Raw genomic sequence first — 57,671 nt, 5'->3', positions numbered from 1 at the left:
CCGGAAACGGTGGTCATCATGCCCAGACGCGGATCTTTAATTTCGCGTTGCAGGATGATTGCGATCTCTTTTTGCATCTCCTGCGCCACGCGCTGCGGGCGACCAAATTCTTTCGCCATAATAAATTCTCCAGACAAAAAAGGGGCAATCAGCCCCTTTTGAAAATTATTGCCGGGTGGCGCTTTGAAGCCTGATGACGCTACGCTTATCAGGCCTACAACCCGGACGTAGGCCCGGTAAACACAGTGCCACCGGGCATAACGAAGATTAAGCGATGGTACGTTGGATCTCGATGATCTCGAACACTTCGATCATATCGCCAACGCGAACGTCGTTGTAGTTCTTCACGCCGATACCACATTCCATGCCGTTACGAACTTCGTTAACGTCATCTTTGAAGCGGCGCAGGGATTCCAGCTCGCCTTCATAGATAACCACGTTGTCACGCAGGACGCGGATTGGGTTGTGACGTTTAATCGTCCCTTCGGTAACCATACAGCCCGCGATGGCACCAAACTTCGGTGATTTAAACACATCACGCACTTCAGCCAGACCGATGATCTGCTGTTTCAGTTCCGGAGACAGCATACCGCTCATTGCCGCTTTCACTTCGTCGATCAGGTTATAGATGACGGAGTAGTAGCGCAGATCCAGGCTTTCAGATTCAATCACTTTACGCGCAGAGGCATCTGCACGAACGTTGAAGCCGACCAGAATCGCGTTGGATGCAGCCGCCAGGGTCGCGTCGGTTTCGGTGATACCACCAACACCAGAACCGATAATCTTCACTTTCACTTCGTCAGTAGACAGTTTCAGCAAGGAGTCGGAGATCGCTTCCACAGAACCCTGAACGTCGGCCTTCAGGACGATGTTCACTTCGTGAACTTCGCCTTCGTTCATGTTGGCAAACATGTTTTCCAGTTTCGATTTCTGCTGACGAGCCAGTTTCACTTCACGGAATTTACCCTGACGGTACAGCGCAACTTCACGTGCTTTCTTCTCGTCACGAACAACGGTCACTTCATCACCGGCAGCCGGAACACCGGACAGACCCAGGATTTCCACTGGAATAGACGGACCTGCTTCCAGCACTTCCTGACCCAGTTCGTTACGCATCGCACGAACGCGGCCATATTCGAAGCCACACAGCACGATATCGCCTTTATGCAGCGTACCTTCACGAACCAGAACAGTCGCAACCGGACCACGACCTTTATCCAGGAAGGATTCGATGACCGCGCCGCTCGCCATACCTTTACGGACAGCTTTCAGTTCCAGGACTTCGGCCTGCAGCAGGATGGCATCCAGCAGTTCGTCGATACCCGTACCCGCTTTCGCAGAAACGTGTACGAACTGGCTCTCGCCGCCCCACTCTTCCGGCAGAATGCCGTACTGGGACAGTTCGTTTTTAACGCGATCCGGATCCGCTTCTGGTTTATCAATTTTGTTCACTGCCACCACAACCGGCACACCTGCCGCTTTCGCGTGCTGGATAGCTTCGATAGTCTGCGGCATGACGCCGTCGTCGGCTGCAACGACCAGAACAACGATATCCGTTGCCTGAGCACCACGAGCACGCATGGAGGTAAATGCGGCGTGACCCGGGGTATCCAGGAAGGTGATCATACCGTTGTCAGTTTCAACGTGGTAAGCACCGATGTGCTGAGTAATGCCGCCCGCTTCGCCAGAGGCCACTTTCGTTGAACGAATGTAGTCAAGCAGAGAGGTTTTACCGTGGTCAACGTGACCCATGATGGTCACCACTGGCGCACGCGGTTCAGCCGCAGCACCGGTATCACGGTCGCTCATTACCGCTTCTTCCAGCTCGTTCTCACGACGCAGGATAACTTTGTGGCCCATCTCTTCGGCAACCAGCTGTGCGGTTTCCTGGTCGATGACCTGGTTGATGGTAGCCATTGCGCCCAGTTTCATCATCGCTTTGATGACCTGAGAACCTTTCACTGCCATCTTGTTCGCCAGATCGCCCACGGTGATGGTTTCGCCAATCACAACGTCACGGTTAACCGCCTGCGCTGGCTTCTGGAAGCCCTGTTGCAGTGCGGAACCTTTACGCTGCTTACCGCCTTTACCACCGCGAACCGCAGCGCGTGCTTCTTCACGATCGGCTTTGGATTCAGCGTGTTTGTTACCTTTTTTCGCCGGACGTGCGGCTTTTGTGTTGCGACCACGGCCACGACCGCCTTCAACTTCACGATCGTTTTCGTCTTCAGCCTGGCGAGCATGCTGAGAAGTGGTGACGTGATAATCGCTGGTGTCTTCAGTCGGCTCCGCGTTTTCCGCCCACTTGTTCTCTTCCGCCATGCGGCGAGCTTCTTCCGCCACGCGACGCGCTTCTTCTTCAAGCTTGCGACGGGCTTCTTCTTCCGCTTTACGCTTCAGCTCGGCAGCTTCATTTTCACGGCGGGCTTTTTCGGCCTGGGCGGTTTTGGTCATATCGTCAGTCTGTTGATTGCTCACTTTGTCTTTTTCCGCAGCTTCGCGTTTCGCTTTTTCAGCGGCGTCACGCTTAGCTTGTTCTGCGGCCTCACGGTCAGCTTTTTGTTGCGCCTCGCGTTTGGCCATTTCTTCTGCCTCACGACGGGCTTGCTCTTCCGCTTCACGCTGCGCTTGCTCTTCCGCGGCAAGGCGTTCAGCCTCTTGCGGATCGCGTTTCACAAAGGTGCGCTTCTTGCGGACTTCGATTTGTACCGATTTACTTTTTCCACCGGTACCAGGAATATTCAGGGTGCTGCGTGTTTTACGCTGCAGCGTCAACTTGTCCGGGCCAGAACCATTCTCACGGTTCAGGTGCGCCAGTAAAGTCTGTTTTTCTTGTGCGGACACAGAGTCATCAGCAGACTTCGGGATACCGGCATCAGCGAATTGCTGTACCAGGCGATCCACGGAGGTCTGTATCTCTGCGGCCAGCGCTTTTACGGTTACATCTGTCATGCTGTTCCTTCCTGCTACAGTTTATTACGCTTCGTCGCCGAACCAGCAAATATTACGGGCAGCCATAATCAGCTCACCGGCTTTTTCGTCGGTCAACCCTTCGATATCAGCCAGATCATCAATGCCCTGCTCGGCGAGATCTTCCAGCGTACAAACACCACGGGCAGCCAGTTTGAAAGCCATATCACGATCTAATCCTTCCAGATTCAGCAGATCGTCAGCCGGCTTGTTATCACCGAGGCTTTCTTCCTGGGCCAGTGCCAGAGTGGTCAGTGCGTTTTTAGCACGCTCACGCAGTGCTTCAACGGTCGGCTCATCAAGGCCGTCAATTTCCAGCAGTTCTTTCATTGGCACGTAAGCCAGCTCTTCCAGGGTAGCAAACCCTTCTTCAACCAGAACTGTGGCGAACTCTTCATCAATGTCGAGATACTTGGTGAAGGTATCGATGGCGGCATGAGCTTCAGCCTGATGTTTAGCCTGGAGGTCATCAACGGTCATTACGTTGAGTTCCCAGCCGCTTAACTGCGAAGCCAGGCGGACGTTCTGACCATTACGTCCAATTGCTTGCGCCAGGTTGCCCGCTTCAACAGCGATATCCATGGTGTGTTTATCTTCATCCACCACGATAGACGCAACGTCAGCTGGCGCCATCGCGTTAATCACGAACTGCGCCGGGTTATCATCCCACAGGACGATATCAATGCGCTCGCCGCCCAGCTCGGTCGAAACTGCCTGAACGCGCGCACCACGCATACCCACACACGCACCGACCGGGTCGATACGCTTGTCGTTGGTTTTCACCGCGATTTTCGCACGTGAGCCCGGATCGCGAGCCGCGGCTTTAATTTCAATCACTTCTTCGCCAATTTCTGGCACTTCGATGCGGAACAGTTCGATCAGCATTTCCGGTTTGGAACGGGTCACGAACAATTGCGCGCCGCGCGCTTCAGGGCGAACAGAGTAAAGAACGCCACGAATACGGTCGCCAGGACGGAAGTTTTCACGCGGCAGCATATCTTCACGCAGGATCACGGCTTCAGCATTGTTGCCCAGATCCAGAGAGATGTTGTCGCGGTTCACTTTCTTCACCACGCCAGTGATGATTTCACCTTCGTGTTCACGGAACTGATCGACAACCATCGCGCGTTCAGCTTCACGAACTTTCTGTACGATAACCTGTTTTGCGGTCTGGGTCGTGATACGGTCAAAGGTCACAGATTCGATCTGATCTTCAACGTAATCGCCCAGGTTCAGGCTTTCGTCTTCAAAACGCGCGGCTTCCAGCGTGATTTCTTTCGTCGGCTGGGTCACTTCTTCAACAATCAGCCAACGGCGGAAGGTATCAAAATCACCGCTCTTACGATCGATTTCTACGCGAACGTCAATCTCTTGTTCATATTTTTTCTTTGTCGCTGTCGCCAGCGCGCTTTCCAGCGCTTCAAAAATTTTCTCGCGTGGCAGCGCCTTTTCATTGGATACGGCTTCAACAACAGCCAAAATTTCTTTGTTCATCGCGGGCTTTTCACCTCATCCAGACTGTTAAAAGTGGGGAACCAGGTTCGCCTTCTGGATATTACTCAGCGCGAACACTTCATCTTTTCCTTCGACTGTGACAGTGATCATTTCACCATCCACCGCTTTTATAACGCCCTGCCATTTACGGCGGTTCTGTACCGCCATGCGGAGTACCAGCGAAACTTCTTCACCCAGGAAACGCGCATAGTGTTCAGCAGTGAACATAGGGCGATCGAGACCCGGTGAGGAGACTTCCAGGTTGTAAGCCACAGTAATGGGATCTTCAACGTCCAGTACCGCGCTCACCTGGTGGCTCACATCAGCACAATCATCAACATTGATGCCATCTTCACTATCAATATAGATGCGCAGTGTGGATGTGCGACCGCGAATAAATTCGATGCCGACCAGCTCGTAACCTAAGGCTTCAACTGGCGCTGTAATCATCTCTGTTAATTTTTGCTCTAATGTGGACAAGCCCACCCCCAAGACATAAAAAAAGGGCTTAAAGCCCAGTTATTCTGCAGTCAGATAACAAAAAACCCCGATAAATCGGGGCTTTAGATAACTGAACCCTATAACCGCAACTGCGGTCTGGAGAACCTTCCGAAAGAATTTTTTCAAATCCAGCTACGAAGTCCATATAGTCTTCACAGTATATTTGAAAAAAAACTCTAAGGGAAAGTGGTTGCGGGGGCCGGATTTGAACCGACGACCTTCGGGTTATGAGCCCGACGAGCTACCAGGCTGCTCCACCCCGCGCCTGAAACGTGGCAAATTTTACTCGTTTTGGGTAAAAGATGCAAATACTGCTGGGATTTGGTACCGAGGACGGGACGTAAAATCTGCGCCCATTATAATGATTAGCCTCTCATTGTGTCAACCTTGTTAACAACCTCATATGCACACCGTTATCAGCCTTATTTACGGAAAAAACCACTAAACTCTTCCTGTCTACTTAAAAAGATGATTAAATGAAAACTCATTTATTTTGCATAAACATGCACTGAGAGTAGAAAGCTGTTCTCACCATCAGTCTATCAAGCAGGGTTCTATTTTATGACGACGATTCTCAAGCATCTCCCAATAGGTCAACGTATTGGTATCGCTTTTTCCGGCGGTCTGGACACCAGCGCGGCACTGCTGTGGATGCGACAAAAAGGCGCTGTCCCTTATGCATATACGGCGAATCTGGGTCAGCCAGACGAGGAGGATTATGATGCAATTCCTCGTCGTGCAATGGAATACGGTGCCGAGAACGCTCGTCTGATTGACTGCCGTAAGCAACTGGTTGCAGAAGGTATCGCAGCGATTCAGTGTGGCGCATTCCATAACACCACTGGCGGGCTGACCTATTTCAATACCACGCCGTTGGGTCGTGCGGTGACCGGTACCATGCTGGTGGCAGCGATGAAAGAAGACGGCGTTAACATCTGGGGCGACGGCAGCACCTATAAAGGAAACGATATCGAACGTTTCTACCGTTATGGTCTGCTGACCAACGCTGAACTGCAGATTTACAAACCGTGGCTGGATACGGATTTTATCGATGAACTGGGCGGACGCCATGAAATGTCCGAGTTCATGATTGCCTGCGGTTTCGACTATAAGATGTCCGTCGAAAAAGCCTACTCCACGGACTCCAACATGCTCGGCGCAACGCATGAAGCCAAAGATCTCGAATTTCTGAATTCCAGCGTCAAGATCGTCAATCCAATCATGGGCGTCAAGTTCTGGGATGAGAGCGTCAAGATCCCGGCGGAAGAGGTCACTGTGCGTTTTGAGCAAGGTCATCCGGTGGCATTAAACGGAAAAACCTTCAGCAACGATGTGGAGATGATGCTGGAAGCCAACCGCATCGGCGGTCGTCACGGTCTGGGCATGAGCGACCAGATTGAAAACCGTATCATCGAAGCGAAAAGCCGTGGTATCTATGAAGCCCCGGGGATGGCGCTGTTGCACATCGCCTATGAGCGTCTGCTGACCGGCATTCATAACGAAGATACCATCGAGCAATATCATGCACACGGCCGCCAGTTGGGTCGTCTGCTGTATCAGGGACGCTGGTTTGACTCGCAGGCGCTGATGTTGCGTGATGGGCTGCAACGTTGGGTTGCCAGCCAGATAACCGGCGAAGTCACGCTGGAGCTGCGTCGCGGTAACGACTATTCCATCCTGAATACCGTGTCAGATAACCTGACCTACAAGCCAGAACGTCTGACTATGGAAAAAGGGGACTCCGTGTTCTCACCGGACGATCGCATTGGGCAATTAACCATGCGTAACCTGGATATCACCGACACCCGCGAGAAGCTGTTCGGCTATGCGCAATCGGGTCTTCTGACCGCCTCGTCAGCGACCGGCTTACCGCAGGTTGAAAACCTGGAAAGCAAAGCGAAGTAAGCTAACGGTGTTCCGGGGGCTATAAATCCCCCCTTATAAATGAAAAAGGCGCTATGCAGGTAGCGTCTTTTTTATGGGACCTTTTTGTCAAAAGTAAAACAGCGTTGCCACAACCTCTTGTACCGACTCTTACTGGAGGAAACACATTAAAATACGTTGGTTAAATTTTGTCACTCTGACAGCCCGAAAGGGCCTTATATAATTTTAAATGTCAGATAACCAGTCCTTGAGACAAGTCGTCAACATCTAAAAATCAATTATTAACCATTACAAACGCACCACCCATCAAAAAAATTCAGCACAAAAACCTGCCTATTCCTTATATATAGAAATATAATTCCAAAAAAATCATTTAAGAGAGTTTTCGTTCCCTTTTTTTCTCTTCACAATTATTGTTTGGATGTCATGTTGTTATGACAATCTTCGATAAACATTAACGATTAAGATTTAATTTCATTACGAAATTACTCTCCCTTAATTATGGTTTTCGAATAAGAGTCATCATAGTGACGGGAAATACTTAATTAGTTTTTTCTATGCACCACATATTCCATGTCATATGGATATGACCTGTGCCATTTTTCTTAATATGAAGAATGGCTGTTTTTTAAATATAGAAATTAGGAATACTATGAAAAAATTAGCGCTAATTTTATCTCTGGCAACCGGTTGTGGTTTAGCCGCACAGGCTCAGGCTGCAGCAACCGGCACCGTCACTTTTAACGGTTTACTGACAGCAAATACCTGCGACGTAACGGTTGACGGTCAGGCTGCCGATGCGACCATCACCCTACCAACCGTTGGCATTGCCCAACTGAGCGCCCCAACGAATACCGCTGGCGAAACCGGTTTTGTCATGGCGCTGGAAAACTGCACTGGCGGTACGCTGACAACCGCCTCAGCGTTCTTCGAAGCCGGTCCATCGGTTGATCTGACAACAGGCCGTCTGAAAAATACCTCTTCAGGTGGTGCAACCAATGTCAGTCTGCAGCTTCTGGATGGTTCCAGCGCCTCTCGTTCTGTCATCAACGTGGGTAATACCGATCAGACCACTGACACGGCCTATGTCAGCATCAGTAGCGGTAGCGCAGTCCTGCCCTACTCCGTTCGTTACTACGCGGAAGGTACCACAACGCCAGGCGTTGTCACCAGTAACGTTGTCTACTCCATTAAGTACCAGTAATTCAGTTGCTTGTAAGAAGGGGGGAGCGGGAAAGTCTCCCCCTTATTGTTCTGCATAAGGAGATCCTGTGGTGTTTTCATTATTCTCATCCATCCGTTGCTGTGTGTTTGCCGCACTAACCTTCTTCAGTATCAACGCCATGTCGAGTGTGGTGATTAGTGGTACGCGCGTAATCTATCCCTCTGACAATAATGAAGTTAGCGTCAAAATTACCAATAGCGGTTCTGCGCCAGTTTTACTGCAAAGCTGGATTGATAATGGTGATCCAAACGCCCGTCCCTCAACAATTAAGGTGCCTTTCGTCCTGACCCCTCCTGTTAATCGGGTGGACGCAGGTAAAGGGCAAACGCTGCGGATCACCTATACAGGTAACAGCCTTCCGCTGGACAAAGAAACCGTTTTTTGGCTCAACGTACTGGAAGTGCCGGCTAAAAATAAAGCGAAGGCCAATGAAAATACGCTACAGGTTGCCTTTCGCAGCCGGATAAAACTTTTTTTTCGCCCGGCTGGTTTGCAGGGCAATGCTAACGATGCGGTGAAAGCAGTTACCTGGCGAACCACGGGAAATACCATAGAAGCATCGAACCCCACGCCCTACTACGTTAATTTCGTGAATTTATCAGTTAATAACAAGAAAGTTGATGCAAGCATGGTACCGCCACACAGCTCTTTAAACATCAATCTACCGGCATCAAGCGGAAATGTAATTAACGGGGCTTTTGTTAATGACTACGGTGCAGTCGTTAATTTTTCAGCGAGCATAAAATAGCTTCGCCCCCGGATACCTGAAAGCTTATTTGCATTTATCAATACCAGGATCAGTAGCTGAGGGCTTCCTATGTCTCAATCAAAAAAAACAATTAATCGATATAAATATTCACCTCTGTCGATGGCAATTATCTCAGCTTTCTTTATCAGCAACGCAAATGCTGAAAAAGCGAATGCAGCAACCGAAAACATGGAATTTGATGCCTCTTTCCTGAATGTTGATAACGTAAGTAAATTAGATCTGAGTCGTTTTGCCTACGGCTCATCAGGTACACCCGGCATTTATAAAACAGCCATCTACGTCAACAACCAGCATGTCAGTAATAACGATATTGAATTTCGTGCGCGCGATAACAAATCGGTCTTTCCCTGTCTACCACCAGAATTGATTAAAAGCATTCCCTTTGATTACGACAAGCTTCCCGCGGACTTCCTGTCAGGAAGCAGTGAGAGAACCTGTTTTGATCTGGAGAAAAAACTGCCTGAGACGAAGGTTAATTACGACAGTAATGAACAGCGTCTGGATATCACCATCCCGCAAATTTACATGCAGAATACGGCACGAGGTACGGTGAGTCCGGAACTATGGGACAGCGGTATACCCGCGATGATGCTGGGCTATAACGTTAACGGCTATTCCAGCGAAGCAAACGGACGGACCTTCAATTCCTTGTACGCCGGGTTAAACGCCGGACTGAACATCGGAGCCTGGTATCTGCGCCATAGCGGAGCGTACAATAAAACAGGAAGCGATCCGGCCGACTATTCCAGCATCAATACCTATCTCCAGCGTGATATCCCGGCGCTGAAATCCAGGGCCTTGGTTGGACAGTCGAACACCAATGGCGAGCTGTTTGACACGGTGCCTTTTACTGGCGTGCAACTCGCAACCGATGAACGCATGCTGCCTGAATCTCTTCGCGGTTATGCCCCGGAAATCCGAGGTATTGCCCGGACTAATGCCCGCGTCACTGTCCGCCAGGGCGATCAGATTTTGTACGAAACCTCTGTGCCACCCGGCGCTTTTTTAATTAACGATTTATACCCAACCGGCTACGGCGGCGATCTCGTGGTGACCGTACGTGAAGCTGATGGTTCGGAACAGTACTTCCGCGTGCCCTATGCTGCGATGGCCCAGCTTCTGCGCCCGGGCTCATCCCGCTACGCGCTCACTGTAGGGAAATTACGTAGCAATAACCTTCGCGACGAACCAATGCTCTACCAGGCAACCTGGCTGCATGGCATCACCAACAACCTGACCGGCTATGCCGGGATGCAGTTCAGTCCGAACTATTATGCTGTTCAGGTAGGGACAGCAGTGGGTCTCTCGATTGGCGCGTTTTCGTTTGATGTGACTCACGCACGCACGCGCCTCGAGACAGGACGGCGCTCTGCATATTTGTCAAAAGCAGAAAGAAGCAGTCGCGGGCAAAGTTATCAGATTAGCTACAGCAAGCTTATCCGGGAGACTAACAGTAATATTTCACTGGCAGCCTATCGCTTCTCGACCGATGGCTATATGGATTTTTTAACCGCTATGCAGACGCGTGATGCGGTGAAAAGTGGCTTACCCACGAGCAGTGTCTGGCGCGCCAGAAACAGGATGACGCTGACGTTCGGCCAGGGGTTACCGGAAAACTGGGGTCAACTGTACCTCAGCGGCTCGTTGCAGAACTACTGGAATAAAAAGGGAACAGATAAACAGTATCAGTTTGGCTATAACAATCAGTATAGTCGGCTCTCCTGGGGGATCAGCGTGGCGAGAACATTCTCCAGTCAGGGACGCCAGCAGACCAACTATTTGCTGAGTTTCAGTCTGCCTCTGGGACGTCCTGACTCCAGCAGCGCGCCACAACTAAGAACCGATCTGACACATGATACCAGTGGCAGAACAGGTGAACAGCTCTCGCTTTCCGGTTCGGCTGGAGAAGAGAATCAGTACACCTACGGTGTTACCGCAATGCATCTTAATCAGGGCGTCGGCACCACCGGTTCACTAAACGGCAGCTACCGCAGCGGGATGACGATGCTTAATGCTTCGCTGAGCGCCGGTAAGGATTATCACAGCGTTGCTGGTGGTATGAGCGGGACTGTCGTTGCACACTCCAGAGGCATCACTTTCACGCCTTACACCTCTGATACCTTTGCGCTGATCGAAGCCAAAGGCGCGGAGGGGGCAAAAGTCTCAACCTATCCGGGAATTCGGATTGACTCACGAGGCTATGCCGTAGTGCCGTATCTGAATCCTTATCAGATGAATGATGTCAGCATCGATCCGAAAGGCATCTCCACCCAAACCGAGCTGACAAACACCAGCCAGAAAACCGCCCCCTATCTGGGGGCGGTGGTAAAAATGAAATATGAGACACGCCAGGGTACAGCCGTACTGATTAATGCCACGTGGCAAGACGAGCCCGTGCCATTTGGTGCAGAAGTTCTCGACAGCCAGGGAAAAATGGTGGGAAGCGCCGGGCAAGGTGGACAAATTTACGCTCGCGTAAGTAAAGACAAAGATCGACTGCTGGTGAAATGGGGTGAAGGCCGCACTTCGCAGTGTCACGTAGGTTACCAGTTGATGCCGGTACAAAAAGATCGTCTCACAGCCCATATTCAGCAATACAACAGCGTATGCCAGTAACCTGTCGAAGCGGCAGGTTGATTGCCAGACTTGACCTCTGGCTGCAATCACTATCTCAGAGCACTAATATAATGAATATTAACGCCATTTCACATCACATCATCGCACTCGCGCAGGTGTCAAAGCGGAAAAACTTACGGCCCCTCGCGGGCGCAACCTGTTTACTCTTCAGCCCGGTGACCTGGGCGACAGTCAACTGTGTGCCCGGCTCTGCCAATCCTCCCATTATTGATACGATCCGGCTGGCGCCGATGAATATCTCCGCGGGCCAGGATATACCCGTAGGAACCGTGATTTATCGCGGTTCCTGGAGCAGTAAGGCGCCGAGCGGAGAACATATGGTGTGTTACGGGTCATCAAGAAATCAGGAAGCGTTTAGTTTTGCGATGAACTCGATTGTCGAAAACGTTTCCCGGCCATTAGTTAACACCAGCACGATGTATGGCAACAGCGTATATGATTCCGGTATCCCTGGGATCGGCGTTGTATTTACCGATGGTGTCAGTCCAATCACCCATATCGCCAGGACCGAGGAGCGTCGGTTGCTCAATATGACGGCTTCAAATAATGTGCCGCTGGGAGTGCAAAGGACGAGTGGAGCGACACGATTCATTGAGCTTATCAAAACAGGACCTATATCACCGGGAAGCTACACCCTGAGTGCGAGCACACTACCAAAAATCAGACTGACCTATGACAATATCAGCGGTTATACGGGGGCGACCGGACTGCCGATTTCGTCGAACATTTTGCAGTTTGATGCCAGCATTACGGTGAACACACAAAGCTGTATCACACCGGATGTGAATGTTAACCTGGGTACTCATGACATCAGCCAGGCGTTCAGCGGCGTCGGCTCGAAAACCGGCTGGGTGCGCGCAGGGCTGGAATTAAAAAACTGTCCGACGTTTTATGGGTTTTATAACCAAAGCAATACGGCTCAAATTTTCATCGGTAACGCAGGTGGCACGGGTTCAATACCGGCATCGACGGCGAATGCTATCAGCGCGCAGTTTACCCCAAATACCTCTGTTGTAGACGGCCCGAATGGTGTAATGGGACTGGATTCGACGGCGACGCCAGCAGCCTCAGGAGTGGGTATTCAGCTGGGTTGGGGGGAAGGTAACCCTGTACCTTTCAATCTGAGCCAGGCGCAAGTGATGGTTTTACCAAAGGATGGTCGCAGCACGATAGCCGTACCTCTGTATGCCCGTTACATCCAGACAAACACGACGATTACCCCAGGGAAGGCAAACGGCAAAGTGACATTTTTGATTAACTATAACTGAACGGTTTACCTCCATTTCCTGTCAGCGACATTATTAAAAAGGAGCCGTTTTAGCGGCTCCTCAGGTTGTAGCCCCCTGCGAAGGTCTTGCCGGATGGCGGCTGACGCCTTATCCGGCCCAGGCAAGACTACAATATCAATTCGTTATACCATCTTTCCAGGCCCGATAAGCTTGCGCCGTGCAGCAGCAAAGTGAGTAAAAGAGTGGCAAAAGCAAAAGATCATCCAAACGACAGACGAAAAAAAAGACGCTTTTCAGCGTCTCTTTTCTGGAATTTGGTACTGAGGATGGGACTCGAACCCACAAGCCCGTTAGGGCACTACCACCTCAAGGTAGCGTGTCTACCAATTCCACCACCTCAGCACAGATACTACTATTAATGTGGGATATCGCTGGTCGGCTTAGCCGGAGCAGTTGGCTGAGTTTGCTCGGTTTTCGCCGGCGCATTCAGATTTTCCCACTCACTTCCTTTATTGGTTTTATTGCTATTGATATTGCCCAGCACCAGACTGATGATAAAGAACAGCGTCGCCAGTACAGCCGTCATACGGGTCATGAAGTTACCAGAACCACTTGAACCAAACAGCGTAGCGGAAGCGCCTGCTCCGAAGGAGGCTCCCATATCAGCGCCTTTACCTTGTTGCAGCATGATCAAGCCTACAAGGCCAATTGCCACAATAAGGAAAACTACCAAAAGAGCTTCGTACATAATCAACCTGTTCCTTGCGGAGTTGCCGCATACCAATGCTTCTGACCAATAAAGCGGGAATTTTTACTGTTTCCCACTGAAGCGGGTGTGAATACTAACCAAAGCGAATGACCTTCGCAAGGGCAATTTCAGTGCATTGTATCAACTGCGGAAAAAAACAGCAAAAGCCTCGTTTCCCGGCAATAAAAAGGCAGCTAATGCCGCCTTTTTATGCAGTTCAGTTTGCGCTTACACCGCTTTAACGGCATCGGCAATGCGATGGGCAAACTCTGTCACCTGCGCTTCATCTTCACCTTCCACCATCACACGGATAAGGGGCTCAGTTCCAGACTTACGCAGCAGCACGCGGCCACGACTTCCAAGCGCGGATTCCACATCTGCTGTGACCGCTTTCACTGTGTCATTTTCCAGCGGGTCGCCGCTGCCTGCGGTGTAGCGCACATTCACCAGAATCTGCGGGAACATCTTCATACCGCTGCACAGATCATGAAGGCTCATATGGTTACGCACCATTGCCGCCAGTACCTGTAAGCCCGCTACAATGCCGTCACCGGTGGTGGTTTTATCGAGCAGAATGACGTGACCGGAGTTTTCTGCACCAATACGCCAGCCTTTTTCCTGCATCTGTTCCAGCACGTAGCGGTCGCCCACTTTCGCACGGGTAAACGGAATGCCCAGTTGCTTCAGCGCCACTTCCAGCCCCATATTGCTCATCAACGTACCGACTGCACCACCACGAAGTTGCCCCTGACGCAGCGCTTCACGGGCAATGATATACATGATCTGATCGCCATCGACTTTATTGCCTTCATGATCGACCATAATCACGCGATCGCCGTCACCATCCAGCGCAATACCTAAATCGGCTTTCTCCGCAACAACACGCGCCTGCAGAGCCCGCACATCCGTGGCACCCACTTCTTCATTGATGTTGACACCATTTGGCTCACAGCCAATAGCAATCACCTTCGCACCCAGCTCACGCAGTACGTTGGGAGCAATGTGATAAGTCGCGCCGTTGGCGCAATCCACCACAATTTTCAGTTCGTTCAGGCTCAGTTCATTCGGGAATGTACCTTTGCAGAATTCGATGTAACGCCCGGCCGCGTCCACAATACGGCTGGCTTTACCCAGCTCGGCTGAATCCACGCAGGTGATCTCTTTTTCCATCTCCGCTTCAATCGCCTCTTCTACGGCATCCGGCAGTTTGGTACCGTCGATAGAGAAGAACTTAATACCGTTATCATAGAACGGGTTATGCGATGCGGAGATAACGATACCCGCTTCCGCACGGAAAGTACGCGTCAGGTATGCCACCGCCGGAGTCGGCATGGGGCCGGTGAATGAGGCGGACAACCCCGCAGCAGCCAGACCGGCCTCCAGAGCTGACTCCAGCATATAACCGGAAATACGAGTGTCTTTGCCGATGATGATTTTGCGCGAGCCATGACGCGCCAGAACCTTACCTGCAGCCCAGCCCAGTTTGAGCACAAAATCAGGGGTAATGGGCGCATCACCCACACGACCGCGAATCCCATCGGTACCAAAATATTTGCGGTTACTCATAGCGTTTGTTTTCCTTTGCGGACAATGTGGCTTCCACCACACGCATCGCTTCTACGGTTTCTTTGACGTCATGGACACGAATGATCTGCGCCCCTTGCATGGCGGCAATCACCGCACAAGCGAGGCTACCACTCAGGCGCTCTGAAGGCCCCACGTTGAGCAGTTGGCCCACCATCGATTTACGTGACATGCCCACCAGCAGCGGCAGGTTGAAATGATGGAACTCAGCCAGTCGCGCCAGTAATGTATAATTGTGAGAGAGATTTTTACCGAAACCGAACCCCGGGTCGAGCAACAATTTCTCTTTTGCGATGCCAGCCCTTTCACAACGTGCTATTTGCTCAATAAAGTAGCGATTAACCTCTGCAAACACGTCCTCATATTTGGGCGCTTCCTGCATGGTCTTCGGCTGGCCCTGCATATGCATCAGGCAAACCGGCAAACCGGTTTCTGCCGCCGCCTCCAGCGCGCCAGGCTCAGAGAGCGAGCGAATATCGTTAATGATGTGAGCGCCCACTCTTGCTGATTCCCGAATGACCTCAGGTTTTGAGGTATCCACAGAAATCCAGACTTCAAAACGTTGCGCGATTGCCTCAACCACGGGAATAACTCGCGACAACTCCTCTTCCACACTCACATCCACCGCGCCAGGGCGCGTAGACTCGCCGCCGACATCAATGATAGTTGCCCCCGCGTTAATCATCAGATTGGCGTGTTTCACCGCGTCAATCAGCGTGTTATGCGTTCCACCATCAGAAAATGAATCTGGTGTAACGTTAAGGATCCCCATTACATGCGGATGGCTGAGATCCAGTGAAGTGCCCTGGGCATAGAGTTTCATGGTGTTATCCCTGGTCGAAATTGATAAGAAAAAACCCCGGAGCAAGCCCCAGGGTTTTCAATAAAACGCAGTCATCAACAACGGTGACTTATTTGTCGCCTAACTGCTCTGACATGGTATTACCTGGGTTCGGCGTGCGCGGTTCATCAACCGGGCGCGGCGCACGAGGTGTGCCATTGTTGTCAGAATTGTTAGAACCGGGCTCTTCCCAACCGGCTGGCGGGCGAACGTCACGGCGAGCCATCAGGTCATCAATCTGCGGCGCATCGATGGTCTCATATTTCATGAGCGCATCTTTCATGGCATGCAGGATGTCCATGTTGTCATTCAGGAGCTGACGCGCACGATTGTAGTTACGCTCAATCAGGGCTTTCACTTCCTGGTCGATGATACGCGCAGTCTCATCAGACATATGCTTCGCTTTCGCAACGCTACGGCCCAGGAACACTTCACCCTCTTCTTCCGCATACAGCAGCGGACCAAGTTTGTCGGAGAAGCCCCATTGGGTCACCATGTTACGCGCCAGGTTGGTCGCAACCTTAATGTCGTTCGACGCGCCGGTAGAAACATGTTCTACGCCGTAGATGATCTCTTCTGCCAGACGACCGCCATACAGCGTGGAGATCTGGCTTTCCAGCTTCTGACGGCTGGCGCTGATCGCATCGCCTTCAGGCAGGAAGAAAGTCACACCCAGCGCGCGTCCACGCGGGATAATGGTCACTTTATGCACCGGATCGTGTTCCGGCACCAGACGACCGATAATCGCGTGGCCCGCTTCATGGTAAGCCGTCGATTCTTTTTGCGCTTCCGTCATCACCATGGAGCGGCGTTCCGCACCCATCATGATTTTGTCTTTCGCTTTCTCGAACTCAACCATTGAAACGACGCGTTTGTTACCACGTGCGGCAAACAGCGCCGCTTCGTTCACGAGGTTAGCCAGGTCCGCACCGGAGAAACCGGGGGTACCACGGGCAATAATTGCCGCATCGATATCCGGTGCCAGCGGTACACGACGCATATGCACTTTCAGGATCTGTTCACGACCGCGAACATCCGGCAGACCGACCACAACCTGACGGTCGAAACGACCTGGACGCAGCAGCGCAGGATCAAGTACGTCTGGACGGTTAGTTGCCGCGATAACGATGATACCTTCATTACCTTCGAAACCATCCATCTCAACCAGCATCTGGTTCAGCGTCTGTTCGCGTTCATCGTGACCACCGCCCAGACCAGCGCCACGCTGGCGGCCTACGGCATCGATTTCATCGATGAAGATAATGCACGGTGCCGCTTTCTTGGCCTGTTCGAACATGTCACGCACACGAGAAGCACCGACACCCACGAACATTTCCACGAAGTCAGAACCCGAAATGGTAAAGAAGGGGACCTTCGCTTCCCCTGCAATGGCTTTCGCCAGCAAGGTTTTACCAGTACCCGGAGGACCGACCATCAGGACGCCTTTCGGGATTTTACCACCCAGTTTCTGGAAGCGGCTCGGCTCGCGCAGGTATTCAACCAGTTCGCCCACTTCTTCTTTCGCTTCGTCACAGCCTGCGACGTCAGCAAATGTGGTTTTGATTTGATCTTCCGTCAGCATGCGCGCTTTGCTCTTACCGAACGACATGGCGCCTTTGCCACCGCCGCCCTGCATCTGACGCATAAAGAAGATCCAGACACCGATCAGCAACAGCATCGGGAACCAGGAAATGAAGATAGAAGCCAGCAGGCTCGGTTCTTCTGGTGGTTCACCAACAACCTTGACATTCTTAGTCAGCAGGTTATCAAGCAGCTTCGGATCGTTTACCGGAATGTAGGTCGTGTAACGGTTACTATCTTTCTTGGTAACGTTGATCTCACGTCCGTTGATACGTGCTTCACGAACCTGGTCGTTGTTGACCTCTTGCAGGAAGGTAGAGTAATCCACCTTACGGCCATTAGACTCGCTGGGCCCAAAGCTCTGGAATACTGACATCAGCACAACGGCAATGACCAGCCAGAGTATTAGGTTTTTCGCCATGTCACTCAAGGGATTAACCTCTTATTACAACTGTGTTAAAAACAGCGTCAGGATACTCTATATCCAGCGTCTTTCAAACTTCCGTCTGAAATCGACCAGTTATGGTTTACGCCCGGTCGCTACAATATACACTTCACGCGAACGTGCGCGAGAAGAGTCCGGCTTACGAACTTTCACCTTCGTAAACAGGGAGCGAATTTCCCTAAGATACTCATCGAAACCTTCGCCCTGGAACACCTTCACAACAAAACTGCCACCCGGCGCTAGCACATCACGACACATTTCTAACGCCAGTTCCACCAGATACATGGCACGGGGGATATCCACCGCCGGTGTTCCGCTCATGTTTGGTGCCATATCTGACATGACAACTTGTACTTTACTGTCACCCACGCGTTCCAGCAGCGCTTTCATAACAAGTTCATCACGAAAATCGCCCTGAAGAAAGTCCACACCAACGATTGGATCCATAGGTAAAAGATCGCAAGCGATGATACGGCCTTTACCGCCAATCTGCGAGACCACGTACTGTGACCAGCCTCCTGGCGCTGCACCGAGATCAACAACCGTCATTCCCGGCTTAAAAAGTTTGTCACTTTGCTGTATTTCATCAAGTTTAAACCAGGCACGGGAACGCAACCCCTTTTTCTGTGCCTCTTGAACATATTTATCGCTAAAGTGTTCCTGAAGCCAGCGACTCGAGCTGGCAGAACGCTTCTTACCTGTCATTTAACTTTCCCATCGGGGCAGAACATCGTTGCCATACGGCGTAAATTTCCACGCACTATTTGGCGATATATGGGAGATGGCGGTAGAATGACCCGTTTTCAATCCCAACGTAAGCAAAAAATACGATGAATCTGAGTACTAAACAAAAACAGCACCTGAAAGGTCTGGCACATCCGCTCAAGCCGGTCGTTATGCTTGGCAATAATGGTTTGACCGAAGGGGTACTGGCCGAGATTGAACAAGCGTTAGAGCACCATGAACTTATCAAGGTGAAAGTCGCGTCAGAAGATCGCGAAACAAAAACCTTGATCGTGGACGCTATCGTGCGCGAAACCGGCGCCTGTAACGTACAGGTCATCGGTAAAATGCTGGTGCTTTATCGCCCGAGTAAAGAACGCAAAATCTCGCTGCCGCGCTAAGAATATCCTAAAAGCCAACACAAAATCTGTGTAAAACGAGGGATTTTCCGTGGGCAGGAGAGCAAAATGCCACGCTCTCTTCGTTGATAAAAGGCCGCTATGCGGCCTTTTTCCTTTCTTTACAATACATCAACATCTTGAGTATTGGGAAATTCTTACAGGTATTCAACCCTGGTGATTTCGTACTCGACTTCTCCACCCGGCGTTTTGATGACCACAACGTCATCCTGTTCTTTACCAATCAGGCCGCGCGCTATCGGTGAATTCACTGAAATCAGGTTCTGTTTGAAGTCGGCTTCATCATCACCCACGATACGCCAGGTCTGCTCTTCGTCGTTATCCAGATTCAGAACGGTGACCGTCGCGCCAAAGACAACGCGGCCATTATTCGGCATTTTGGTGACATCAATCACCTGCGCATTCGACAGCTTCGCTTCGATATCTTTGATACGACCTTCACAAAACCCCTGCTGTTCACGCGCCGCGTGATATTCCGCATTCTCTTTCAGGTCGCCATGTTCACGCGCTTCGGCGATAGCGGCGATAATTTCAGGGCGGCGCACAGATTTCAGAAAATCCAGCTCTTCACGTAATTTTTCTGCACCACGTAAGGTCATCGGAATCGCTTGCATTTGTTATACCTCTTTAACATTCCTGTAGGGGGGCTAACGCCATACCCCGGCTGTTAAGCCTGCCCAGGTATGGTGTATACCCGGGCCAGAAGCAAAAAAATACCGACCCGGATACAAGGTCCAGGTCAGCTACAATTCTTAATATGATACTCATTTTACCCTGGAGTTCCCTATGGGTCATCGTTTACTTTCCAGGGCATTGCGCCGTAGTATGACGGCTTGTTTCCAGGTTGTTAGCGCGAGATTATGCGATTTTCCAGATTTATCATCGGATTGACCACCAGTATGACGTTCAGCGTTCAGGCCGCGAACGTAGACGAGTACATCAACCAACTTCCTGCCGGAGCCAACCTTGCCCTTATGGTTCAAAAGGTCGGCGCGCCGTCTCCCGTCATTGATTACCATAGTCAGCAAATGGCGCTTCCTGCCAGTACACAAAAAGTCATTACCGCGCTGGCGGCGTTGATACAACTCGGCCCGGACTTCCGTTTTACCACCACGCTGGAGACCAAAGGCAGCGTTGACGCGGGTGTGCTGAAGGGCGATCTGATTGCGCGATTTGGTGCCGATCCGACGTTAAAACGTCAGGATATTCGCAATATGGTCGCAAACCTGAAAAAATCAGGCGTGACGCAAATTAGCGGCAACGTCCTCATTGATACCTCTATTTTTGCCAGTCACGATAAAGCGCCAGGGTGGCCCTGGAACGACATGACCCAATGCTTCAGCGCTCCACCGGCAGCCGCGATTGTCGACAGGAACTGCTTCTCGATTTCGCTCTACAGTGCGCAAAAAGCCAACGATCTGGCCTACATTCGCGTAGCATCCTACTATCCCGTGACCATGTTCAGCCAGGTTCGCACCCTTCCACGCGGTTCTGCGGAAGCGCAATATTGTGAGCTGGACGTGGTTCCGGGCGACCTGAATCGCTTCACGCTGACTGGATGCTTGCCCCAACGTTCCGAGCCTCTCCCTTTAGCTTTTGCTATCCAGGACGGTGCCAGCTACGCCGGTGCGATTTTAAAAGATGAGCTAAAACAAGCGGGTATCACCTACAGCGGCACGCTGTTGCGCCAGACGCAAGTCAATGAGCCGGGAACTGTCGTAGCAAGTAAGCAATCGGCTCCGCTACATGACCTGCTTAAGATAATGCTGAAAAAATCCGACAACATGATTGCCGATACCGTCTTCCGGATGATTGGCCATGCGCGTTTCAATGTCCCAGGGACGTGGCGTGCGGGTTCCGATGCCGTGCGCCAGATTCTGCGTCAGCAAGCAGGAGTGGATATCGGCAACACAATCATTGCCGATGGCTCCGGTCTTTCGCGCCATAACCTGATTGCGCCCGCAACCATGATGCAGGTTCTGCAATATATTGCGCAGCATGACAACGAACTCAACTTCATCTCTATGCTGCCGCTGGCGGGCTATGACGGGTCTTTGCAATACCGTGCTGGTCTGCATCAGGCGGGAGTGGATGGTAAGGTTTCCGCGAAGACGGGGTCATTGCAGGGCGTATACAACCTTGCGGGCTTTATTACCACCGCAAGCGGGCAGCGAATGGCGTTTGTGCAATATCTGTCGGGTTATGCCGTAGAGCCGACGGATCAGCGTAACCGCCGCATTCCGCTGGTGCGTTTCGAAAGTCGGTTGTACAAAGATATTTATCAGAACAACTAGCTGGCATGATGCCGGATGACGACGTTAGCACGTCTTATCCGGCCTACATCATAGGCCGGATAAGCATCAGCGCCATCCGGCAATAAGATTAACGCTTATAAATGAACTCGACGCCTTCTTCGTCGTCTTCGTCCCAATCGTCATCCCAGTCATCTTCCGCTTCATCTTCCACTTCAGCGAGCTGCTGACGATGATAATCATCCCACATGAACTCCACTTTCTCCGGCTGCTTCGCTTCTTCCGCCTGAGTAATCGGGTTCTCGATGATAAAGGTCATCACATCCCAGCAAAGATCTTTCACGCCCAGTTGGCTTGCTGCTGAGATCAGATAGTATTTATCTTCCCAGCCCAGCGCCTGCGCGATGGCTTTGGCTTTCTCTTCGGCCTCGGCCTTATCCAGCAGATCGATTTTGTTGAAGACTAACCAACGCGGTTTGGAGGCCAGATCCTGACTGTACTTTTCCAGCTCGCCAATGATGATGCGCGCGTTCTCAACCGGATCAGAACCGTCAATCGGATCGATATCGATGAGATGCAGCAATACGCGGCAGCGCTCCAGGTGTTTCAGGAAGCGGATCCCCAGACCCGCGCCTTCTGCCGCCCCTTCAATCAAGCCAGGAATATCGGCAACCACAAAGCTCTTCTCGTTGTCCATACGAACAACGCCAAGACTCGGGACCAGCGTAGTAAACGGATAATCCGCCACTTTAGGCTTCGCCGCAGAGACCGCACGGATAAAGGTCGATTTACCCGCGTTAGGCATACCCAGCATTCCCACGTCGGCCAGCAGCATCAGTTCCAGCAGCAGATCGCGCTTATCGCCCGGTGTCCCCATCGTTTTCTGACGCGGCGTACGGTTTACTGACGATTTAAAACGGGTGTTGCCCAGACCATGCCAGCCGCCTTTTGCCACCATCAGACGCTGACCGTGTTTGGTCATATCGCCCATGGTTTCGCCCGTACCCTGGTCGATAACACGCGTACCGACCGGCACTTTAATGGTGACATCTTTACCACGCTTACCGGTGCAGTCACGGCTGGCGCCATTCTGACCACGCTCTGCGCGGAAAGATTTCTCAAAACGGTAGTCTATCAGGGTGTTCAGGTTTTCGTCGGCTTCCATCCAGACGTCGCCGCCATCACCGCCATCGCCGCCATCCGGGCCGCCTTTCGGGATGTATTTTTCGCGGCGGAAGCTTACACAACCATTACCGCCATCGCCAGCAACAACCAGAATTGTTGCTTCATCAACAAACTTCATTTTACTCTCCGTAAATCATTCGCCTGAGCGGGGCTGCGATACCACCGATTCATGCTTACGTAATCCGCCCCAAATACGATGACCAATGGCGGAGTACATCGCGCCCGCAACCACGACAAACGCACCGAGATAACCTAAAAGGTTTAACATCGGTCTGGCGAAGAAATCGGGCCAGGCCATAGATAAAAGATCTGAAAATAACAGCGTAAACAGCGGAGTAAGCGTAATCAACGCGCTCACCTGCGCTGCCTGCCAACGCGCCATCGCTTCCGCCAGGGCGCCATATCCTACCAGCGTATTCAGCCCACAGAAAATCAAACAGGCGAGCTGCCAGTCGCTGAGCTGCGTTATCACCCCAGGCTTCGCCAACGGCAATAACGCTATCGTACATAAAGTGTACAGTAAAAACAGGATCTGCGGTGACGCCAGACGGCGCAACAACACTTTTTGCGCGACGCCATAACTTACCCAGACCATTGCCGCACTGACGCCAAAAATCACACCCCAGGTGTAATCGGTCAGACGGGTAAAAATTTCTATCAGGCTGGTGTTAAAAAACATCACCAGCCCACTCAACAGCATTATCGCGCCGACAATCTGTGTACCACGCATTTTCTCTTTCAGGATAAATACGCTGGCGACCATCATGCCTACTGGCGACAGTTGACCAATAACCTGCGATGCCGTCGGACTGAGATACTGCAGGGAAGAACTAAACAGGATGAAGTTACCAAAGAGTCCGCCAGTGGCAATCGCCAGCAGGACCAACCAACGCGGCTTGCGAAAAATGCGCAGCGGCGGAAGCTTGCGCTTCACGGCCAGAATCGCTCCAAGACCAATGCTGGCCATAAGGAAGCGGTAGAACACGACGGTAGGAGGCTCCATCACCTCCAGCACCTGCTTCATTGCAATTGGCAAAGCCCCCCAACAAATCGCGGTTGTGAGTGCCAAAAGAATGCCAATGCCAGCCTGCTGCTTCATGCCCGTTTTCCCTGCAAGGGCTCGTTATCCGGAACTACGCGGTTTACGAGCATATTTACCGGCCGTCGAATGTAAAAAGCCCCGCAACAGGGTGCGGGGCTTTCATCCGTTACCGGACCACGAAAAACTTACTCAGCAACGATGCTGATGTATTTACGGTTGTTCGGGCCTTTAACTTCGAATTTCACTTTGCCGTCTGCTTTAGCAAACAGAGTGTGGTCACGACCGCAACCTACGTTAGTGCCCGCGTGGAACTTGGTACCACGTTGACGAACGATGATGCTCCCCGCCAGAACGGTTTCGCCACCGAAACGCTTAACGCCCAGGCGTTTAGCTTCTGAATCGCGACCGTTACGAGTTGAGCCGCCAGCCTTTTTATGTGCCATTTAAATCTCTCCTCAGGTCTTAGGCGCTGATGCCAGTAATTTTCACATCAGTGAACCACTGACGGTGGCCCTGCTGCTTACGATAGTGTTTACGACGACGAAACTTAACGATTTTAACTTTCTCGCCACGACCGTGAGCAACAACTTCAGCTTTGATTACGCCGCCATCAACGAAAGGAACGCCGATTTTGACTTCTTCACCGTTTGCGATCATCAGAACTTCAGCGAATTCAATAGTTTCGCCAGTTGCGATGTCCAGCTTTTCCAGGCGAACGGTCTGACCTTCGCTTACTCGGTGTTGTTTACCACCACTTTGGAAAACCGCGTACATAAAAAACTCCGCTTCCGCGCACACCTTTTCAATGATTCAGAGCGCGCTATAAATATTCACAATAGGGCGCGAATATTACGCAAAACGTGAGCCTTTGACAAGTGCTACAGTCAATCCATGAAGAAAAAAAACACAACGTGTACGGTAACGTTTATCTGCGGCGTTTTTTCAGTACAATCAGCATATATTTCTAACCCTAAACCCTAAGTTACCTTGAGGCATGATGAGGTAAACAGGGCGAAAAGCCCGGCTTTTGCGATGAATTTAGAAAAAATCAATGAGTTAACCGCGCAAGATATGGCGGGAGTGAATGCGACAATCCTTGAACAGCTTAATTCTGACGTCCAACTGATCAATCAGTTAGGCTATTACATTGTCAGTGGGGGTGGTAAACGCATTCGTCCTATGATTGCCGTGCTCGCCGCGCGTGCCGTTGGCTATCAGGGAAATGCGCATGTCACTATTGCGGCGTTAATCGAGTTTATCCACACCGCCACCCTGCTGCATGATGATGTGGTGGATGAATCCGATATGCGGCGTGGTAAAGCGACGGCGAACGCTGCGTTTGGTAATGCCGCCAGCGTATTGGTTGGCGACTTTATCTACACCCGCGCCTTCCAGATGATGACCAGCCTCGGTTCACTGAAGGTGCTGGAAGTGATGTCAGAGGCGGTTAACGTCATTGCCGAAGGCGAAGTCCTGCAATTAATGAACGTCAACGACCCGGATATTACCGAAGAAAGCTACATGCGCGTTATTTACAGTAAAACAGCGCGCCTGTTTGAAGCGGCGGCACAATGTTCGGGCATTCTTGCGGGCTGTAGCGCTGCAGAAGAAAAAGGGCTGCAGGATTATGGACGCTATCTGGGGACCGCTTTCCAGCTGATTGATGATTTGCTGGATTACAACGCCGACGGTGAGCAGCTCGGTAAAAACGTTGGCGATGACCTTAACGAGGGCAAGCCCACGTTACCGCTGCTACATGCGATGCGTAACGGCACCCCAGAGCAGGCGCAAATGATCCGTAGCGCGATTGAACAAGGAAACGGCCGACATCTTCTGGAGCCAGTTCTGGAAGCAATGAACGCCAGCGGCTCACTGGAGTGGACTCGCCAGCGCGCCGAAGAAGAGGCGGACAAAGCCATCGCCGCGCTGCAAGTTCTCCCTGACTCCCAATGGCGCGAGGCGTTGATTGGCCTGGCGCATATCGCTGTACAGCGCGACCGCTAACCCTCCTTTAATCATCTCGCGCAGTTTGCGCGAGATGATTCATGAAAATTCCAATAAATATAAATCAAAATCCAAAAACCCCTGTAATAACGCCAATTCCATCTTGGTATATTCTGAATGTAAAAATCACTTACAAGAACTTTTTAGAACATTCGTTCTCTGAGCGTATAGTGTCCTATTGCAGGTTGATTGTTTAAATCAACGATGAATGACCATAAGCGAGGAGAAAATGGAGAGTAAATTCATTGACTGGCATCCCGCAGACATCATCGCAGGATTACGTAAAAAAGGGACATCCATGGCGGCCGAGTCACGCAAAAATGGATTAAGTTCATCCACACTGGCAAATGCCTTAACCCGGCCGTGGCCGAAAGGTGAGCTCATCATCGCGAAAGCACTCGGCACGGAACCGTGGGTGATCTGGCCGTCACGCTACCATGATGCAAATACACATGAATTTATTGACAGAACGCGTCTGATGCGAGCAGCGCGTCGGGAAAAACAGGATGTAGAGTAGATCAGACACAGTAGCCCCATCGCGATGGGGCTATTCATCGATGATGTTTAATCGGCTTTCACGCGCTCGATATTTGCGCCTAACGCGCGCAATTTATCCTCAATACGCTCGTACCCGCGATCGATGTGGTAAATACGATCGACAACCGTCGTGCCTTCTGCAATACACCCTGCCAGCACCAGACTTGCCGAAGCACGCAGATCTGTCGCCATAACCTGTGCGCCGGAAAGCTTATCGACACCGTGGCAAATTACGGTGTTGCTTTCGATTTCCGCACGCGCGCCCATACGGGTCAATTCAGGCACATGCATGAAGCGATTTTCAAACACGGTTTCGGTGATGAATCCTGTTCCTTCCGCAACCAGATTTAACAGCGTGAACTGGGCCTGCATATCGGTCGGGAATGCCGGATGCGGCGCAGTACGCACGTTAACGGCTTTCGGACGTTTGCCGTGCATATCAAGGCTGATCCAGTCTTCACCCACTTCGATATCGGCACCGGCATCACGCAGTTTTGCAAGCACCGCGTCAAGGGTGTCCGGTTGCGCGTTACGGCAGACAATTTTGCCACGAGAGACCGCCGCTGCCACCAGGAACGTCCCGGTTTCGATACGGTCTGGCAGGACACGGTAAACACCGCCGCCCAAACGCTCTACGCCTTCGATGGTGATACGGTCAGTACCCTGCCCGCTGATTTTCGCACCCAGCGTAATCAGGAAGTTGGCGGTGTCGACAATTTCCGGCTCACGGGCTGCGTTTTCAATGATGGTAGTACCTTCTGCCAGCGTCGCGGCGCACATGATGGTAACCGTTGCGCCCACGCTGACTTTATCCATGACGATGTGCGCGCCTTTCAGACGACCATCAACGGATGCTTTCACATAGCCTTCTTCCAGGGTAATCGTCGCTCCCAGTTGCTCCAGACCGGTGATATGAAGGTCAACCGGGCGGGCGCCGATCGTGCAACCACCGGGCAGTGAAACCTGTCCCTGACCGAAGCGGGCAACCAGAGGTCCCAGCGCCCAAATCGATGCGCGCATGGTTTTCACCAGCTCATACGGGGCGCAGAACACGTTGACGCCGCGCGCATCAATATGCACAGAGCCATTACGCTCGACTTTCGCACCAAGCTGGCTCAAAAGCTTCATTGAGGTATCGACGTCTTTCAGTTTTGGGACGTTCTGGATCTCTACCGGTTCTTCTGCTAACAGCGCCGCAAAAAGAATAGGTAATGCCGCGTTTTTTGCGCCTGAAATTGTGACTTCGCCCTGGAGCGTGGTTGGCCCCTGTACACGAAATTTATCCATGATGTTGTTCTCAGTTAAAATTCATCGTCGCTACCGGTACGTCACCCGTAGCTCAAAAACCGTTTAGTTTACGATCGCGCGCCCACTCTGCGGGGGTGTACGCTTTGATCGACAGAGCATGAATGCGGTTATCCGCAATGTACTCCATCAGCGGCGCATAGACCGACTGCTGTTTCTTCACCCGGCTCATGCCATCAAACATCTCACCCACGGCAATAACCTGAAAGTGACTGCCATCGCCAGAGACGTGGACTTCCTGGAGGGAGAGTGCATTCATCAGCACGCTCTGAATTTCATTATTTTCCATGGGTTCTTCATTCGTCAGATTGTGAAAACAGCCCAACATCTTAGAGCAAAGTTGCGCTGTCATAAATAAGCAAAAGGTCAAGCTGCTAAATCATCACCGTAAAAAACCGGATGGCGACGCTAACGCATCTTATCCGGCCTACGAGAACGAGAAGAAATGTAGGCCGGAGAAGGCGTATACGCCGCCATCCGGCATGGATTACAGGCGGGGAAGAACGTCAGCTGGCAAGTTATAGAGTTCTGCGAGGGTAAAAACATTGTCATTCACACCCTGCAACGAAACGCTGTTACCTTGCTTTTTCGCCAGATTGATGAGGTGAACCAGAAGTGCCAGCCCACCGGTATCAACCCGGGAAACCTGGCTGAGATCGATGCAGGTCACACCGCTCATTGCCTCGACGCGCGCATCCCATAACGGATTCAGCACATCCTGGTCCAGCTCTCCCGCAAGCGCCAGCTTGTCACCGTCACGTGTCCAGCTGAGTGACTGTGTCATTACTTCTTCTCGTCCAGCGTGATCTTCTGCTGCGCGATAGATTTCAGTTGCGCAGTCAGACCATCAATTCCTTTCGTGCGCAACAGATCGCTCCACTCATTCTGTTTGGTGGTGATCATGCTGACACCTTCAGCGATCATGTCATAAGCCTGCCAGTGTCCCGTCTGGCTATTCTTACGCCACTGGAAATCCAGACGCACCGGTGGACGGCCATTCGGGTCAAGAATAGTCACGCGAATGGGTACGATGGTCGCATCGCCCAGCGGTTGTTCCGGCGCAATTTGATAGGTCTGACCGTGGTACATTGCCAGCGCCTGACCATAAGCCTGTTTCAGGTATTCGCGAAACGCGGCGAAATAGGCTTCACGCTGTGCGGGGGTCGCCTCTTTATAGTAACGCCCCAGCACCAACGCCCCGGCATATTTTACCTGAACATAAGGCAATAACTCCTGGTCAACCACATCACGCAGGTAATCCGGGTTAGCGCGGATTTTCGGTTGTTCATTTTTCAGGCGGTCGAAGGTTTTCTGCGCGGCTTCATCCATCAACTTATAAGGGTTGGTCTGATCGGCTGCGGTGGCCGCGCTCAGCGGTGCAATTACCAGTAGCGCCACCATCAGTAAGCGTTTCAACATAGTTCGATTCTCCTGAGATTAATTCGTTGCGCCCGCGGGCCCAGTGGTTTGATTATGGCCTTCAGTCGGCGCTGGCGCATCACCACTATTCTTATTGTCATCCCCTTTACTGTTGCTGTTGTAAAGGAACTGACCAATCATATCTTCCAGCACCATCGCGGATTTCGTGTCCTGAATTGTGCCGCCATCCTTCAGGATAGACGTTCCCAGCTCAGGATCCTCAAAACCGACGTTCAGCGCCAGATATTGTTCCCCCAGCAAACCGGAAGTACGGATGCTCAGCGAACTGGTATCAGGAATGTGGTTATAGCGTTCTTCAATATCCAGCGTGACGCGCGGTAAGTAGGTTTTCGGATCTAATGAGATATCTGATACACGGCCAACAACCACCCCGCCTATACGTACCGGCGAACGCACTTTCAGACCGCCGATATTATCGAAGGTCGCGTAAATCGTGTAGGTCGGTTCTGTGCGCATGGAGGTCACATTCGCCGCCTTCAGGCAGACAAACAGTGCGGCCAGCAGGGCAGCTAACAGGAAGATCCCCACCCAAATTTCATTTTTTTTCGTTTGCATGAACTCAATTCCCAAACATCAATGCGGTCAGCACAAAGTCCAGCCCCAGAACGGCCAGCGACGAGTGCACAACGGTGCGTGTGGTTGCCCGGCTAATTCCCGCCGAGGTCGGAATCGCATCATAGCCATTGAATAATGCAATCCAGGTTACCGTGATGGCGAACACCACGCTTTTAATTAAACAGTTCACCAGATCCAGACGCCAGTCGACAGCATTCTGCATAGCGGACCAAAAGAAACCGGCATCAATCCCCTTCCAGCTTACGCCGACCAGAGATCCTCCCCAGATACCAACGGCCACAAACAGAATCGTCAGCAGCGGCAGCGAAATTACGCCCGCCCAAAAACGCGGCGAGATCACCCGACGCAGCGGATCAACCGCCATCATTTCCATACTGGAAAGCTGCTCTGTCGCGCGCATCAGGCCAATTTCGGCGGTCAACGCGGATCCCGCGCGACCCGCAAACAGTAATGCGGCTACGACCGGTCCGAGTTCACGCAGTAGCGACAGCGCTACCAGCATACCCAGGCTGGTTTCCGCACTGTAAGTGGTGAGGACCAGATACCCCTGCAACCCCAGCACCATACCGATAAACACGCCAGAAACCAGAATAATCAGCATCGACAGGACGCCGACATTATAAAGCTGGCGAATCAGCAGCGGCGCATGTTTGCGAAACTCTGGTTTGCCCACCAGCGCATTGAACAACATTAACCCGGCACGCCCGAACGTTCTGAGGGTTTTGATGCCCTTATGTCCCAGCGTCGCCAGTGCATTTAACAGCATAAGTGGCTTAACTCCCTGTTCCGAGTAAATCAGAGTGATAATCGCCCGCCGGATAGCGGAACGGAACTGGTCCGTCAGCAATACCATCCAGGAACTGACGGACACGCGGGTCGTCATTCTCTTGCAACGCCTGGGCGCTGCCGTGGGCCACAATCTTTTTGTCCGCCATTATATACGCGTAATCCGCAATGCTCAGTACCTCCGGTACATCGTGAGAAACCACGATGCAGGTAACGCCCAGCGCGCTGTTTAATTCTGAAATCAGTTTAACCAACACGCCCATGGTGATCGGATCCTGACCGACAAAGGGTTCATCGAACATGATGAGATCCGGCTCCAGCGCAATGGCGCGCGCCAGCGCCGCCCGACGCGCCATCCCTCCGGAGAGTTCTGAAGGCATTAGTTTTGCCGCACCACGCAGGCCGACAGCCTCCAGTTTCATCATCACCGTACTTTTCAGTAAGGCCGGAGGAAGCGATGTATGTTCACGCAGCGGATAGGCTACGTTATCAAATACGTTCATATCGGTGAACAGCGCCCCGGACTGAAACAGCATGCTCATCCGTTTTCGTACCGTATAGAGCCGCGAACGGGACATTGCCGGAATGTTCTCACCATCAAACAGGATCTCTCCTTTATCAGGCGGAATTTGTCCACCGATCAGGCGAAGTAGCGTCGTTTTACCGATACCCGATGGCCCCATTATCGCGGTGATTTTTCCACGCGGCACCGTCAGGGAAATATTATCGAAAATGCAGCGGTCGCCACGCGTAAAGCTCACGTCGCGCATATCGACTAAATTCGCCACAGACTCACCCATTGATTCATCCTTCGTCTTGCTTGTTGATCTCAGCATGGTGCTAAATTTGACCATGAACCCAACATATTTACAGAATATTACCTGCGCTGGTTAGCGAAAGCTGGCATTTGTTTTACTTTTTAGCTGCATAAAGTCAAAATTAGGACTTCGTTACGGTTTCCAGACGATCCCGGTGAACCGGCGAGTATACCTGAAGAAAGGACTTTAGATGCTTTTAGCCACGGCGCTGTTAATTATTGGTTTATTATTGGTCGTCTACGGCGCCGACCGTCTGGTGTTTGCCGCATCTATTTTGTGCCGAACCTTTGGGATCCCACCGTTGATTATCGGCATGACAGTCGTCAGTATAGGCACATCTCTCCCGGAGATGATCGTCTCGCTCGCCGCCTCGCTGCACGGGCAATTAGATTTAGCCGTCGGAACTGCGATCGGCTCCAATATTACGAACATTTTGTTGATCCTTGGGCTTGCCGCACTGATCCACCCTTTTACTGTGCATTCCGATATTCTGCGTCGTGAATTGCCGCTAATGTTATTCGTAAGCGTAGTGGCAGGATCCGTACTGTATAACGGACAACTTAGCCGCAGTGATGGTATTTTCCTGCTACTGCTGGCCGTGCTATGGCTGCTGTTCATTGTTAAAATCGCCCGCCTTGCTGAGCATCAGGGTAATGACAGTCTCACACGGGAGCAACTGGCAGAATTGCCACGCGAAGGTGGCTTGCCCGTTGCTTTTTTATGGTTGGGCGTTGCGCTCATAATCATGCCAATGGCCACCCGAATGGTGGTGGATAATGCCACCGTGATTGCCAATTACTTCGCGATGAGCGAACTGACAATTGGCTTAACGATCATCGCAATTGGCACCAGCCTGCCGGAACTGGCAACCGCCATTGCTGGTGTGCGCAAAGGCGAAAACGATATTGCAGTGGGCAACATCATTGGGGCGAACATTTTTAACCTTACTCTGGTTCTTGGCCTCCCGGCCCTGATCACGCCGGGCGAGGTGAACCCACTGGCGTTCAGCCGTGACTATAGCGTGATGCTGTTGGTCAGCATCATCTTTGCATTACTCTGCTGGCGGCGTCCCCGCCAGTCCGGTCGCGGTGCGGGAGTGTTGTTGACCGGCGGTTTTATCGTATGGCTGGCGATGTTGTATTGGCTATCGCCGCTTCTCGTTGGATAACTGGAAACAGATTATGTCGCACTTAGCGTTACAACCGGGTTTTGACTTTCAGCAAGCCGGTAAAGAGGTCCTGGCGATTGAACGTGAAGGCCTGGCGGAGCTTGATCAGTACATCAACCAGGATTTCACCCTCGCGTGTGAAAAGATGTTCAACTGCACCGGCAAAGTGGTGGTGATGGGCATGGGGAAATCGGGGCATATCGGGCGTAAAATGGCCGCCACGTTTGCCAGTACCGGCACCTCCTCATTCTTCGTTCATCCGGGCGAAGCCGCCCACGGCGATCTGGGCATGGTGACGCCGCAGGATGTGGTGATTGCCATCTCCAACTCCGGCGAATCCAGCGAGATCGCCGCACTCATTCCGGTCCTTAAACGGCTTCAAGTTCAGCTTATCTGCATCACCGGACGACCAGAAAGCAGTATGGCGCGTGCTGCAGATGTGCATCTGTGTGTTAAAGTACCGAAAGAAGCCTGCCCACTTGGTCTTGCGCCGACAAGCAGCACCACCGCCACGTTAGTGATGGGGGATGCGCTGGCTGTCGCGTTATTAAAGGCGCGCGGCTTTACCGCTGAGGATTTCGCGCTATCGCATCCGGGCGGGGCGCTGGGGCGTAAACTTCTGCTGCGCGTGAATGATATTATGCATACGGGGGATGAAATCCCGCATGTCACCAAAGAGGCCAGCCTGCGCGATGCGCTGCTGGAAATCACCCGCAAAAATCTTGGGATGACCGTGATTTGCGATGACACGATGAAGATCGATGGTATCTTCACCGATGGTGATTTACGTCGTGTCTTTGATATGGGTGTTGATGTACGCCAGCTTGGCATTGCTGACGTCATGACCCCAGGCGGCATTCGTGTGCGTCCAGGAATTCTGGCGGTCGATGCCCTGAACTTAATGCAGTCCCGCCATATCACCTCGGTGATGGTTGCTGATGGCGACCAGTTACTCGGTGTGTTACATATGCATGATCTCCTGCGTGCAGGCGTCGTGTAGAAATCAAGGATAAAAAAGAAATGAGCAAAGCAGGTGCGTCGCTTGCGACCTGTTATGGACCCGTCAGCACGGACGTTATCGCCAAAGCAGAGAATATCCGTCTGCTGATTCTGGATGTAGACGGCGTGCTGTCGGATGGCCTGATTTACATGGGCAACAACGGTGAAGAGCTGAAAGCGTTTAATGTCCGTGATGGTTATGGCATTCGCTGTGCGCTGACGTCAGGTATTGATGTCGCTATTATTACCGGGCGAAAGGCTAAACTAGTAGAAGATCGTTGTGCCACATTGGGGATCACGCATCTGTACCAGGGGCAATCCGACAAACTTGCCGCTTTTCACGATCTCCTGACAAAACTGGCCGTTGCGCCAGAAAACGTGGCTTATATCGGCGACGATTTGATCGACTGGCCGGTAATGGAAAAAATCGGTCTGAGCGTGGCAGTGGCGGATGCACATCCATTACTCATTCCACGCGCGGATTATGTTACGAAAATCGCGGGTGGACGCGGTGCAGTACGTGAAGTCTGTGATTTATTATTACTGGCGCAAGGTAAGCTTGATGAGGCCAAAGGGCAATCGATATGAGTAAAGCCAGACGTTGGGTTATCATTCTACTGTCGTTGGCCGTGCTGGTACTGATTGGTATTAATCTGGCCGATAAAGATGACACGGCCCAGGTCGTCGTGAATGCGAGCGATCCGACTTACAAAAGCGAGCATACGGATACCGTTGTCTATAGTCCGGAAGGTGCGCTGAGCTATCGTCTGATTGCCCAACACGTTGAATATTATTCCGATGAGTCCGTTTCGTGGTTCACGCAACCTGTCTTAACGACGTTTGATAAGGACAAGATCCCGACGTGGTCAATCAAGGCCGATAAAGCCAAACTGACCAACGATCGGATGCTGTATCTTTATGGCCATGTTGAAGTCAACGCGCTGGTGCCTGACGCTCAACTTCGCAGAATTACTACCGATAACGCGCAGATCAATCTGGTAACGCAGGATGTTACCTCTGAAGACCTCGTGACGTTATACGGAACAACATTTAACTCCAGCGGACTGAAAATGCGCGGCAACTTACGCAGCAAGAACGCCGAGCTGATTGAAAAGGTTAAAACCTCCTATGAAATTCAAAACAAACAAACTCAGCCTTAATCTTGTGCTTGCCAGCTCACTTCTGGCCGCCAGCATCCCGGCGTTCGCTGTCACTGGCGATACCGAACAACCGATCCACATCGAATCGGACCAGCAGTCTCTGGATATGCAGGGCAATGTCGTGACGTTCACCGGCAATGTCGTTGTGACCCAGGGCACCATTAAAATTAACGCCGATAAAGTCGTTGTGACGCGTCCTGGCGGTGAAGAAGGCAAAGAAGTTATTGATGGCTTCGGCAACCCTGCCACCTTCTATCAGATGCAGGACAACGGAAAGCCCGTTAAAGGCCACGCATCAAAAATGCATTATGAGCTGGCTAAAGACTTTGTCGTACTGACTGGCAACGCGTACCTGGAACAGCTCGACAGCAACATCACCGGCGACAAAATTACCTATCTGGTGAAAGAGCAAAAAATGCAGGCCTTCAGTGATAAAGGCAAGCGTGTGACCACCGTTCTGGTGCCGTCGCAGTTGCAGGACAAAAACAAAGACCAGGCTCCGGCTCAGAAGAAGAGTAACTAATTCGTTATGGCAACATTAACTGCAAAGAATCTTGCGAAAGCCTATAAAGGCCGCCGCGTGGTGGAAGATGTCAGTCTGACCGTCAATTCAGGCGAAATTGTCGGTTTGCTCGGGCCAAACGGTGCGGGTAAAACGACTACCTTCTATATGGTCGTCGGCATTGTGCCGCGCGATGCCGGGAACATTATCATTGATGATGAAGACATCAGCCTGCTGCCGCTGCACGCCCGCGCGCGTCGCGGTATCGGTTATCTGCCGCAGGAAGCCTCCATTTTCCGTCGCCTGAGCGTATTCGATAACCTGATGGCGGTCCTGCAGATTCGTGACGATCTCTCCAGTGAACAGCGTGAAGACCGCGCCAATGAGCTGATGGAAGAGTTTCACATTGAACACCTGCGCGATAGCATGGGGCAGTCGCTCTCCGGGGGGGAACGCCGCCGTGTGGAAATCGCCCGTGCGCTGGCCGCCAACCCTAAATTTATCCTTCTGGATGAACCGTTTGCGGGCGTTGACCCGATCTCCGTTATCGATATCAAACGCATCATTGAGCACCTGCGTGACAGCGGACTGGGCGTATTGATTACCGACCATAATGTCCGCGAAACGCTGGCGGTGTGTGAGCGTGCTTATATCGTGAGTCAGGGACACCTGATCGCCCACGGAACGCCGACGGAAATCCTGCAAGATGAGCACGTTAAACGCGTATACCTTGGGGAAGACTTCAGACTCTGATAGGGTAGAAGTTTTCGATGTCATAGCGGGAGACAACGACTCTGAATATGAAGCAAGGTTTGCAACTCAGGCTGAGCCAACAACTGGCGATGACGCCTCAGCTACAACAGGCGATTCGTCTGTTGCAGTTGTCCACGCTGGAACTGCAGCAGGAGCTCCAGCAGGCGCTGGAAAGCAATCCGCTGCTGGAGCAAACCGATCTTCATGACGAAGTGGATACCCAGGAAACCCAGGACAGCGAAACGCTGGACACGGCTGACGCGCTCGAACAAAAAGAGATGCCGGAAGAGTTGCCGCTCGACGCCAGTTGGGACGAAATCTACACTGCCGGAACGCCTTCAGGCACCAGCGGTGACTACATTGACGATGAGTTACCCATTTATCAGGGGGAAACTACACAGTCTTTGCAGGATTATCTGATGTGGCAGGTTGAGCTAACGCCGTTCTCCGATACCGATCGCGCCATTGCTACCTCTATTGTCGATGCCGTCGACGACACCGGTTACCTGACCGTTTCGCTGGATGACATCCTCGAAAGCATGGGCGACGAAGAGATCGGCCTTGATGAGATTGAAGCGGTACTGAAACGTATTCAACGCTTTGATCCGGTTGGCGTAGCGGCAAAGGATTTGCGCGACTGCCTGTTGATCCAGCTTTCTCAGTTCGACAAATCAACGCCTTTTCTAGAAGAAGCCCGGATTATCATTAGCGAGCATCTCGATCTGCTGGCAAACCATGACTTCCGCACTCTGATGCGCATGACGCGTCTTAAAGAAGACGTGCTCAAAGAGGCTGTCAATCTTATCCAGTCGCTCGATCCCAGACCCGGCCAGTCGATCCAGACCGGTGAGCCGGAGTACGTGATCCCGGACGTACTGGTGCGTAAGCATAATGGACACTGGACGGTTGAGCTAAACGGTGACAGCATTCCCCGGCTGCAAATCAATCAGCACTATGCCGCGATGTGCAATGGGGGGCGTAACGACGCAGACAGCCAGTACATTCGCAGTAATTTGCAGGATGCCCGATGGTTGATTAAGAGTCTGGAAAGCCGCAATGACACCCTGTTACGTGTCAGCCGCTGTATTGTTGAGCAGCAACAAGCCTTCTTTGAGCAAGGCGAAGAATTTATGAAACCGATGGTGCTGGCGGATATCGCTCAGGCCGTTGAGATGCACGAATCGACCATTTCCCGTGTCACTACGCAAAAATACCTGCACAGTCCACGCGGCATTTTTGAACTGAAGTATTTTTTCTCCAGCCATGTGAATACCGAAGGCGGCGGCGAAGCCTCCTCAACGGCAATCCGTGCGCTGGTGAAAAAGTTGATTGCGGCAGAAAACCCCGCGAAACCGCTGAGTGACAGCAAATTAACTTCTATGCTGTCAGAACAGGGTATCATGGTCGCACGCCGCACCGTTGCGAAGTACCGAGAGTCTTTATCCATTCCGCCGTCAAATCAGCGCAAACAACTGGTTTGACCCAACCGATAAGGAAGACACTATGCAGCTCAACATCACTGGAAACAACGTCGAGATTACCGACGCACTGCGTGACTTTGTGAACACCAAGTTCGCCAAACTTGAACAGTATTTTGACCGAATCAATCAGGTCTACGTTGTGTTGAAGGTGGAAAAGGTTACCCACATCTCGGATGCAACACTGCATGTAAACGGTGGTGAAATTCACGCCAGCGCGGAAGGTCAGGACATGTACGCCGCTATTGATGGCTTAATTGACAAGCTGGCGAGACAGCTCACTAAGCATAAAGACAAACTGAAACAACACTAATTGTCAGGGCAGTTAGCGGGTGCAGGACGGCCTGTTGTGCAGAACAACAGGCCATTTGTACAGTTAGCGCTCCGAACCCGTCCCGCCGTTGTGGGACAGGTTCTTAGGTGAAATTATGATAAATAACGATACGACTCTACAACTGAGCAGTGTACTTAACCAGGAATGTACGCGCAGTGCCGTTCACTGCCAGAGCAAAAAACGGGCGCTGGAAATTATCAGTGAACTGGCGGCCAAACAGCTTAGCTTACCGCCCCAGGTGGTTTTTGAAGCCATCCTGACGCGCGAAAAAATGGGCAGTACCGGCATCGGCAATGGGATCGCAATCCCGCACGGTAAACTGGAAGAAGATACCCTGCGCGCCGTCGGTGTGTTTGTACAACTTGAAACACCGATCGCTTTTGACGCGATCGATAATCAACCGGTTGATCTGCTTTTTGCCTTGCTGGTCCCCGCCGATCAAACCAAAACGCATCTGCACACGCTGTCGCTGGTAGCCAAACGTCTGGCGGATAAAACCATCTGCCGTCGCCTGCGTGCTGCACAGAGCGATGAAGAACTTTATCAAATCATCACTGACACCGAAGGCGGTCAGGATGAAGCTTAACGCCCCTTTTGCCACGGTGAGGAGAAACAGTACATGGTACTGATGATCGTCAGCGGTCGTTCAGGGTCAGGTAAATCTGTTGCCCTGCGCGCGCTGGAAGATATGGGTTTTTACTGCGTGGATAACCTTCCCGTGGTGTTGTTACCCGATCTGGCTCGTACGCTTGCCGAACGCCAGATTTCGGCGGCTGTCAGCATTGACGTGCGTAACATGCCAGAGTCGCCGGAAATCTTTGAGCAGGCCATGAACAATCTGCCCGAGGCATTCTCGCCGCAGTTGTTGTTCCTTGATGCCGATCGCAACACCTTGATTCGCCGCTATAGCGATACTCGCCGTTTGCATCCCCTTTCCAGCAAAAATCTGTCCCTGGAAAGCGCCATCGACCAGGAAAGTGACCTGCTGGAACCGCTGCGCTCCCGCGCTGACCTGATTGTCGACACCTCGGAAATGTCCGTTCATGAACTGGCAGAAATGCTGCGCACCCGTCTGTTAGGTAAACGCGAGCGCGAACTGACCATGGTGTTTGAATCCTTTGGCTTCAAACATGGGATCCCCATTGATGCCGATTATGTCTTCGACGTGCGCTTCCTGCCAAACCCACACTGGGATCCGAAACTGCGCCCAATGACCGGTCTCGACAAGCCCGTCGCCGCATTCCTCGACAGGCACACAGAAGTACACAATTTTATTTACCAGACGCGTAGCTATCTTGAGCTATGGTTACCGATGCTGGAGACCAACAACCGTAGCTATCTGACCGTTGCCATCGGTTGTACCGGCGGGAAACACCGTTCGGTGTATATTGCAGAACAGCTGGCAGACTACTTCCGTTCACGCGGTAAAAATGTGCAGTCGCGCCATCGTACGCTGGAAAAACGCAAAACATGACCGTGAAGCAAACCGTTGAAATTACTAATAAGCTGGGTATGCATGCTCGCCCGGCAATGAAGCTCTTTGAATTAATGCAGGGTTTTGATGCAGAAGTCCTGCTACGCAATGATGAAGGCACCGAAGCTGAAGCCAACAGCGTTATTGCCCTGCTGATGCTGGATTCCGCCAAAGGCCGACAAATTGAAATTGAAGCGTCCGGTCCGCAGGAAGTCGAAGCGCTGGCTGCTGTTATTGCGCTTTTCAATTCCGGATTCGACGAAGACTAATCGTTTTTCGTCCTTCTGATGATTCCAGAGAAAACGCCGCATGGCGTTTTTTTTATCTCACGAGCGTCTTTTTGTACGATTCGTGCGCTTTTCATCTTAAGAACTACATTAAGAAAACCTTAAGACAGTTCGTTTAGGTTTCATTTAACCTGAGTGTTCATACTGGATTATTGTCAGTAAATATTTCCAGGATATCACTCATGATTCGTCTATCAGAAGAGACTCCCCTGGGCACCGGACGACATCGTAAATGTTATGCGCATCCGGATGATGCCCAGCGTTGCATTAAGATTGTTTACAATAGTGGCCACGGCGGCGACAAAGAGACGCAGCGCGAGCTGAAATACTACGCGCATCTTTCTCGTTACCTGAAAGACTGGAGCGGCATCCCACGCTACTACGGCACGGTAGAGACCGACTGCGGAACAGGATATGTTTACGATGTGATTGCCGATTACGATGGCAAACCATCCGTCACTCTTACCGAATTTGCCAAACAATGCCGTTATGAAGATGACATTGCCGTATTGCGTCAGTTGCTGAAAAAGTTAAAACGCTATCTGCATGATAACCACATCGTCACTATGACGCTCAAACCGCAGAATATTCTCTGCCGTCGTATTAGCGAGTCGGAAGTGGTGCCCGTGGTATGCGATAACATTGGCGAAGGAACACTGATTCCGTTGGCTACCTGGTCAAAATGGTTCTGCCATCGTAAACAGGAAAGATTGTGGCAGCGCTTTATTTCGCAACCGACATTGGCTGTCGCGCTGAAAAAAGACGCTCCGCCCAAGGAACGCACTGGGTTGTCCCTCTCCTCACGCGAAGCTTAATATTCATCCGGCGAGGCCTGATGGCGCTTAATACAACTTCTGGCGGGTCATAAACGACTCCCCACCCAACTGCCGCATTTGCCGCAGGATCCACGCCTGACGGCTTCGCACATAGCCAGAGGGCGCAGCCGCTTTATAGCGCAAAGGATTCGGCAACACCGCAGCGAGCAGCGCCGCTTCCGACTGGGTCAACCGGCTGGCGGGCTTGCCAAAATAACGCTGCGCTGCGGCTTCAACACCAAATACCCCATCGCCAAATTCCGCGATATTCAGGTAAACCGTCAGGATCCGTTTTTTGCTCCAGACCGTTTCAACCCCCACCGTCAACCCGGCCTCAAGCCCCTTGCGAAACCAGCTACGTCCATCCCAGAGAAAGAGATTTTTAACGGTTTGCTGTGACAACGTTGACGCGCCGCGAATACGGTTTTCATTACGCTCGTTATGCGACAATGCTTTCTCGATGGCGGCGACATCAAATCCCCAGTGGTCCGGGAAGGTTTGATCTTCTGCGGCAATCACCGCAAGTCCCATCCACGGGGAGATTTCATCCATACTCACCCAGTCGGAATGCGCGATATAACCGAAATCGCCCTGGAGCCAGGCGCTAATCTGGCGCTCAACCATCACCGCTGAAAAAGGAACGGGCAACAAGCTAAACAGCGCAATGCCGCCGCCCCAAAAGACAGCGAGCACTAGAATGGCACGCAAAATCACCCGGCGCAGAAAGCCGGTGACACTTTTTTTCATTCGCTCAGAACCAGTACGCGCGACACCAGTTTCTCGATACCTGTGGCCGCCTGAGCGATGTCTTGCGCCAGCATATAAGCAGGCGTGGTCACGATTTTATTGTCTTCATCCACAACAATATCATCGACCGGACAGGTCACGTGTTCTGCCCCCATATCTTCCAGCACTTCAGCCGTATCAATATCAGTACCGATCGTCAGACGCAGCGGGAAACCAAAGATTTTAGGCAACATAGCCGGGGCGATACACATAAATCCAAGCGGTTTTCCTGACTGATGCATGGCGATGGCAAGTCCGGTTAAATCGGGATCAACACGGCATTCGCTCCCCTGACTGGCAAAGTTGCTCAAATTTTTTGCAGCACCAAAACCACCAGGCACAATCAATGCATCCAGTTCAGCGGAAACAGCCTGAGACAACGGACGAATATCGCCACGCGTGATACGGGCAGCTTCAATCAGCACATTACGGCTTTCCGCCATTGGGTCACCGGTCAGATGATTAATCACATCGGCTTGCGGTTTGTCTGGTGCGAAACAGACAGCCTGCGCGCCATTGCGAGCAATAGCCAGCAGCGTCAGTACGGCTTCATGAATTTCTGAACCGTCATACACGCCACATCCACTGAGTACTACGCCAATTTTTTTCATTCAAATGTCCTTTTCACAACCTTCTGAGGCATATTAAAAATTGTGATTAAAATGCCTCGCATCACACATTTAACTGATTCATGTAACAAAGCATTTAAGATTTGCTATCTTAACTGCGTGCGGCCTGAAAATGAGCGCTGCGCCATTTTAACTAATAATGAGAACTTACGGCGCAGCCACGATTTCCCTGGTGTTGGCGCAGTATTCGCGCACCCCGGTCAAACCGGGGTCATTTTTTTTCCGCGTTTGCCACCCAGGCTTTCAACACCGCAACGTCGTGTTGCCATTCCTGCTTCATCTCTTCAATCCATTCACCCACGTTATCCTCCCATGCCGGAAGATCCGGTGACTGAATTTGCTGCCCCAACTGCTGAAGATGGCGAAGGCCAACCGAACCAGCCGCCCCTTTGATTTTATGCCCCTCTTCCACCACGCCCTTTTTATCACGGGCGGTCAGATTGGATTCCAGGACGCTTAAATAACCCGGCATCATCTTCTCAAACACGGCCAGACCATCGGTAATCAGTTTCGGCCCCACCAGCTCGATATACTGCTCCAGCATCGGAATATCTAACAGCGCTTGCGATTTACTGCTTTCTTCAGATTTCACAGTGCTCTCCTCTTCGTTCTGGGTATCCCAGTACTTTTTGATCATGGCGGTTAACGCGGGTACCGACAGCGGCTTGCTCAGTACGTCATCCATACCGGCATCCAGATACTCTTTCTTATCTTTCAGTACGTTCGCCGTGAGCGCCACCAGCGGTGGCAGATCTTCGCGCGCATAGCGCTGAGTCAGTTCGCGAGAAATATCAAGGCCGGTCATATCTGGCAACTGGATATCCAGCAGCACCAGGTCATACTCGCCCGGCGTAAACATCTCCAGTGCCGCTTTGCCGGTCATGGCGACATCGACACTGTTGCCAAGTTTTTCCAGCACCGAACGCGCGACAATCACGTTCAGCTCGATATCTTCCACCAGCAGCACATTCAGCGCGGGCAGCGGCAGGTCATCATCTTCAAACGCATCTTCAACTTCTTCCGCCACCGCCGGTGCGTGAACCGTCAGGGTAAAGACCGAACCTTTACCCGGCTGGCTTGCTACAGTAATGTCGCCCCCCATGTTTTTCGCCAGACGGCGAGAGACCGCCAGACCGATGCCTGTACCGGTCGCCGGTTTTCCGCCGTGGCTGTCTTTCACCTGATAATACATGGCGAAAATTTTGTCCTGCTCATCCTGTGGAATGCCAATGCCTGAATCTTCCACCTCAAAGTGCAACACGCTACCTTCGTCGTAACGCACACGCACCGTCACCTGCCCCTGCTGGGTAAATTTCACGGCGTTGCTGATAAGATTCCACAGGATCTGCCGCAGGCGGGTGCCATCGGTCACCACCTTATGTGGGAGCGGTAACGTCGGTTCGAGCACAAAACGCAGCCCTTTCTGCTGCGCCTGGAGACCGGAGAGGTTTTCCAGATCGGCCAGGAAACTGGTGAAGTCCACCGGTTGATTATCCAGTTGAACCTTGCGCCGCTCCATCTTATCCATATCAATGATATCGTTGAAAATGTTCCCCAACGTCACCGCCGAGACATGGATGGTTTTCAGGTATTTTTCCTGCTCAGCCGTCAGATCGGTGTCCAGCAAGATACGACTCAGCCCCACTATCCCGTTCAGCGGGGTGCGCAGTTCATGGCTGATGGTGGAGATGAAGGTGGTTTTATCGCGACTGGCGCGTTCAAGGGCATCCTGATAGCGCTTGCGCTCGGTGATATCGCGGCCAAACCCCATCAGACCGTGGCGTTTACCCACCCGGTCGTAATAGGGCACTTTGCGGATTTCGAAACAGGCTTTGCGCCCGTCCGGATAGTCGAGCCACTGTTCATAGGTCAATGACACGTTATGGCGGAAGACCTTTTCATCGGTCTCAATGACTTTTTCCGCCGCTTCTGGCGAGTACACGTCGGCAGGTTTCAAATGCACCAGTTGCTTTTCGCTTTTCCCGGTGAGCAACTCCATCGCCCGGTTGCAGCCAGAAAACTCTTTATCTTCATTACGATAGAAAACGAGATCCGGTGAGGCATCAAGAAAGGAGCGTAAAAAAGAGGATTGTTGCTCCAGTTGAATCTGCGTTTCCTCACGCTCTTTGATTTCAACTTTAAGCTGTTCAAACGTTTCCTGGCGTTCAGCCTCCGCCTTTTCGCGTTCAGCAATCTCCTGATTCAGTTGGGAAATATTATCTTTCAGTTGCACGTTCAGCTTGAGATCGCGTTCACGCATCTCTTCCAGCTTTTGCACCAGACGGGACAAGCGCTGACGGGATTCTTCCAGTTGTTCCACGACCACCGACAGGAAATAGACCGCCCAGGGCGTGATTAACAAACCAAAGAAAATAGAACGAATGACATCGATCTGTTCGACCTGACCATGTAGCACCATGGTGACGGCCATCTGCACCACGATTGCCAGCACAACGAGCGCTAACGCCAGGAGCAGCGAAAAGCGCACCAGACCCAATTTCATCATCAGGTCAACATAGTACTGCGCCAGCATACGAATTTGCTTCATCAGGAATTTCCTTTACGACAACCTGGCACAATAATACTCAATTCTGGGCAAGACGTTGAAGAATGTGCAAGAAATGCGGAGGTTATCGGTGAAATGACCGAGGAGTGGTTCATCATAGGCCAGATGGTTAACTCTCCGGCTGCACCCACGGCGTACCCAGCGCTGAGCCTTGCACGCCGTGCTCGTTAAGATACTTATCCAGCTCTACCATTCCGGTCCAGCGGTTTTCACACCACAACGGTGCCAGCAGTGTAGGCCGGCGCGCGCTGGCGGAAATACGATGATAAATCACCTCTGGCGGCGTATGACGAATCATCTCACCGGCGGTAGCCGTGTAATCATCAAGTTCAATCCCGTTCAGACGACCAGCTTCCCAGGCCTTTGCCATAATGCTGCCCTTCACGATATGCAGCGGATGGAGTTTGATACCGTCCACGCCAGTTTCCACTACCCGCCCCAGCGTTTGCAGGCACTCTGCGTTCCCTTCACCCGGCAGGCCGACAATCAGGTGTGAACAGACCTTTAACCCACGCCCACGCGCAAGCCGTGTCGTACGTTGATAACAGGCGAAATCATGTCCACGGTTGATACGGTGCAGCGTTTTGTCATGCGCGGTTTGCAAACCCAGTTCCAGCCATACTTCGTACCCCTGGTCTTTGTATTCACAAAGCAGATCGAAAACCGCATCCGGCACGCAGTCGGGACGTGTTCCGACGCACAGCCCGACGATACTGGCCTGACTCACTGCCTGTTGATACATGGCGCGTAATACCTGCACTTCGGCGAAGGTGCTGGTATACGCCTGAAAATAGGCCAGATAGCGTTTCGCACGATTAACCAGATGCGCCTGATGCGCGAGCTGTTCGGCAATTGAATGATGCTGCTGCGCCTCGTCCGCAAAAGAGGCAACATTACAGAAGGTGCAGCCGCCACGCCCAATGGTGCCATCGCGATTAGGACAGCTAAACCCGCCATGCAGCGTCAGCTTATGAACCTTTTGCCCATAACGACGAGAAAGATCCCCACCAAACATATTGACTAATTTCTGTAACTGCATAATCTGATAGACCGCGCCTTGAAAAGAGGCCAAAGCCTGCCATTTTTAGCCCTTATCGGCGATGACCTGGATCAATCGCCCCGGCGGGCTTTTATCAATTGCATACCCAGTCATAATAATCGATATTTCATTCATAACTACGCCAATTACTTTTCCTTATTCTTTGCGCTTTTTTTTATTCTCAGAGGCCGATTGCGCAAAAACAGTATCATTAATCACTCATGATTTATTAACCAGCATAAAACACTACATCTCACGCTGAATAAAGCGGAGATAAGGGCTATCAAGCGGTTATGATAGTGAGACAGATCACACTCCCGGGAGCGCTCAGGATACGTTAAATCAATGTAAAAACGGGAGTAATTTCAATATAATCATTAAGATATCTGCTCTATAGCACATTTTTAGATAAATAAGATTGCCATTTGACCTGTGTGTGGATTCCCGATAAGTTGGAAATCCGCTGGAAGCTTTCTGGATGAGCGGTGTGCTCATCATATTTATGCAGTAATTGAGATTCCCTCTGACAGCAAGTCCTCAAACTTGTTTGACCTACGCGAAATGGAATAAAGAGGGCGAATGCGAGGTAAGCGTATGACACGCAAACCCCGTCGCCATGCTCTTGGTGTGCCCGTCGCAAACGGTATCGGAAGGGGATCACGCAGAGCCTGGGGAGGTTCACTGATATGTTGTACGATAAATCCCTTGAGAAGGATAACTGTGGTTTCGGCCTGATCGCCCACATAGAAGGCGAACCTAGCCACAAGGTAGTGCGTACCGCCATACACGCGCTGGCCCGAATGCAGCACCGTGGCGCTATTCTCGCTGATGGTAAAACCGGCGATGGTTGTGGTCTGTTGCTGCAAAAACCTGACCGTTTTTTCCGCATTGTTGCCCAGGAGCGCGGTTGGCGTTTAGCCAAAAACTATGCTGTCGGCATGATCTTCCTGAATAAAGATCCTGAACTGGCTGCCGCATCCCGCCGTATCGTCGAAGAAGAACTCCAGCAAGAAACCCTGTCGATTGTTGGCTGGCGCGATGTGCCGACCAACGAAGGTGTGCTGGGGGAAATTGCGCTCTCCTCCCTGCCGCGTATAGAACAAATTTTTGTGAATGCCCCTGCAGGCTGGCGTCCACGTGATATGGAACGCCGTCTGTTCGTCGCCCGTCGCCGTATTGAGAAACGCCTGCAGAGCGATAAAGACTTCTACGTCTGTAGCCTGTCGAATCTGGTCAACATCTATAAAGGTCTGTGTATGCCGGCAGATCTGCCGCGCTTCTACCTGGACCTTGCGGATCTGCGTCTGGAATCAGCCATCTGCCTGTTCCATCAGCGCTTTTCCACTAACACCGTGCCGCGCTGGCCGCTGGCGCAGCCCTTCCGCTACCTGGCGCACAACGGCGAGATCAACACCATCACCGGTAACCGCCAGTGGGCGCGCGCGCGTACCTATAAATTCCAGACCCCGTTAATCCCGGATCTGCATGACGCCGCGCCGTTTGTGAACGAAACCGGCTCTGACTCCAGTTCCATGGATAACATGCTGGAACTGTTACTGGCAGGCGGGATGGATATTATCCGCGCCATGCGTCTGCTGGTGCCGCCCGCCTGGCAGAACAACCCGGACATGGATCCGGACCTGCGGGCCTTCTTTGACTTTAACTCCATGCACATGGAACCCTGGGATGGCCCGGCCGGTATCGTGATGTCCGACGGTCGTTTCGCCGCCTGTAACCTCGACCGCAACGGCTTGCGTCCGGCGCGTTATGTCATCACCAAAGACAAGCTGATCACCTGCGCCTCAGAAGTGGGGATCTGGGATTACCAGCCTGACGAAGTGGTGGAAAAAGGCCGTGTTGGGCCTGGCGAACTGATGGTCATCGACACCCGCGGCGGGCGTATCCTGCATTCCGCTGAAACCGATAACGATCTCAAAAGCCGCCATCCCTATAAAGAGTGGATGGAGAAGAACGTCCGCCGTCTGGTGCCCTTTGAAGATCTGTCTGACGATCAGGTGGGGCAACGCGAGCTGGACGACGATATGCTCGCCAGCTACCAGAAACAGTTTAACTACAGCGCCGAAGAGCTGGATTCCGTGATTCGTGTGCTCGGCGAAAATGGCCAGGAAGCGGTCGGTTCAATGGGTGATGATACCCCCTTTGCCGTGCTTTCCAGCCAGCCGCGCATTATCTATGACTACTTCCGTCAGCAGTTTGCTCAGGTGACCAACCCACCTATCGATCCGCTGCGTGAAGCCCATGTCATGTCGCTGGCCACCAGCATCGGTCGTGAGATGAACGTCTTCTGTGAAGCAGAAGGACAGGCGCACCGTCTGAGCTTTAAATCACCGATTCTGCTGTATTCCGATTTCAAACAGCTCACGACCATGAAAGAGGAACACTATCGCGCCGACACGCTCGATATCACCTTCGACGCGACGCAAACCACGCTTGAAGAAACGGTTAAAGCGCTGTGCAATACCGCGGAACACATGGTACGCAACGGCACCGTCCTGTTGGTGCTCTCGGATCGGAATATCGGCAAAAATCGCCTGCCAGTTCCTGCGCCAATGGCAGTCGGTGCAGTGCAGGCACGTCTTGTGGAACAAAATCTGCGCTGTGACGCCAACATCATCGTGGAAACCGCAAGCGCCCGTGACCCGCACCACTTTGCCGTACTGCTGGGTTTTGGCGCGACAGCGATTTACCCGTACCTGGCGTACGAAACCCTGGGACGTTTAATCGACACCCAGGCGATTGCGAAAAACTACCGTACCGTGATGCTGAACTACCGTAACGGCATCAACAAAGGGCTGTATAAGATCATGTCCAAAATGGGCATCTCGACTATCGCCTCTTACCGCTGTTCCAAACTGTTTGAAGCGGTCGGCCTGCATGATGATGTCGTCGCGCTCTGCTTCCAGGGCGTGGTGAGCCGTATCGGCGGCGCGGGCTTTGCGGATTTCCAGCAGGATCTGCTGAACCTGTCCAAACGCGCCTGGCTGGCACGTAAGCCGATTACGCAGGGTGGGCTGCTGAAATATGTACATGGCGGCGAATACCATGCCTACAACCCGGATGTGGTGCGCACCCTGCAACAAGCAGTGCAAAGCGGCGAATATAGCGATTATCAGGAATACGCCAAACTGGTTAACGAGCGTCCTGCAACGACGCTGCGCGATCTGCTGGCGATTACCCCCGGTGACGACGCGGTCAGCATTGATGATGTCGAACCGGCAAGCGAACTGTTCAAGCGTTTCGACACGGCGGCAATGTCTATCGGCGCGCTGAGCCCGGAAGCGCACGAAGCGCTGGCGGAAGCGATGAACAGCATCGGAGGAAATTCCAACTCCGGCGAAGGCGGCGAAGACCCGGCGCGCTACGGCACCAATAAAGTGTCGCGCATCAAACAGGTCGCCTCCGGCCGCTTTGGCGTCACCCCGGCGTACCTCGTTAACGCCGATGTGATTCAGATTAAAGTCGCTCAGGGCGCGAAGCCGGGCGAAGGCGGCCAGTTGCCGGGTGACAAAGTAACCCCGTACATCGCCAAACTGCGCTACTCGGTGCCGGGCGTGACGCTCATCTCCCCGCCGCCGCATCACGATATCTACTCTATCGAGGATCTGGCGCAACTGATTTTCGACCTGAAACAGGTTAACCCGAAAGCGATGATCTCCGTGAAGCTGGTGTCCGAACCGGGCGTCGGGACTATCGCGACCGGTGTGGCAAAAGCGTATGCGGATCTCATCACCATCGCCGGTTATGACGGCGGTACTGGCGCAAGCCCGCTCTCCTCGGTGAAATATGCGGGCTGCCCGTGGGAACTGGGCCTGGTAGAAACCCAGCAGGCGCTGGTCGCCAACGGCCTGCGACACAAGATCCGTCTGCAGGTCGACGGCGGTCTGAAAACCGGCGTAGATATCATTAAAGCAGCCATTCTTGGGGCGGAAAGTTTCGGCTTCGGCACTGGCCCAATGGTGGCGCTGGGCTGTAAATATCTGCGTATTTGCCATCTGAACAACTGTGCAACCGGTGTGGCAACGCAGGACGACAAATTGCGTAAGAACCACTATCACGGTCTGCCGTTCAAAGTGACCAACTACTTTGAATTTATCGCTCGCGAAACGCGTGAATTGATGGCGCAACTGGGCGTGACGCGTCTGGTAGATCTGATTGGCCGTACCGACCTGCTGAAAGAGCTGGACGGGTTTACCGCCAAACAGCAGAAACTGGAACTGTCTCGCCTGCTGGAAACCGCAGAGCCTAAGGCAGGCAAAGCGTTGTACTGCACTGAAAACAACCCGCCGTTTGATAACGGCGTGCTGAATGCGCAGTTACTGCAACAGGCAAAACCGTATGTGGACGAGCGCCAGAGCAGAACATTCTGGTTCGATATTCGTAACACCGACCGTTCTGTGGGCGCATCGCTTTCAGGCTACATCGCCCAGACCCACGGCGATCAGGGGCTGGCCTCTGATCCGATTAAAGCGCACTTCAGCGGCACCGCAGGCCAGAGCTTCGGTGTCTGGAATGCCGGCGGCGTAGAGCTGTATCTGACCGGCGATGCTAACGACTATGTCGGTAAAGGTATGGCGGGCGGTCTGCTGTCTGTGCGTCCGCCAGTGGGTTCCGCATTCCGTAGCCATGAGGCGAGCATTATCGGTAACACCTGTCTGTATGGCGCGACCGGTGGCCGTCTGTACGCCGCAGGACGTGCAGGTGAACGTTTCGCGGTGCGTAACTCTGGCGCTATCACCGTCGTGGAAGGCATTGGCGACAACGGCTGCGAATACATGACCGGCGGGATTGTCTGCATTCTCGGCAAAACCGGGGTGAACTTTGGTGCCGGTATGACGGGCGGATTCGCCTACGTGCTGGACGAGGACGGCGAGTTCCGTAAACGCGTCAACCCGGAACTGGTCGAAGTCCTGGGCGTTGATGAACTGGCAATCCACGAAGAGCATCTGCGTGGCCTGATCACCGAGCATGTGCAACATACCGGTTCACAGCGCGGAGAAGAGATTCTGGCTAACTGGTCACTCTTCGCCAGCAAATTCGCGCTGGTCAAACCGAGGTCCAGTGATGTGAAAGCACTGTTGGGTCACCGTAGTCGTAGCGCAGCAGAGCTGCGCGTGCAGGCGCAGTAAGGGGTAGCAGCAATGAGTCAGAACGTATACCAATTTATCGACCTGCAGCGCGTTGATCCGCCGAAGAAACCGCTGAAGATCCGCAAAATTGAATTTGTCGAGATCTACGAGCCGTTCTCGGAAGGCCAGGCAAAAGCACAGGCGGATCGCTGTCTTTCCTGCGGCAACCCGTACTGTGAGTGGAAATGTCCGGTGCATAACTACATTCCGAACTGGCTGAAGCTTGCCAATGAGGGGCGTATTTTTGAAGCGGCAGAACTCTCACACCAGACCAACACGCTGCCGGAAGTGTGTGGACGCGTGTGCCCGCAGGACCGACTGTGCGAAGGTTCCTGTACGTTGAACGATGAGTTCGGTGCGGTGACCATCGGCAACATCGAACGCTATATCAATGATAAAGCGTTCGAAATGGGCTGGCGTCCGGACATGACCGGCGTTCGCCAGACCGACAAACGAGTGGCAATCATAGGTGCGGGTCCGGCAGGACTGGCCTGCGCCGACGTGTTGACCCGCAACGGTGTAAAGGCGGTCGTATTTGACCGTCATCCGGAAATTGGCGGCCTGCTGACCTTTGGTATTCCGGCATTCAAACTGGAAAAAGAGGTGATGACCCGCCGCCGTGAAATTTTCACCGGCATGGGGATTGAGTTCAAACTGAACGTGGAAGTGGGTCGTGATGTGCAGCTCGACGACCTGCTGAAAGAGTATGATGCCGTCTTCCTCGGCGTCGGGACCTACCAGTCAATGCGTGGGGGGCTGGAAAACGAAGACGCCGATGGTGTGTTCGATGCCCTGCCGTTCCTGATTGCCAATACCAAACAGATTATGGGCTTTGGCGAAACCACCGACGAGCCGTTTGTCAGTATGGAAGGCAAACGCGTGGTGGTGCTGGGCGGTGGCGATACCGCCATGGACTGTGTGCGAACCTCCGTTCGTCAGGGTGCAACGCACGTCACCTGTGCCTATCGCCGTGACGAAGAGAATATGCCGGGTTCCCGACGCGAAGTGAAAAACGCGCGTGAAGAAGGCGTGGAGTTCCAGTTTAACGTGCAGCCGTTAGGTATTGAAATCAATGCTAACGGTAAAGTCTGCGGTGTAAAAATGGCACGTACCGAAATGGGTGAGCCGGATGCGAAAGGCCGCCGTCGTGCGGAAATCGTCCCCGGCTCCGAACATGTGGTTCCGGCAGATGCCGTTGTGATGGCGTTTGGTTTCCGTCCTCACAATATGGAGTGGCTGGCGAAACACAGCGTCGAACTGGATAGTCAGGGTCGCATCATCGCCCCGGAAGGCAGCGACAATGCCTTCCAGACCAGCAACCCGAAAATCTTCGCCGGTGGTGATATTGTTCGCGGCTCGGATCTTGTCGTGACCGCCATCGCCGAAGGCCGTAAAGCGGCTGACGGGATCATGAACTGGCTGGAAGTGTAGTAAACCTTTCTGACTCCCCTATCCCGAGAACTCGCTCAGGGATGGGGAGTCACCCTTGTTCTTCACAATATTCCACCTCCATTCTTCGAAAGCGGCTCGCAAATTTCGCCGTAACTGGATGTAATGGGCTGAGAAGAATTGACCGCATATCCCCTTAAGTATACTGATAGCGATATATTTTCAATCTGTAACTATCATGTCAGGGATAATATGATGGCAACAACATCAGCACAACATACAGGCGATTATCAGCAAATCCACGACGGCATTATCCATCTGTTGGATACCGCCAGGACAGAGACCGTCCGCAACATTAACGCGATCATGACGGCGACGTACTGGGAAATTGGCCGACGCATTGTCGAGTTTGAGCAGGGCGGTGAAGCGCGGGCAGCTTATGGTACTCAACTGATTGAGCAACTGTCCGTTGATTTAACCCGGCGCTATAAACGTGGGTTTTCTACAAGAAACCTATGGCAAATACGTAATTTTTATATTTATTTTCAACATGTTGAAATTCCGCAGACACTGTCTGCTGAATCTCCTCTTCTGGTACAACTCGCCGGGATATTCCCGTTACCCTGGTCAGCCTATGTCCGGCTCCTGTCGGTTAAAAACGCAGATGCCCGCACCTTTTACGAGAAAGAGACATTACGCAACGGTTGGTCGGTACGACAACTCGATCGGCAAATCGCTTCTCAGTTTTATGAACGGACACTGCTGTCTCATGATAAACCCGCGTTGCTGCAACAGGCCGCGCCCACCGTGCCCGACGTTTTACCAGAACACGCAATACGCGATCCCTTTATTCTCGAATTCCTCGATCTGAAGGATGTGTATTCGGAATCCGATCTGGAAGAAGCACTGATAAATCATCTGATGGAGTTTATGCTTGAGCTCGGTGACGATTTCGCTTTTGTCAGCCGCCAGCGCCGATTACGCATTGACGATAGCTGGTTTCGCGTCGACCTGCTTTTTTTCCATCGCCGCTTGCGCTGCCTGTTAGTCGTTGACCTGAAAGTGGGAAAATTCAGCTATGCCGACGCAGGACAAATGAACATGTACCTGAACTACGCTAAAGAGCACTGGACAATGCCTGGGGAAAATCCGCCAGTCGGGTTAATCCTGTGTGCGGGAAAAGGGGCTGGAGAAGCACACTACGCGCTGAACGGTTTACCGAATACCGTGATGGCAAGCGAGTACAAAGTGCAATTACCTGACGAAAAATTACTGGCAGATGAACTCATCCGTTCGCAAATGGCACTGACAGCGCAGAAAATTGAATCCTCAGAAACGTCTTTGACGGAATGATGAACGGACGGAATATAAAAACGTAAGGCCGGATGGTAAAAACCATCCGGCCTTTTCAGGCGCCTAACAGGCTGGCGCGAACCTTGACGACGACTTTCTTAATCTCTTTCGGTTCACCCACATTGCATCCCGGTTTGTGTGGTTCTCCTGGCATAAACACCGCGAACATCCCCGGTTGTAAGGTGATGGTCTGGCTATCCGCAATCTCCCGACAAAGCTGATAATCGTCCTCTACATGTATCTCTTCGCACTGACGCGCTGAACCCGCCACACCAAACTGAATGCGCTCCTCGCCCGCCAGCAACAGTTGGATATCAATATACGCCTCATGCAGTTCTGCCTTTTTCTCCACAGGAGACTGCGTGACAAACTGCATCACATTCATAAAGATATCTTCACCGCGAAGTTCAACACGACCTGGCGTTTTCTCCTGTGGTCTGGCGGTCAACGCCAGTGTCAGGGCATCCGCCAACACGGGATGCAAGCCGGCGGAAGATAACATGCGAATTTCACCTAATATCATGACGTCTCTCCTTGCGCTAATAACGCCGCACCCAGCAGTCCGGCGTCGTGGCGGTAGTGCGCAGCGCGTAATTCAACGTGATAAACCGGGGGCATCAGTTCAAGACAAGCGCGTACCTGGGCCAAATACCCTGGTGCCAGGCCTACGCTACCGCCAACAACAACGCGCTGGCAATCCGTTACCGCTTTCGTATCAGCAATCAGCCGGGCCAGCACCTGCGCGGAATGTGCGACCAGCCGGATGGCTTGCTCATTCCCTTCTTCTGCCCGGGAAAAAATGGTTTTTGCATCACAGCCGGCAAGTTCACCCTGCGCCGCTGCGGCAATCCCCCGTCCAGAGGCAATGGCCTCAACACACCCCACCCGACCACAGCCGCACATGGGGCCATCAGGATCGGCGAGAGTATGCCCAAGATGCCCGGCCAGACCACCGGTGCCGGTGATCAACTGGCCGCCGCTGATTACGCCGCCGCCCACACCGGTTGAAACGGTGATAAACACCATATCGCGCGTCTCATCCTCCATGGCGTGATACTCCGCCCAGGCCGCGGCCTGGGCGTCGTTGACGGCCAGCGTCGGAAGGCCGGTCAGCGCTTCAAGCGTCTTTACCAGCGGGAAGTGGAGCAAGCCGCCCAGATTTTCAGGATTAATTGCCAGCAAGTTACCTTCACGAATGATCCCCGTTGAAGCAATCGCTACCCGACATGCCTGCGACTGAAGCGGCGCGACCAGCGTTTTTAATGCCTCGCGTAACGCTTGCGGAGTCTTACTGGCCGGTGTGGACAACTCGCGGCGTTCGCGAATCTGTCGGTCCTCCCCCACCAGCGCGGCGGCAAGTTTTGTACCGCCAATATCAATTGCCAGTGTCGTCATAGCACCGCCTTTTTCAGCGCCGTGTTATACCATTCGCAAATGTGTTCAAGGCGAGTAATCGCGGACCCCACCGTCACGGCCCACGCACCGTGACGCATTGCCTCTGCGGCCTGAGCAGGTGTGTTGTAACGCCCCTCAGCAATCACCCGGCAACCGGCGTCACTCAGCGCTTTCACCAGCGCCAGATCCGGCGCCTCCGGAGTTTCTGACGTGGTGTAACCAGAAAGCGTAGTGCCAATGATTTCTGCGCCGAGCGCCTGACAGGCCATACCATCTTCCAGGGAGGAGCAGTCGGTCATGGCCAGGCGCTGATGATGATGGATACGCGCCAGTAGCGCCGCGACCGTTACCGGGCGGACGCGGTCAGTACCGTCTACCGCAATAATGTCAGCGCCAGCCTGCGCCAGCGCATCAACATCCTCCAGAAACGCGGTGATACGCACCGGAGAATCGTCCAGATCGCGCTTAAGAATGCCGATGATGGGGATGGAAACTACGGCGCGCGTAGCCTTCAGGTTCTCGACACCTTCAATTCGGAGCGCCACAGCGCCTGCCTGCTCTGCCGCCAGCGCCATGGCAGCCACGATTTCCGGTTTATCCAGAGGGCTGTCAGGAACCGGCTGGCAGGAGACAATCAAACCACCGCGTACGGCAATGTTTTTATCCAGTTGTGCAAGTAACGACATACATCTTCCCTTATGAATTTTGCCCGGTATAAAACCGGGCAAGCGGATTAACTTTTACTTTTGATTAAAGGGCTTTTATCGCCGCCAAACGGGACGGCGCCGCTGAACGGTTTGCCGTCGATAGCATCATGTGTGCGCAGCGCCTCCGGTCGCAGCCAACGCTGAACACGAGACGGCATATCCAGACCAATCAGCAGGATCACCACAAAAGTCAGACTGAAAGAGAGCGAACCCAGCGCGGTACCCAGATCCAGACGCTGGGCAATGAGCGCCCCCAGAATGGGTGCCAACGCGCCGCCAAGCGCCCCAACGTTATAGGTGAACCCCAGCCCCGCCGCACGCTGATCGGTATCGAAATAGCCGCCTATCAGTTTCGGTAAGATCCCGGAGATCCCCTGGCCCAGCATCTGCTGGAAGAAAAGAAGAAAACCAAGAACCCAGATGTTTGAACCGCCAATCGCGAACACCGGAATGATCAGCACCTGCGAGGCCAGCAGACTGCACACATAAGCTTTGCGGGTCCCCAGCCAGTCACCGAGGAAGCCACCCACACAGCATCCAACCGCAGCGCCAGAGCCGCTAAAGAAAAGTACGCGCGCCACGGTGGAAGGATCATATGCCAGTTCAGTTTTCAGATACGTTGGCAACAGCGCCTGAATCGGCCACGAGTAGAGGAAGGCAAACAGGACGACGACCATGAGCATAACGCCTGTCGGCCAGCGCTTACCGCTGCTTTGCACCATGAAACTGATGAAAATAACGGCGCAAAGCAGACCAAGCACCGCGACAATCGCCGCATTTTGCAGGTTACCGGCAAAACAGAACCACAACGCTGTGGCTGCCGCTATCGTCATCAGAATATTGACGACACGATGCTCACCCCGATAGAGAATATCCACCATCGTACGTACCGGCGCTTTACCTTGATGCTTCTCTTTCCAGTCCTCGGCTTCCGGTATATTTTTCCGTAACCAGAGGGCGAAAATAATCGGCAGAATGCCAATGAAGAACAGCGCGCGCCAGCCCCAGACCGGCACCACCAGGCTGTAGACCTGCGCCGCAACCACCGCGCCGACAGAGAAGCCTGAAATCAGAAAACCGCTGGCTTTATTACGCAGATGTTTCGGCCAGCTTTCAATGACATAGGTGGCGCTCGACCCATATTCGCCCGCCATTCCCATACCAATCACCAGACGGGCGATAAACATGGTGGTATAACCTGGCGCAAAACCGCAGGCCAGCGTCCCCATGGAGAAGAGAATAATGCTGGTGACCATCGCCAGTCGGCGTCCATAACGATCGCCCATTGCGCCCAGCATTAACCCGCCAAACCAGCGGGAGATAAAAGCCGCCGAAATCAGGCTTGCCGCCTGAACCGTCGTCAGCCCAAATTCTCCTTGTACTTCCGTCAGCACAAGGGCAATCAACACAAAATCAAAACCATCAAGCAAATATCCCAGCCATGCAGCGGAAAACGCCCGCCATTGTGCCCGGTTGAGATGGCGATACCACGGTATGCTTTGGGTAGAAGTACGCATTTTACTCTCCCGACGATTTCTTTATTGTATTGCCGGATGGCGGCTTCGCCTTATCCGGCCTACGTATCGTGTTCTGTTGTGTTTTGTAGGCCGGATAAGCGTCAGTGCCATCCGGCCTACGTATCGTGTTCTGTTGTATTTTGTAGGCCGGATAAGCGTCAGCGCCATCCGGCACCCCGTCAGGAACGTTCCGCCATCAATTGTTCCGCCAGTGCTTTCAGTTCCGGCAGATATTTTTCATCTACAGGGGCAAACGGCTTACGGCACAGCGGTACAGAAACCACGTCCATATAGTGCAGAACCGTTTTCAGCCCACGGAAGACGCCGGTCTTAATGAGCAGATCGATAACCTTATTGCACTCGGTTTGCAGCTTTTGTGCAGTCCGGACGTCGCCTTCTTTGAGCGCTTTCACAATTCCACGATAACGCCAGCCCATGATGTTGTAGGTACTGCCGATACCGCCGTCCGCACCAGCCAACAGGCCGGAGGCGAAAATTTCGTCATAACCGTTGTAGAGCACCAGATCCGGATGCGCGCGGCGGATCTGCTCCATCTGATACAGGTCGCCCGAGGTTTGTTTCAGTGCGCCCACGCCCGGCAAGGTCACCAGAGTGTTGATCTGATCCAGCGTTAACTTCACGCCGCTCAACGCCGGGATGTTATAAACCACCATCGGCAGGCCATCCGCTGAATCAATGATGGCGCGGTAATGATCGCAATGCTCCTCAAAGCTAAAGGGATAGTAGAACGGCGTCACCGCAGAGACGGCGTCAAAGCCGTAACGATGCGCCGCACGAGCAAGTTGCTGGCTCTCTTCAGTGCTGACCGTACCGACGTGGGCGATCAGCGTTACCTTACCCTTCGCCTCTTCCGCAACCACTTCCAGCACCAGCTCCCTTTCTGCACAGCTCTGCACAAAGGCTTCTCCGGTCGAACCGCCCACATACAACCCGTCGATACCCTGAGCAATGTTAAAACGCACCAGACGGCGCAGACTCTCGATATCCAGTTTCTGCTGGTTATCAAAAGGGGTTAACAACGCGGGCATTACGCCTCGTAAATCTTTTGCCATAACGACCTCTGCCATGATTAATGTGATCTGACTACATACCTTTATACCTGTTATACCAGAACAAATAAGCAGCATCTCATACAAAACGCTTATAGTGCGATCTGC

General features: G+C 52.5%; 54 protein-coding genes and 2 tRNA genes (1 of these 56 only partly in view). 24 read left to right on the top strand and 32 right to left on the bottom strand.

The features are described from left to right. The 5 genes from rbfA to WB371_RS00535 all read right to left on the bottom strand — a co-directional run. Positions 1–119: the beginning of a 30S ribosome-binding factor RbfA gene (gene rbfA / locus WB371_RS00555; protein ID WP_001040201.1), read on the bottom strand. Its footprint begins 283 nt before the window's first position; only the first 119 of its 402 coding nucleotides appear in the window; its start codon is at positions 117–119; the stop codon falls past the left edge of the window. Between the two features lie 148 nt (positions 120–267). Further along, the gene (gene infB / locus WB371_RS00550) at positions 268–2,952 is read right to left on the bottom strand and encodes a translation initiation factor IF-2 (protein WP_336218190.1); all 2,685 of its coding nucleotides are present in this window, start codon (positions 2,950–2,952) and stop codon (positions 268–270) included. Positions 2,953–2,976: 24 nt separating this feature from the next. Further along, the gene (nusA, locus tag WB371_RS00545; protein WP_336218189.1) at positions 2,977–4,464 is read right to left on the bottom strand and encodes a transcription termination factor NusA; all 1,488 of its coding nucleotides are present in this window, start codon (positions 4,462–4,464) and stop codon (positions 2,977–2,979) included. A gap of 27 nt (positions 4,465–4,491) precedes the next feature. After that, a complete protein-coding gene (gene rimP / locus WB371_RS00540) occupies positions 4,492–4,944 on the bottom strand; it encodes a ribosome maturation factor RimP (RefSeq protein ID WP_146050966.1) in 453 nt (150 codons plus the stop codon). 208 nt (positions 4,945–5,152) lie between these two features. Further along, positions 5,153–5,229 (bottom strand) — tRNA-Met (locus WB371_RS00535). A 297-nt stretch (positions 5,230–5,526) separates the two neighbouring features. Here WB371_RS00535 and argG point away from each other — a divergent pair. The 5 genes from argG to WB371_RS00510 all read left to right on the top strand — a co-directional run bounded on the left by argG (position 5,527) and on the right by WB371_RS00510 (position 12,748). Beyond that, on the top strand, positions 5,527–6,870 hold the full coding sequence (gene argG, locus WB371_RS00530) for an argininosuccinate synthase (RefSeq protein ID WP_336218188.1): 1,344 nt from the start codon (positions 5,527–5,529) through the stop codon (positions 6,868–6,870). A gap of 631 nt (positions 6,871–7,501) precedes the next feature. After that, the gene (locus WB371_RS00525; RefSeq protein WP_336218187.1) at positions 7,502–8,053 is read left to right on the top strand and encodes a fimbrial protein; all 552 of its coding nucleotides are present in this window, start codon (positions 7,502–7,504) and stop codon (positions 8,051–8,053) included. A 91-nt stretch (positions 8,054–8,144) separates the two neighbouring features. Further along, a complete protein-coding gene (locus WB371_RS00520) occupies positions 8,145–8,822 on the top strand; it encodes a molecular chaperone (RefSeq protein WP_336218606.1) in 678 nt (225 codons plus the stop codon). A gap of 69 nt (positions 8,823–8,891) precedes the next feature. Continuing rightward, positions 8,892–11,459 carry a fimbria/pilus outer membrane usher protein gene (locus WB371_RS00515; protein WP_336218186.1) on the top strand — a complete coding sequence of 856 codons (2,568 nt, stop codon included), beginning with the start codon at positions 8,892–8,894 and terminating at the stop codon, positions 11,457–11,459. Between the two features lie 71 nt (positions 11,460–11,530). Next, positions 11,531–12,748, top strand: coding sequence for a fimbrial protein (locus WB371_RS00510; RefSeq protein WP_336218185.1), 1,218 nt, complete (start codon positions 11,531–11,533; stop codon positions 12,746–12,748). A gap of 276 nt (positions 12,749–13,024) precedes the next feature. Here the strand turns inward: WB371_RS00510 and WB371_RS00505 are convergent. The 6 genes from WB371_RS00505 to rlmE all read right to left on the bottom strand — a co-directional run bounded on the left by WB371_RS00505 (position 13,025) and on the right by rlmE (position 18,613). Further along, a tRNA-Leu gene (locus WB371_RS00505) sits at positions 13,025–13,111 on the bottom strand. A gap of 13 nt (positions 13,112–13,124) precedes the next feature. Further along, entirely contained in the window at positions 13,125–13,457 is a 333-nt protein-coding gene (gene secG, locus WB371_RS00500) for a preprotein translocase subunit SecG (protein ID WP_336218184.1), read from the bottom strand. Between the two features lie 228 nt (positions 13,458–13,685). Then, positions 13,686–15,023 (bottom strand): phosphoglucosamine mutase, encoded by a 1,338-nt coding sequence (glmM, locus tag WB371_RS00495; RefSeq protein WP_336218183.1) that lies wholly within the window; start codon positions 15,021–15,023, stop codon positions 13,686–13,688. Then, the gene (gene folP, locus WB371_RS00490) at positions 15,016–15,864 is read right to left on the bottom strand and encodes a dihydropteroate synthase (RefSeq protein WP_336218182.1); all 849 of its coding nucleotides are present in this window, start codon (positions 15,862–15,864) and stop codon (positions 15,016–15,018) included. The genes glmM and folP overlap by 8 nt, the downstream gene beginning before the upstream one ends. Positions 15,865–15,952: 88 nt before the next feature. Next, a complete protein-coding gene (gene ftsH, locus WB371_RS00485) occupies positions 15,953–17,884 on the bottom strand; it encodes an ATP-dependent zinc metalloprotease FtsH (RefSeq protein WP_181682830.1) in 1,932 nt (643 codons plus the stop codon). A 99-nt stretch (positions 17,885–17,983) separates the two neighbouring features. Next, positions 17,984–18,613, bottom strand: a complete 630-nt coding sequence (gene rlmE / locus WB371_RS00480) for a 23S rRNA (uridine(2552)-2'-O)-methyltransferase RlmE (RefSeq protein ID WP_042291855.1) — start codon at positions 18,611–18,613, stop codon at positions 17,984–17,986. Positions 18,614–18,738: 125 nt separating this feature from the next. Between rlmE and yhbY the strand changes: the two genes are divergently transcribed. After that, positions 18,739–19,032 carry a ribosome assembly RNA-binding protein YhbY gene (yhbY, locus tag WB371_RS00475; protein WP_041686369.1) on the top strand — a complete coding sequence of 98 codons (294 nt, stop codon included), beginning with the start codon at positions 18,739–18,741 and terminating at the stop codon, positions 19,030–19,032. Positions 19,033–19,187: 155 nt separating this feature from the next. Here the strand turns inward: yhbY and greA are convergent, their stop codons facing one another. Next, positions 19,188–19,664, bottom strand: a complete 477-nt coding sequence (greA, locus tag WB371_RS00470; RefSeq protein ID WP_042291859.1) for a transcription elongation factor GreA — start codon at positions 19,662–19,664, stop codon at positions 19,188–19,190. Between the two features lie 246 nt (positions 19,665–19,910). On the opposite strand from greA, the gene dacB reads away from it, so the two are divergent. After that, positions 19,911–21,344 (top strand): serine-type D-Ala-D-Ala carboxypeptidase, encoded by a 1,434-nt coding sequence (dacB, locus tag WB371_RS00465; RefSeq protein WP_336218181.1) that lies wholly within the window; start codon positions 19,911–19,913, stop codon positions 21,342–21,344. An 88-nt stretch (positions 21,345–21,432) separates the two neighbouring features. On the opposite strand, the gene cgtA is transcribed toward dacB, so the two are convergent. From cgtA to rplU, 4 genes are all read right to left on the bottom strand, one after another. Continuing rightward, the gene (gene cgtA / locus WB371_RS00460; protein ID WP_336218180.1) at positions 21,433–22,605 is read right to left on the bottom strand and encodes an Obg family GTPase CgtA; all 1,173 of its coding nucleotides are present in this window, start codon (positions 22,603–22,605) and stop codon (positions 21,433–21,435) included. Positions 22,606–22,620: 15 nt separating this feature from the next. Next, positions 22,621–23,586, bottom strand: coding sequence for a DMT family transporter (locus tag WB371_RS00455; RefSeq protein ID WP_336218179.1), 966 nt, complete (start codon positions 23,584–23,586; stop codon positions 22,621–22,623). A gap of 128 nt (positions 23,587–23,714) precedes the next feature. Beyond that, positions 23,715–23,972, bottom strand: coding sequence for a 50S ribosomal protein L27 (rpmA, locus tag WB371_RS00450; RefSeq protein WP_012135319.1), 258 nt, complete (start codon positions 23,970–23,972; stop codon positions 23,715–23,717). Positions 23,973–23,991: 19 nt separating this feature from the next. Then, positions 23,992–24,303 (bottom strand): 50S ribosomal protein L21, encoded by a 312-nt coding sequence (gene rplU, locus WB371_RS00445; RefSeq protein WP_000271396.1) that lies wholly within the window; start codon positions 24,301–24,303, stop codon positions 23,992–23,994. A 258-nt stretch (positions 24,304–24,561) separates the two neighbouring features. Between rplU and ispB the strand changes: the two genes are divergently transcribed. Both ispB and sfsB read left to right on the top strand, forming a co-directional pair. Beyond that, on the top strand, positions 24,562–25,533 hold the full coding sequence (gene ispB / locus WB371_RS00440) for an octaprenyl diphosphate synthase (protein WP_336218178.1): 972 nt from the start codon (positions 24,562–24,564) through the stop codon (positions 25,531–25,533). A 229-nt stretch (positions 25,534–25,762) separates the two neighbouring features. Continuing rightward, positions 25,763–26,050 (top strand): DNA-binding transcriptional regulator SfsB, encoded by a 288-nt coding sequence (gene sfsB / locus WB371_RS00435; RefSeq protein ID WP_336218177.1) that lies wholly within the window; start codon positions 25,763–25,765, stop codon positions 26,048–26,050. Positions 26,051–26,097: 47 nt separating this feature from the next. On the opposite strand, the gene murA is transcribed toward sfsB, so the two are convergent. The 7 genes from murA to mlaF form a co-directional block, all read right to left on the bottom strand. Continuing rightward, positions 26,098–27,357: a UDP-N-acetylglucosamine 1-carboxyvinyltransferase gene (murA, locus tag WB371_RS00430; protein ID WP_336218176.1), complete on the bottom strand. Its 1,260-nt coding sequence runs from the start codon at positions 27,355–27,357 to the stop codon at positions 26,098–26,100. Positions 27,358–27,409: 52 nt separating this feature from the next. Next, entirely contained in the window at positions 27,410–27,664 is a 255-nt protein-coding gene (gene ibaG / locus WB371_RS00425) for a BolA family iron metabolism protein IbaG (RefSeq protein ID WP_042325065.1), read from the bottom strand. Between the two features lie 198 nt (positions 27,665–27,862). After that, positions 27,863–28,159 (bottom strand): lipid asymmetry maintenance protein MlaB, encoded by a 297-nt coding sequence (mlaB, locus tag WB371_RS00420; protein ID WP_336218175.1) that lies wholly within the window; start codon positions 28,157–28,159, stop codon positions 27,863–27,865. After that, positions 28,159–28,794, bottom strand: a complete 636-nt coding sequence (gene mlaC / locus WB371_RS00415; RefSeq protein ID WP_336218174.1) for a phospholipid-binding protein MlaC — start codon at positions 28,792–28,794, stop codon at positions 28,159–28,161. The genes mlaB and mlaC overlap by 1 nt, the downstream gene beginning before the upstream one ends. A gap of 18 nt (positions 28,795–28,812) precedes the next feature. Further along, the gene (gene mlaD / locus WB371_RS00410; protein WP_336218173.1) at positions 28,813–29,370 is read right to left on the bottom strand and encodes an outer membrane lipid asymmetry maintenance protein MlaD; all 558 of its coding nucleotides are present in this window, start codon (positions 29,368–29,370) and stop codon (positions 28,813–28,815) included. Positions 29,371–29,374: 4 nt separating this feature from the next. Continuing rightward, positions 29,375–30,157 carry a lipid asymmetry maintenance ABC transporter permease subunit MlaE gene (mlaE, locus tag WB371_RS00405; protein ID WP_206163187.1) on the bottom strand — a complete coding sequence of 261 codons (783 nt, stop codon included), beginning with the start codon at positions 30,155–30,157 and terminating at the stop codon, positions 29,375–29,377. 7 nt (positions 30,158–30,164) lie between these two features. After that, positions 30,165–30,977 carry a phospholipid ABC transporter ATP-binding protein MlaF gene (gene mlaF / locus WB371_RS00400; RefSeq protein WP_336218172.1) on the bottom strand — a complete coding sequence of 271 codons (813 nt, stop codon included), beginning with the start codon at positions 30,975–30,977 and terminating at the stop codon, positions 30,165–30,167. A gap of 208 nt (positions 30,978–31,185) precedes the next feature. On the opposite strand from mlaF, the gene WB371_RS00395 reads away from it, so the two are divergent. The 12 genes from WB371_RS00395 (at position 31,186) to yrbL (ending at position 39,965) form a co-directional block, all read left to right on the top strand. After that, positions 31,186–32,163, top strand: coding sequence for a calcium/sodium antiporter (locus tag WB371_RS00395; protein WP_336218171.1), 978 nt, complete (start codon positions 31,186–31,188; stop codon positions 32,161–32,163). Positions 32,164–32,176: 13 nt separating this feature from the next. Further along, positions 32,177–33,163, top strand: a complete 987-nt coding sequence (gene kdsD, locus WB371_RS00390) for an arabinose-5-phosphate isomerase KdsD (RefSeq protein ID WP_336218170.1) — start codon at positions 32,177–32,179, stop codon at positions 33,161–33,163. Positions 33,164–33,183: 20 nt separating this feature from the next. Further along, complete coding sequence (gene kdsC, locus WB371_RS00385; RefSeq protein ID WP_336218169.1) at positions 33,184–33,750, top strand: 3-deoxy-manno-octulosonate-8-phosphatase KdsC; 567 nt, start codon at positions 33,184–33,186, stop codon at positions 33,748–33,750. Continuing rightward, on the top strand, positions 33,747–34,322 hold the full coding sequence (gene lptC / locus WB371_RS00380; RefSeq protein ID WP_336218168.1) for an LPS export ABC transporter periplasmic protein LptC: 576 nt from the start codon (positions 33,747–33,749) through the stop codon (positions 34,320–34,322). The genes kdsC and lptC overlap by 4 nt, the downstream gene beginning before the upstream one ends. After that, positions 34,291–34,845, top strand: coding sequence for a lipopolysaccharide ABC transporter substrate-binding protein LptA (lptA, locus tag WB371_RS00375; protein ID WP_336218167.1), 555 nt, complete (start codon positions 34,291–34,293; stop codon positions 34,843–34,845). The genes lptC and lptA overlap by 32 nt, the downstream gene beginning before the upstream one ends. Positions 34,846–34,851: 6 nt before the next feature. Then, positions 34,852–35,577 carry an LPS export ABC transporter ATP-binding protein gene (lptB, locus tag WB371_RS00370; protein WP_005121325.1) on the top strand — a complete coding sequence of 242 codons (726 nt, stop codon included), beginning with the start codon at positions 34,852–34,854 and terminating at the stop codon, positions 35,575–35,577. A 47-nt stretch (positions 35,578–35,624) separates the two neighbouring features. Beyond that, positions 35,625–37,058 carry an RNA polymerase factor sigma-54 gene (gene rpoN / locus WB371_RS00365; protein WP_336218166.1) on the top strand — a complete coding sequence of 478 codons (1,434 nt, stop codon included), beginning with the start codon at positions 35,625–35,627 and terminating at the stop codon, positions 37,056–37,058. 22 nt (positions 37,059–37,080) lie between these two features. Beyond that, on the top strand, positions 37,081–37,368 hold the full coding sequence (hpf, locus tag WB371_RS00360; protein ID WP_336218165.1) for a ribosome hibernation promoting factor: 288 nt from the start codon (positions 37,081–37,083) through the stop codon (positions 37,366–37,368). A 115-nt stretch (positions 37,369–37,483) separates the two neighbouring features. Beyond that, complete coding sequence (gene ptsN / locus WB371_RS00355; RefSeq protein ID WP_042325036.1) at positions 37,484–37,975, top strand: PTS IIA-like nitrogen regulatory protein PtsN; 492 nt, start codon at positions 37,484–37,486, stop codon at positions 37,973–37,975. 33 nt (positions 37,976–38,008) lie between these two features. Then, positions 38,009–38,863 carry an RNase adapter RapZ gene (gene rapZ / locus WB371_RS00350; protein WP_012908509.1) on the top strand — a complete coding sequence of 285 codons (855 nt, stop codon included), beginning with the start codon at positions 38,009–38,011 and terminating at the stop codon, positions 38,861–38,863. Beyond that, on the top strand, positions 38,860–39,132 hold the full coding sequence (npr, locus tag WB371_RS00345) for a PTS phosphocarrier protein NPr (RefSeq protein WP_042325034.1): 273 nt from the start codon (positions 38,860–38,862) through the stop codon (positions 39,130–39,132). The genes rapZ and npr overlap by 4 nt, the downstream gene beginning before the upstream one ends. A gap of 200 nt (positions 39,133–39,332) precedes the next feature. Further along, entirely contained in the window at positions 39,333–39,965 is a 633-nt protein-coding gene (gene yrbL, locus WB371_RS00340) for a PhoP regulatory network protein YrbL (protein ID WP_336218164.1), read from the top strand. Positions 39,966–39,992: 27 nt separating this feature from the next. Here the strand turns inward: yrbL and mtgA are convergent, their stop codons facing one another. The 4 genes from mtgA to WB371_RS00320 form a co-directional block, all read right to left on the bottom strand. After that, positions 39,993–40,712: a monofunctional biosynthetic peptidoglycan transglycosylase gene (mtgA, locus tag WB371_RS00335; protein WP_336218163.1), complete on the bottom strand. Its 720-nt coding sequence runs from the start codon at positions 40,710–40,712 to the stop codon at positions 39,993–39,995. After that, positions 40,709–41,362, bottom strand: coding sequence for an isoprenoid biosynthesis glyoxalase ElbB (gene elbB, locus WB371_RS00330; RefSeq protein ID WP_336218162.1), 654 nt, complete (start codon positions 41,360–41,362; stop codon positions 40,709–40,711). The genes mtgA and elbB overlap by 4 nt, the downstream gene beginning before the upstream one ends. 229 nt (positions 41,363–41,591) lie before the next feature. Beyond that, the gene (gene arcB / locus WB371_RS00325) at positions 41,592–43,928 is read right to left on the bottom strand and encodes an aerobic respiration two-component sensor histidine kinase ArcB (protein ID WP_336218161.1); all 2,337 of its coding nucleotides are present in this window, start codon (positions 43,926–43,928) and stop codon (positions 41,592–41,594) included. Between the two features lie 127 nt (positions 43,929–44,055). After that, on the bottom strand, positions 44,056–44,985 hold the full coding sequence (locus tag WB371_RS00320; RefSeq protein ID WP_336218160.1) for a TIGR01212 family radical SAM protein: 930 nt from the start codon (positions 44,983–44,985) through the stop codon (positions 44,056–44,058). A 686-nt stretch (positions 44,986–45,671) separates the two neighbouring features. Between WB371_RS00320 and gltB the strand changes: the two genes are divergently transcribed. The 3 genes from gltB to WB371_RS00305 all read left to right on the top strand — a co-directional run bounded on the left by gltB (position 45,672) and on the right by WB371_RS00305 (position 52,874). Continuing rightward, the gene (gltB, locus tag WB371_RS00315; protein ID WP_336218159.1) at positions 45,672–50,132 is read left to right on the top strand and encodes a glutamate synthase large subunit; all 4,461 of its coding nucleotides are present in this window, start codon (positions 45,672–45,674) and stop codon (positions 50,130–50,132) included. A gap of 12 nt (positions 50,133–50,144) precedes the next feature. Further along, complete coding sequence (gltD, locus tag WB371_RS00310) at positions 50,145–51,563, top strand: glutamate synthase subunit GltD (protein WP_336218158.1); 1,419 nt, start codon at positions 50,145–50,147, stop codon at positions 51,561–51,563. 213 nt (positions 51,564–51,776) lie between these two features. Then, a complete protein-coding gene (locus WB371_RS00305; RefSeq protein ID WP_336218605.1) occupies positions 51,777–52,874 on the top strand; it encodes a PDDEXK nuclease domain-containing protein in 1,098 nt (365 codons plus the stop codon). 55 nt (positions 52,875–52,929) lie between these two features. On the opposite strand, the gene nanQ is transcribed toward WB371_RS00305, so the two are convergent. The 5 genes from nanQ to nanA all read right to left on the bottom strand — a co-directional run bounded on the left by nanQ (position 52,930) and on the right by nanA (position 57,566). After that, complete coding sequence (nanQ, locus tag WB371_RS00300; protein WP_336218157.1) at positions 52,930–53,397, bottom strand: N-acetylneuraminate anomerase; 468 nt, start codon at positions 53,395–53,397, stop codon at positions 52,930–52,932. Next, positions 53,394–54,269: an N-acetylmannosamine kinase gene (nanK, locus tag WB371_RS00295; RefSeq protein ID WP_336218156.1), complete on the bottom strand. Its 876-nt coding sequence runs from the start codon at positions 54,267–54,269 to the stop codon at positions 53,394–53,396. Before nanK ends, nanQ begins: the two co-directional genes overlap by 4 nt. Then, positions 54,266–54,955 (bottom strand): N-acetylmannosamine-6-phosphate 2-epimerase, encoded by a 690-nt coding sequence (locus WB371_RS00290; RefSeq protein ID WP_336218155.1) that lies wholly within the window; start codon positions 54,953–54,955, stop codon positions 54,266–54,268. Before WB371_RS00290 ends, nanK begins: the two co-directional genes overlap by 4 nt. A gap of 47 nt (positions 54,956–55,002) precedes the next feature. Beyond that, complete coding sequence (locus WB371_RS00285; protein WP_336218154.1) at positions 55,003–56,493, bottom strand: MFS transporter; 1,491 nt, start codon at positions 56,491–56,493, stop codon at positions 55,003–55,005. 179 nt (positions 56,494–56,672) lie between these two features. After that, complete coding sequence (nanA, locus tag WB371_RS00280; RefSeq protein WP_336218153.1) at positions 56,673–57,566, bottom strand: N-acetylneuraminate lyase; 894 nt, start codon at positions 57,564–57,566, stop codon at positions 56,673–56,675. Positions 57,567–57,671 lie beyond the last annotated feature (105 nt).

Source organism: Citrobacter amalonaticus, assembly GCF_037053465.1.
Taxonomy (GTDB): Bacteria; Pseudomonadota; Gammaproteobacteria; order Enterobacterales; family Enterobacteriaceae; genus Citrobacter_A; species Citrobacter_A amalonaticus_H.
The sequence above is the reverse complement of the archived record's forward strand: the minus strand, read 5'-3'. Positions and strand labels throughout refer to the sequence as shown.

Bases quoted from the DNA above. Each gene is read 5' to 3' on its own strand.
- infB (WP_336218190.1), bottom strand. From the start codon at position 2,952: ATGACAGATGTAACCGTAAAAGCGCTGGCCGCAGAGATACAGACCTCC.
- nusA (WP_336218189.1), bottom strand. From the start codon at position 4,464: ATGAACAAAGAAATTTTGGCTGTTGTTGAAGCCGTATCCAATGAAAAG.
- argG (WP_336218188.1), top strand. From the start codon at position 5,527: ATGACGACGATTCTCAAGCATCTCCCAATAGGTCAACGTATTGGTATC.
- WB371_RS00525 (WP_336218187.1), top strand. From the start codon at position 7,502: ATGAAAAAATTAGCGCTAATTTTATCTCTGGCAACCGGTTGTGGTTTA.
- WB371_RS00515 (WP_336218186.1), top strand. From the start codon at position 8,892: ATGTCTCAATCAAAAAAAACAATTAATCGATATAAATATTCACCTCTG.
- WB371_RS00510 (WP_336218185.1), top strand. From the start codon at position 11,531: ATGAATATTAACGCCATTTCACATCACATCATCGCACTCGCGCAGGTG.
- secG (WP_336218184.1), bottom strand. From the start codon at position 13,457: ATGTACGAAGCTCTTTTGGTAGTTTTCCTTATTGTGGCAATTGGCCTT.
- glmM (WP_336218183.1), bottom strand. From the start codon at position 15,023: ATGAGTAACCGCAAATATTTTGGTACCGATGGGATTCGCGGTCGTGTG.
- folP (WP_336218182.1), bottom strand. From the start codon at position 15,864: ATGAAACTCTATGCCCAGGGCACTTCACTGGATCTCAGCCATCCGCAT.
- ftsH (WP_181682830.1), bottom strand. From the start codon at position 17,884: ATGGCGAAAAACCTAATACTCTGGCTGGTCATTGCCGTTGTGCTGATG.
- rlmE (WP_042291855.1), bottom strand. From the start codon at position 18,613: ATGACAGGTAAGAAGCGTTCTGCCAGCTCGAGTCGCTGGCTTCAGGAA.
- yhbY (WP_041686369.1), top strand. From the start codon at position 18,739: ATGAATCTGAGTACTAAACAAAAACAGCACCTGAAAGGTCTGGCACAT.
- greA (WP_042291859.1), bottom strand. From the start codon at position 19,664: ATGCAAGCGATTCCGATGACCTTACGTGGTGCAGAAAAATTACGTGAA.
- dacB (WP_336218181.1), top strand. From the start codon at position 19,911: ATGCGATTTTCCAGATTTATCATCGGATTGACCACCAGTATGACGTTC.
- cgtA (WP_336218180.1), bottom strand. From the start codon at position 22,605: ATGAAGTTTGTTGATGAAGCAACAATTCTGGTTGTTGCTGGCGATGGC.
- WB371_RS00455 (WP_336218179.1), bottom strand. From the start codon at position 23,586: ATGAAGCAGCAGGCTGGCATTGGCATTCTTTTGGCACTCACAACCGCG.
- rpmA (WP_012135319.1), bottom strand. From the start codon at position 23,972: ATGGCACATAAAAAGGCTGGCGGCTCAACTCGTAACGGTCGCGATTCA.
- rplU (WP_000271396.1), bottom strand. From the start codon at position 24,303: ATGTACGCGGTTTTCCAAAGTGGTGGTAAACAACACCGAGTAAGCGAA.
- ispB (WP_336218178.1), top strand. From the start codon at position 24,562: ATGAATTTAGAAAAAATCAATGAGTTAACCGCGCAAGATATGGCGGGA.
- sfsB (WP_336218177.1), top strand. From the start codon at position 25,763: ATGGAGAGTAAATTCATTGACTGGCATCCCGCAGACATCATCGCAGGA.
- murA (WP_336218176.1), bottom strand. From the start codon at position 27,357: ATGGATAAATTTCGTGTACAGGGGCCAACCACGCTCCAGGGCGAAGTC.
- ibaG (WP_042325065.1), bottom strand. From the start codon at position 27,664: ATGGAAAATAATGAAATTCAGAGCGTGCTGATGAATGCACTCTCCCTC.
- mlaB (WP_336218175.1), bottom strand. From the start codon at position 28,159: ATGACACAGTCACTCAGCTGGACACGTGACGGTGACAAGCTGGCGCTT.
- mlaC (WP_336218174.1), bottom strand. From the start codon at position 28,794: ATGTTGAAACGCTTACTGATGGTGGCGCTACTGGTAATTGCACCGCTG.
- mlaD (WP_336218173.1), bottom strand. From the start codon at position 29,370: ATGCAAACGAAAAAAAATGAAATTTGGGTGGGGATCTTCCTGTTAGCT.
- mlaE (WP_206163187.1), bottom strand. From the start codon at position 30,157: ATGCTGTTAAATGCACTGGCGACGCTGGGACATAAGGGCATCAAAACC.
- mlaF (WP_336218172.1), bottom strand. From the start codon at position 30,977: ATGGGTGAGTCTGTGGCGAATTTAGTCGATATGCGCGACGTGAGCTTT.
- WB371_RS00395 (WP_336218171.1), top strand. From the start codon at position 31,186: ATGCTTTTAGCCACGGCGCTGTTAATTATTGGTTTATTATTGGTCGTC.
- kdsD (WP_336218170.1), top strand. From the start codon at position 32,177: ATGTCGCACTTAGCGTTACAACCGGGTTTTGACTTTCAGCAAGCCGGT.
- kdsC (WP_336218169.1), top strand. From the start codon at position 33,184: ATGAGCAAAGCAGGTGCGTCGCTTGCGACCTGTTATGGACCCGTCAGC.
- lptC (WP_336218168.1), top strand. From the start codon at position 33,747: ATGAGTAAAGCCAGACGTTGGGTTATCATTCTACTGTCGTTGGCCGTG.
- lptA (WP_336218167.1), top strand. From the start codon at position 34,291: ATGAAATTCAAAACAAACAAACTCAGCCTTAATCTTGTGCTTGCCAGC.
- lptB (WP_005121325.1), top strand. From the start codon at position 34,852: ATGGCAACATTAACTGCAAAGAATCTTGCGAAAGCCTATAAAGGCCGC.
- rpoN (WP_336218166.1), top strand. From the start codon at position 35,625: ATGAAGCAAGGTTTGCAACTCAGGCTGAGCCAACAACTGGCGATGACG.
- hpf (WP_336218165.1), top strand. From the start codon at position 37,081: ATGCAGCTCAACATCACTGGAAACAACGTCGAGATTACCGACGCACTG.
- ptsN (WP_042325036.1), top strand. From the start codon at position 37,484: ATGATAAATAACGATACGACTCTACAACTGAGCAGTGTACTTAACCAG.
- rapZ (WP_012908509.1), top strand. From the start codon at position 38,009: ATGGTACTGATGATCGTCAGCGGTCGTTCAGGGTCAGGTAAATCTGTT.
- npr (WP_042325034.1), top strand. From the start codon at position 38,860: ATGACCGTGAAGCAAACCGTTGAAATTACTAATAAGCTGGGTATGCAT.
- yrbL (WP_336218164.1), top strand. From the start codon at position 39,333: ATGATTCGTCTATCAGAAGAGACTCCCCTGGGCACCGGACGACATCGT.
- mtgA (WP_336218163.1), bottom strand. From the start codon at position 40,712: ATGAAAAAAAGTGTCACCGGCTTTCTGCGCCGGGTGATTTTGCGTGCC.
- elbB (WP_336218162.1), bottom strand. From the start codon at position 41,362: ATGAAAAAAATTGGCGTAGTACTCAGTGGATGTGGCGTGTATGACGGT.
- arcB (WP_336218161.1), bottom strand. From the start codon at position 43,928: ATGAAGCAAATTCGTATGCTGGCGCAGTACTATGTTGACCTGATGATG.
- WB371_RS00320 (WP_336218160.1), bottom strand. From the start codon at position 44,985: ATGCAGTTACAGAAATTAGTCAATATGTTTGGTGGGGATCTTTCTCGT.
- gltB (WP_336218159.1), top strand. From the start codon at position 45,672: ATGTTGTACGATAAATCCCTTGAGAAGGATAACTGTGGTTTCGGCCTG.
- gltD (WP_336218158.1), top strand. From the start codon at position 50,145: ATGAGTCAGAACGTATACCAATTTATCGACCTGCAGCGCGTTGATCCG.
- WB371_RS00305 (WP_336218605.1), top strand. From the start codon at position 51,777: ATGGCAACAACATCAGCACAACATACAGGCGATTATCAGCAAATCCAC.
- nanQ (WP_336218157.1), bottom strand. From the start codon at position 53,397: ATGATATTAGGTGAAATTCGCATGTTATCTTCCGCCGGCTTGCATCCC.
- nanK (WP_336218156.1), bottom strand. From the start codon at position 54,269: ATGACGACACTGGCAATTGATATTGGCGGTACAAAACTTGCCGCCGCG.
- WB371_RS00290 (WP_336218155.1), bottom strand. From the start codon at position 54,955: ATGTCGTTACTTGCACAACTGGATAAAAACATTGCCGTACGCGGTGGT.
- WB371_RS00285 (WP_336218154.1), bottom strand. From the start codon at position 56,493: ATGCGTACTTCTACCCAAAGCATACCGTGGTATCGCCATCTCAACCGG.
- nanA (WP_336218153.1), bottom strand. From the start codon at position 57,566: ATGGCAAAAGATTTACGAGGCGTAATGCCCGCGTTGTTAACCCCTTTT.